Source organism: Arcicella rosea, from assembly GCF_014204325.1.
GTDB lineage: Bacteria > Bacteroidota > Bacteroidia > Cytophagales > Spirosomataceae > Arcicella > Arcicella rosea_A.
Genome location: NZ_JACHKT010000019.1, coordinates 1 through 57,671, shown reverse-complemented (window position 1 = coordinate 57,671; position 57,671 = coordinate 1). Strand labels below are relative to the sequence as shown.

Below are 57,671 nucleotides of genomic sequence, written 5' to 3'. Positions count from 1 at the left end.
GCGGGTCGTTGATTAAAGCTCTGGCAATGGCTACTCTTTGTTTTTCTCCGCCCGAAAGTTGTGTCGCACTTTTCAAGGCTTGGTTTTCTATGCCTAACTTTCTGAGATGTTCCATTGCTCGGTGTTCTAATTCTTGTTCAGAATATTTGTTGAGTTTCAAACCGGGCAACATGACATTTTGTAAAACCGTAAACTCATTCAGTAAATAGTGAAATTGAAAAACAAAACCAATTTTTTCATTTCTTACTCTTGCTAAATCTTGTTCTTTTTTACCTTTCATACTGATACCATCAATCAATAATTCGCCTTCATAATCGGTATCCATCGTAGAAAGAATATACAGCAAAGTCGATTTTCCACAACCAGATTTCCCAACGATTGAAGTAAATTCTCCTTTATTGACAGATAAATTAATATCCTTCAAGATAGGAATCGTTATGGGGTCGTGGAAACTTTTGTTGATGGCTTTTGCCTCAATAATGGTTGAATGTTGCATATTATTTTCCTCTAATAATGTCCACAGGGTCGATTTTACTTGCTTTGCGTGCAGGGAAAAGTCCAGCGAAATAGGTTGTGATTAATGAGAAAGAGATTCCGATAAAGTAAAATTTGAGGTTGTAATTTATTGGATAAGTACTTACGGTTGGTAATGCTGCCGTATTGAAAGGAATTTGGTCGATAACCGAAGAGAGTAAAAACCCACAAAGCAAACCCGTAATTCCACCAAAAAAGCCAATACTTAGGGCTATCGTGATAAAAATTCTATTCACATCTTTTCCCGAAAAACCTGTGGCTTTTAGAATCGCAATGGTGTCCATTTTTTCATAAATCATCATGTTCAGAATATTATAAATCCCAAAACCAGCCACAATTAATAAAGTAATTCCCACAGCATACGAAATCAAAGTACGAATTGAACTCCCTGTTTCAAACTGCGAATTGGCGGTTTGAATATCTTCGGCATCGCTATTAAAAATATGGGCGTACTCTTTGCTAAGAGTAGGAGCGAGCGTCATGTCTTTGAGTTTTACCTGAATGTCGGTTACGTAACTATTGGTGACACCGAGTAATTTCTGAGCCGTTTTGATAGATGCATAACTCTGTACTTTATCTATTTCAATAATGCCCGACTGGAAAAAACCCACTACTTTCAAGGGAAAACGTTCGCCTTTGGGTGTGGTAATTTGAATAACATCGCCAATTTTTGCCAACATTTTTTCGGCTGCTCCTTTTCCCAAAATAATACTGTTGGGTACATTTTTTAAATCAAGATATGAGCCTTCGGTAACATAATCTTGAAAGAAAAATAACTTACTTTCTGCTTCTACATCAATCCCATTTACAACGCCTGTAATGTCTATTTCTCCAACATTATAAAATACTTGTGCCGTCATTTTGGGCGAAATGCCCAGTACACGGTCGTCTTTTTGGAGGGCTTGCATGATTAATCCATTGTTGCGAATTTCGGTGCTGTTACCACTTGGTTTGATAGATTTAATAAAATTATGATAAGCCTTAAACCGACCAGATAGGTCGATTGGTTGGTGTTTGGTAGCTTTTATTTCATTGAAGAGTCGAACGTGTGGAGTGCGGTTGAGGATTAAACTATCTAATAAATCGTTCAATCCGTTCATAAAACCTAATAAAGTAATGAACATCGTGATACTGAAAGTAACCCCTACGGCTGCCACAAGTGTTTGTCGCCAACGTGCCAATAAAAGTGATTTGGCGATACGAAAAATCAGTTTTGTGTTCATTTTGTAGGTTTTAGAATAATGTCTTTGGCTTGTAAACCTGAGATGATTTCTACTTTCTGATAATCTTTTAAACCTGTTTTTACTTTTATTTTTTCATTCTTTTCGTTCAAAACATAAGTATCGTCTATCAAATAATTGCGGGGAATGGTCAGCACTTTTGCTTTGGTTTGTAGGATGATGTTGGCTTCAACCGTCAGGTTTGGAAAGAGTAATTGGGGTTGTTTCGTAAAGTTGGCTTTTACCGTGAATGATCTTGTTTTTTCATTCATCAATGGGTCGATTTCATCAACAATTGCCTCAAAAGCTTTGCCTTGATAACTGTCTAATGTCACCATTATTACTTGTCCTTTTTTTACACTGACAATATCATCTTCATCTACTTGTAATTCTAAACTGAACAAATTGGCATCACCAATCACAGCAATAGCCGTTTGTAGATTTACCATTTCGCCTCTTTCTTTTTGCAAACTGTACAAGCGACCAGTGTATTCACTTTTCAAAGTATAATCTGCTTCCATCGTTTGGCTAATGGCTAAATTTTTCTTGGATTGTGCTGCCGAAAAATTTACTTGTCGCTTCAATTCTTTGTACTTCAAAATAGCAGATTGATAAGCAATTTTTGAATTGCTGTAAGCCAATTCTCTTTGCTCGAATTCTACTTTAGTACCTACTTGTTGCGACCAAAGATTACGCTGACGAATAAAAAGTAAAGAATCATTTTGGAGTTTTTTATGAGCCAGCTCTATCGCAATACTCAAATCTTTCAGTTTGTCGGCATTGGCTTGAAGGGCAGAATTTTCAGCCAACAAAGCTGCATTTTCAGTATTTAATCGGCTCGTTTGGTTAAAGATTTTCATCAAAGGCTGACCTTTCTGCACGAAATCTCCTTCTTTCACATACAGTTCGTCGATGATACCGCTTACTTTAGAAAAAACTTGATATTGATTTTTGCTTTTAACAATTCCTGAAGCATAAACCGACTCCGAAATATTCATTACTTCTACTTGTGTCTGCTCTTGTGTTTTTTTACAAGAAATAAATAGGAGGGGAAAGAATAGAAAACAGATAATTTTCATGTGTTATTTCGATTAGAAATGTACTTATTATTGTGTGTGTGGCGAAGCCAAAATTACCTATTTAGTTGTAGAAATGAAATAGGAGCCAGCGCCAAGTAATGGTGGCAGAATGTTGAGTTCGCAATTTCGAGGTAGTTGATAGAGTATTACGCTTAAAATCGCATTTGCTTTTGTATAAATAAGGCTAAACAGGAGTATTAAAATGATGTATTTTAAAAGCCCAAGATAAGGCTACGTTTTTGGCTCTTGTTTTAATTTCCTCGGCTTTTTCCCCTTCAAAATGTTCATCAACTGTTGTATTGAAAAGTTCCAGCCAAGTAGCAAAATGCTGTGGATTGAGCGGATGTTGATTGTTAATGACTAAATGCGGACGAAGCGGATGTCCTTCATACCCTTCTTTATTGAAAAGAATCATCTCCCAAAAGCTATACATTTTTGGTAAATGTTTTCCCCAATTTACTTTGGCAATTTCATCAAAAATATAGCCTAGTTTATCGTTGTCACGTACTTTGTCGTAAAAACTATTTACTAGGAGTTCAATATCGGCACGAGTTTCTAAATGCTTTTTCATTTTTTTAGTGATTAGTAATTGGTGATTAGTGATTAGCAAAAAATAAAATGTAATTACTGAAAATCTAATTCTTGCAAAATAGCAATTTTTAGAAAAAAATCTAATCACTATTTACTAATCACCAATCACTATTCTACACTTACTTCACAACTAATTTTCCCAATTTATGATAAAAAGGAGTTTTGCTTTTTTCGTCTTTGGGTTGGTATTTTCCTTGAACAATCGGAAAATACATGACTCTTCTACGAGATTTTTCGCCAGTAAATGGACAAACTTCTACTCTATGCCACAGGTCGCCATCGTGTACGGTTAAATCACCCGCTTCTATGTTTAAACCTACTTCGTTTTTGTCTGGATTATGATCAATGAATTGTTTTTTTAGGAACAATACTTTCATTTTACTCAGTTTGTGCGTACCAGGCAATACTCTCAATCCACCATTTTCCATCGGACAATCATCTAAATGCGTACCAACATTCAGCATTTTTAAGATTTTTTGTCCTAAAAATAAATCTCTTGGGCTGTCGGTATGCCAACCCATTTGTGAGAATTTACTATTATCGGCATTCACATAATGATTGAAAACCAAACCATCTTTTTCGTCTTCACCAATGCGATTGGCATTGTCAGGAATCAAAGTAAGTAAGGCTTTCAAACGTGGGTCTTGTAAATATTCATGCAAGATAGCACTGTGTTGTGATAAAAAACACAAACGCTGAATCATGGGATTGCCTTTTTCATCCTTCCCGAATTTCAAAGGAATACCGTTCATCTTATCAATACCTGCCTCAAGCCATTCTTTTTCAACACGATGTGCTTCTTTTTTGAAAGTTTCTACGCTTTCTTTTGAAATAAAATTTTTGAAATGAATAAATCCATATTGGTCGAAATACGCTTTTTGTTCAGGTGTTAATTGCTCGCCAAGCGTAAAAGTTTTTGCATCAAAGTCCATACTTTATAAATTGTGAATGAGTGAATTGTGATTTAGTGAATGGGAATGTGCAATCAGTTTTTTTGACTTTAAGAACAATAATCACTAATTCACCAATCACTCATTCACTAAATAAATTACTTACATATAATTCAAATCGTTATTGCGTTTTAGTTTGATGATGTGTAATGAATTCAAGAACAGGATTACTGGATAAGTAGGGTCGAATTCATGCCATTTGATACCAAAATTGGCTCTTCCGCCTAATTTATGGTGATTGTTGTGGTACGATTCTCCCATCATCAAGAAATCGAATGGTAATAAATTTTTGGCTGTATCATTTACTTTGAAATTGATATAGCCATATTTATGAGCAAACCAGTTGATGATTACGCCATGAACTGGACCCATTAAATAATGAATCGGTAACAAAGCATATTCCCAAGTATGGGTAGCAAATTTCATATAAAACAAAGTATATAGAACACCCCAAGCAATTCTGACGAACCATTTATCGCCTAATTTTTCAACCAAAGCATAATAAGGAACACCTTTCAAAAATTTAGGTTCGATGCCTGCACGGTCGTTCAGAATGGCATTATAATAATCCTTAGTTTTCCACATCATGTGGAAAAGGTTATCTGAATAACTTGGTGAGTGTGGGTCTTTTTCTGTATCGGCATAAGCATGATGCAGACGGTGCATGATTCCATAAGCTTTTGGACTTAAAAATGAAGAGCCTTGCGTAATAAAAGTAAACCAGTAAAAGAATTTCTCCCAACCCCTCGACATCGTGAACATCTGATGTGCTGCATAACGATGTAAAAAGAATGTTTGAGAGAATAACGATAAATACCAGTGAGCTAAGAAGAAAATTAAGATTGCCATATAAGTTTTTTTTACAAAATTATCGCAAGTGATAGGCTTAAAATATGATAAAAGTCAGTGGAGATACTGAGGATGATTAACAATAGCATGATTTTGATTACCCGCCATCTTTAATTATTTCACTGATGGTCTAAGCTTTAATAGTGGATACACAGAAAATATTTGAAGATAAATTGACCAAGCCTTGTGTGCTTTAGAACTTAATAGCTTTATTTGTTGTAGTTGATTTGAGACCAAGAACCACGCTTTAATTTTGATAAAATTTGATATGTCAGTAGAAAAATTAGATTACACAAGTCGTGCTAGAAGAATAACGTTTAAATATCCATTATTCACCCATTTATCTATCCAAATAAATTTTTGGATTCTAGCACATATCTCTTTTGTAGTGATTCATTATTTAATACTTCGTTCGTTTATGACAACTGCAAATTTTGTCATGGTCGATACCTTAGCATCAGGTTTTTTACTAGCAGTGATTTTAGGTCTTTTATTTGGTATCTCATTTGGAATGATTGAATACTATTTGGAAAATAGATTTTTCAGAAGGAAATCGCTTGGAAGAGTATTGATATTAAAAGCCATACTATCTATTATTGTTTCCTTGGTGCTCTTCTATATTATCAGGTATGTGCTTTTTGTGCAATTTATTGCTCCAATTGTTAATTTAAGCAAGATAAAACTGAATGACGAATCGTGGAGATACATCTTCTATTTATTCCTGATTCAAACTTCTTTTATGAATATTATCATCAGTTTTATCAACCAAATGAATAAAAAGTTTGGACCTGGAATTTTGTTACCTCTTTTACTAGGCAAGTATCGTAATCCTAGAGAAGAAGAAAGAATATTTATGTTTATGGATTTACAGTCATCAACAACCATTGCCGAAAGCTTAGGGCATATTAAATACAGTGCTTTTATTCAGGAGAGCTTTATGGATATTAACGATGTTGTACCTAAGTTTAGGGCAGAGATATATCAATATGTTGGTGATGAAATTGTAATTTCATGGACGGTTTCTGAAGGGTTGAGAAAATCATCGTGTGTAGCTTTTTATTTTGCTTGCGAGGCACAATTCAACAAAAGAGCGATAGAATATACAAATGAGTATGGTATAGTACCAAAGTTCAAGGCGGGACTTCATTTAGGGAAGGTAACGGCAGTAGAAATCGGTGAAATAAAAAGAGATATTGCTTATCATGGCGACACCCTAAATACTGCAGCCAGAATACAAAGTGTTTGTAATGACCACGGTAAATATTTGTTAGCCTCAAAAGAAATAGTTGATTGTGCCAATATTACTGAGCAATATATGGTAGAGTCGATGGGTGAAGTTTTGTTAAAAGGAAAACGGAATCTTGTTGAGATTATGAGCATCGAACAATGTTAGATACCTGCTAGTTCGTGTATATCTTTTACTTCCAATACCTTTTTTTTATATCCATCCAACGTAGCATTAATCATGGCTAAGCCAACTTGAGTGAGTGTACAAACATAGTTGTGAAACAATGTTTGAAAGATTGGAAACAGCCAGCTGAGATAAGAATAGTAGCGCTGAGTATATTTTAAACCATCAGTTGGATGAATATAGCCAGGTCTGAAAGCAAAAACATTTTTGAAAGGCAGTTTCATCAAATCGTTCTCTGTCTTGCCTTTTACTCTTGCCCACATACTTCTTCCTTTTTCGGTACTATCTGTACCTGCCCCAGAAACATAACAGAAAGTCATATTTGGGTTTTGTTTGCTAAGTATTTCAGCAATGTGTAAAGTAAGCGTATGTGTCAATTGAGTGTACTCGGGTTCTTTTTTGCCTAAAGAAGTAACACCTAAACAAAAGTAGCACGCATTATAACCCTTTAGTTGATCTTTAATAGGAGTAAAATCAAAAAAATCTTGATGGATAATTTCGATTATTTTGGGATGATGGATTCCACAAGGTTTTCTATTGATTACCAATACCGTATCAACCTCTGGGTGCATCAAACATTCGTGTAATATACCTTCGCCAACCATGCCTGTAGTACCTGTAATGATTGCTTTTATTTTTCCTTTCATGTTATACGATAGATATATCTTCTAAATTACATATAAATATTGAATAATTATCATGAAAAAATCATATTGTTTTAATTAAAGACACAGAAACTATATTTGCCATAATATTGGCTGATTCGCTAGAGTATAAGTATTTGACTGTTTTTAAAAGGTTTGTGCTGTAATGCTCGCCAATATTTTTGTCGGCATAGGTTCTAAAAACACTGCTAGAAAGTAATAGATGATATTGACTGTCACGAATATCATAAACAATTATCGGACTTGGGTTACTTTGATCTACTTCAAAACAGAAAATAAAAATAGGAAAATCGAAAAGATTCAAGCCATTTAGGTTGGTCATCAAATCAGCATCGAAGTAATCGTATTTGAAAAATGTATGCTCAAACCCAATTTCATTCAGTTTTTCCGATAATGCTTTGAGTTTTTGAGTCATGATTACAAAAGGAATATTATCTTTTGAAAAATTCTCAAAACTTAGCCAATTGTTGGTATGTATATCAAGGTATTCAAGATTGTTTTTTGCTAAATCTAATTTATAGTCAAATAAGGGATAACCTGGTGCAAAATAACCCGGATAGAAATAACGTATTCCCAAATTCTTACAAAAATCTATTTTCTGGTACATCAAGAATTTCCCTAAGCTATGTTTTTTATAATCAGGGTCATAGAAACAAGTGATGCCAGCGGCAGAGTTATCGCCCAAGTCAAAGAAACCTGTTGCAATTAATTTTTCTTGGTCATACACACTCACTTCATAAGTATTGAAAATATCGTTTTCTCCATTATTAAAGAGTAGATTTTCTAAAGAAGGAGAAGCATCAAAAGTGATATGATTGCTATATTTTTGAAAAAGGGTTTCTTGTTTTTCATTCAATTGAATTGGCTGAATCACTACTTTGAAGCCTGCATTAAGTTTCTCAAGTTTTTGTTGCGTTTTAGTTTTTTCAAAAGTCGATAAATCAATTCTAAGCCAAATAGCACTGTAGATAATTCCTGAAAATTTCAGAAAATTAGTTGTAAAAATAGTCTGCCCCATTCTAAACCATCCATGGGCAAGATAGTCGTCTAGTTCGTGAGGATGTAGAGAATCGGGGAAATTTAGTTGCGCAAACATTTTTAAGAGTAATATTAAATATAATTAACTGTAAATGTAAGGAAAAATGTTTTTTGAAGGAAATGAGGTAAAAGTACTAGCCTACATAACGATGAGTATTGCGTTATTAACTATCCAATTTGCATCAGACACCAGACCAATACACTATATTAATTTTATTACTGAACAAAAATTTAGTATTTTTTTATTGTTTTTTATTGTTATTTTGTGTGCTTCTTTTGTCTCAATTAATATTCACCATTATCCTTAAAATATGTCGTATCCATCTTCTCAATGTGAAGAATTAGCCCTTTGGCATGATTTGCGTAATAGCGATGAAGATGCTTTGGCTACTCTTCTAAGGTTATATGCAAAGCCTTTAATAAGTTATGGTCGAAAAATGATTAATGATGATTCAGCAATAGAAGATTGTATCCAAGAAGTATTTATTCAACTTTGGCAATATAGACACACGCTAAAAGAAGATGTTGGTTCTGTAAAAGCATACATTTTTTCTTCGGTAAGACGGAGAATTCTTTCAGAAATCAAGAAAAACACTTTTTTAACTACTCAACACAACAACTTAGAATCAGAAGGATATTTCGATATAGGTTTTTCTATCGAAGAGAAAATCATTCAAGATGAAACAGAACTTCAGCGTGTAACAATCATTAATCAGCACCTCAATAGTCTTTCTAAACGCCAAAAAGAAGCCATTTATTTAAAGTACTTCAAAGAACTCAACAATCAGGAAATTGCTGATATTATGGGAGTTAAATACCAAACAGTAGGCAATCTAATTCACGATGCCCTTACTTTTTTACGTACAGTCTTTCCAAATGATGCTGTATGGCTTAGTGTACTCTTCCTTTATTTCAATTAAAACTACCTTTTCTTGATTTTAAAATATCTGATTTTCAGTTAGTTATAAATATTTTATTTTTTTTTATTCAAAAAGCAGTATGGAAGTATTCAATACCTTCTACTGTATATAGAAAGCATATTATTATTTTATGAAAAAATATAATGATTATACGGTTCTTGATTTCCTAGTTGACAAAACCTTTGTTCAATGGGTTAGAAGTTCTGGTCATAAAAACCCTGATGATTTTTGGACAAAGTGGGTAAATGAAAATCCTCATCATCATACAATGGTACAACAAGCCAGCGATTTTATCCTTGCTTCAGGCATAGAAGGAGAATCTGTGAGTGATTTTCAAGTAGAATTATTGATTAATAAAACCCTCAGTACAATCAATACCGTTAACAATAGAGTGCCTATTAAACTAAGAGTGTTCCAACATAGAGAATGGCTTTTAAAATTGGTTGCTTCCGTTGCTTTGTTTTTGACAATCGGTTTTGCCACTTATTTATGGCAGAAAAATATCTCAGAAAAGCTTTTTGCTACAAAAAACAATCAAAAATTGATTGAAAAGGAAAACCTTACATCATACAAAATGCCAGTACAATTACCAGACGGCAGTACGGTACTCTTGCAACCTAATAGTAGCGTAAGTTTTCCTGAAACTTTTCAGAATGCCAGTAACAGAGAAGTCTATTTGAAAGGACAAGCCTTTTTTGAAGTAGTTAAAAATGCCAAGCATCCCTTTTTGGTTTATGCCAAAGAAGTTACAGTTAAGGTACTAGGAACTAGTTTTACTGTTCAAGCTTTTACCAAATCTACAGATGTAAAGGTGGTAGTTAAAACAGGCAAAGTAATGGTTTTCCCTAAAGAGGTTTCAAGTTTAGACGACACTTCTAATACTATTATCTTATTACCCAATCAGCAGGTTATTGTCAATAACGAGAGCCATAAAATCAATCAGTCGCCTATTCAACCAGCACAAGTAAAAGCTATTACCTCTGGTTCTACACCAACCATAGAATTTAATGATGTACCCATTAAAGATATATTCCATAAACTCGAAAGTATGTATGGCATTACTATCTATTTTGACGAAAAACTACTTGGAGATTGTTCACTAACGACAAGTTTGGCTGATGAACCACTTTTTGAAAAATTGAAACTGATTTGCGAAGCAATAGGCCCTAACTCTCATTTTGAGGTCGTAAACGGAAAAATTGTTATTCATTCACAAGGTTGTAACCAATAAAAAAACAGTATATGCTCTTCCCTTTAACATTACCACCCTAGCCACTAAAAAAGGTGTTAGCAGTGTACTACCACTGCTAATACCTTTACTATTAATCCCCTTGATGCCTGATGAACATAAACCCTTTTTAGAGAGGGGAAGGGGATTTTTTGTGCTTTTATAATATAAAAACGAACAATTATATGAAAAAAAATCGACAATCAAATGCCTTTTGGTTTACTATTATGAAAATAACTGGACTACAGTTTTTCATGATTTTGTTTCTCACGAGTTTTGCGTGGGCTAAAAGTTCAGCGCAAGAAGAGCTGAATAGGAAAATCAGTGTATCTATTGATGGAATAAAGTTAAAGTCTGCTTTACAAAAAATTGAGAAAACTGCCCAAGTACGGTTTTCTTATAACTCGCATGTAGTACCGTTAGAACGAGTTGTTTTTTTTGCCGCTAAGAACGAAAAACTCTCTGAAGTTCTTGAACGTTTGTTGAAACCGTTAGCGGTAACGTATGTGATGGTTAACAAACAAATAGTATTAAGAAAACGAGTAAACCCTTCAGAGTCTTCTAATATTATAGAGGATATTGAAGAGGAATTACCTGTTGAACAAAATGTTTCTGGTACTATAAAAGATGAAAATGGGAAGCCATTGGCAGGGGTAAATATTATCATAAAAGGTACAATAAAAGGGACGAGTTCTGATGAAAATGGTCAATTTAAAATAGACGTTGAGGATGAAAATACAGTTTTAGTATTTAGCTACGTAGGCTATTCAAAACAAGAAGTGGTTGTAGGCAAACGGACTTTTTTTACTATTTCAATGGCAATTGACCAAAAATCGTTGGATGAAGTAGTGGTAGTAGCTTATGGAACGCAAAACAAAAAAACGATTTCAGGGGCAATTTCCACCGTAAATGCTGAGGAACTTTCGCATAGTAAAACGGCAACAGCGGCTGGTGCACTTGTCGGAAAGATACCAGGTCTGAATTTCCGTCAGACTACAGGTCGTCCGGGTAGTGAGCCTTCTATTCAGATAAGGAATATAGGTACGCCACTGGTGATTATTGATGGAGCCGTTCGGGATATGGGGAGTTTTTCTCAAATGGATTTTAATGATATAGAATCTGTTTCTGTACTGAAAGATGGTAGTGCTGCTATTTATGGAATGCAGGCCGCTAATGGAGCAATTGTGGTAACCACTAAGAAAGGTAAAAGAAACCAGAAGTTAAAAGTAGGTTTACAAAGCTATTTTGGAATACAAAAAGCATCAAGGTATAACATGCCGGCTGATGCAGTTACCTACCTTAGGGCTATTATCCAAGATGAAACTTATAACGGAGTATCCGAAAATGCTAGAACTATCAAAAAAGAGGAATATGAAAAATGGGTTAATAAAGTAGATGATGATCATACCTCTTTTGACTGGTATAAATATATCTGGCAAACAGCACCACAATTTTATAATAGTATTAATCTTTCTGGAGGGTCTGAAAATGTTGACTACTATGTAAGTGTGGGTAATCTACAACAACAAGGACTTCTGAGAAACTTTGTAGGCTTTTCTAGAACCAACTTTCAATCTAATATAAATGCAAACATCTCAAAGCGATTCAAAATAGGTTTTGGCATGCAGGGGCGTTTAGAACACAATGAACAGCCAGGTCTGCCCGGAGATGACTATTCGTTTGCGGAACAAACAGCATTTCGTAACCTTCCTACAAAGAAGCCATTTTACAACGGCAATGAAGATTATCCACTGATATCAACCATTGACCCTCAATACAGTTATGGATGGGTTGGTTACAAAACTTCTGGTAAATACCAAGCTGAATCTAGAGTGATACTTATTAATGGATCGGCAGAATTAGAGATTGCTAAAGGGTTTAAAGCAAGAGGATTATTTACCTATTGGTATAAAAACTATAAGACCGATTTGCTAGAGCTTTCTCCAATTCTTTATTCGTATGACAAGGCATCGTCTCAGTATAACGTGGCTTATTCTGGAAATGGCCGCTATGTTGAAAGGTTTATCCAAAACAATGAGGAAGTTACTACCAACTTACAATTGGAATATAAAAAATCCTTCGGTAACCACAATCTCTTTTTGTTTAGTGGTATGGAGGGCAAAAGAGGAACGTATCCGAGTGTATATATTTGGGGCTCTCCTGTAGCAAATGGGATTCAATATTTGACAAATGCAACGCCAGGTATTACAGTAACCGATAATATAAGTTATGTTCAGAAAAGGCTAGGGTTTATAGGGCGACTAAATTATGATTTTGAAGGTAAATACATTGCAGAATTTTCTACACGATATGATGGAAGTTACTTTTATCAACCAGGTAGTCGGTTTGGTTTCTTTCCATATGGATCAGTAGCCTATCGCATATCCCAAGAAAATTTCTGGAAAAATAATGGTTTCTTGAGTAATACTTTTAATGATTTAAAGTTAAGGGCTTCCTATGGTATAGCTGGTAAGGAGCTTGGTTCAGCTTTGTCTTTTATCACTGGGTATAACTATAATACAGGAAATGCCATATTGAATGGAGCCAATGTAACAACAAGTACGGTATCTGGTTTACCTACAGTATATACTTGGGGACGGGTTAAAACATTAAATGTCGGTTTAGATGTAGTATTATTAGACAACCGTTTAAAAGGTGGTTTTGATTGGTTTAGCCGTCACCAAACAGGAGAACTAGGTAGTCGTTACGATGTTCTTTTGCCTAATGAAGTCGGCTTCGGTCTTCCATCTGAAAATTTAAATGGCGATTATACGAAAGGTATTGAGCTTTCTTTGGATTGGAAAGATAAGATTAAAGATATTAATTACTGGGTGGGTGGAAATTTTAGTTTTTCAAGATGGATAACAGGCGAAAGATATAAGCCTCACTGGTCATCTGCTTACAATCAATATCGAGATCTTGGTAGTACAGAAGGGCGCTATAGAGATGGGTCATTTCAATTAATTGCCATCGGACAGTTTAAAACTTGGGAAGAAATTGCTAAATATCCTGTTGATCAAGACCATGCAGGGAATACAACCCTTAGACCTGGTGATTATATCTATCAAGATACTAATGGCGATGGGTATATTACTGAACTCGATATGAAGAATGTAACCTATAGAACCAACTCTGGTACACCTTGGATAAATTTCGCTTTCAACTTTGGTGCAAACTGGAGAGGAATTGATGTTCGTGCAGATTTTGTAGGAGCCTCTGCTTATACGTATGAACAACAAGGTTATATGCGTTATTTTGACCCTAATGCAAATGTTTCACAATACTTAGCTGATAATTCAACTTGGTACAAAGATATTTGGGATAAAAACAGTGGTTTTAACATCGGAAAATATCCTCTTTTAACAAAAGGAGTAAACAACTGGATGAATACCCATTGGCCAAACAGTTATTGGCAAACCAATATTACTTATGCCAAACTACGTAACCTTGAACTTGGATATACTTTGCCTACTGTACTAACCAAACGAGCAGGAATAGCCAATCTTAGATTTTATTTTGCAGGTTATAATATGCTTACTATCTCTAATATGCCAGCAGGATTAGACCCTGAAATTACTTCAAGTTCTGGTAATTCTTATCCTAACCCTAAAGTGTACAATTTTGGCTTCCAAGCATCTTTCTAATGAACTTCAAAATATCAATTAAATGAAAAATAGAATAATAACAATATTTTGCATATTAGCCTTGCTTTCAACAGCTTTAAGCAGTTGTGTAAAAGAACTTGACGGAGAAGTGGTTAACAATTTACCTGAAAGTGTTGTGTATAATGATAAAACCTTGATTCAGTCAACTCTTGCGGCTTTTTATACTTCTGTGAATTATGGACAACAGAATGGTGACTATGGAGCTTACCATTTACTCGACGAGGCCAACGCTCAATATGGTGCTGCCACCACCACAGATGATGAAAAACAAATACCACGTAATTTTTACAGAGTATATGACTATGGATTGGTAAGAAGGATTAATCAGTTTTTGAAAGGAATCAACTCTTCAACAGCTAAATCTTTACCTTCTTTGCCCGAATCCGAACGTTTAAATATGGAAGCTCAGGCTAAATTTTTACGTGCATGGTATTATTTTAGTATGGCTCGTTCAATTGGTGGGATGCCAATAATAGGCGATACCGTTTATACATATCAAGCGGGGGTAGATGTTACTGGTTGGAGAGTACCACGCTCTACAGAAGCACAAATATACCGATATGTTATTGACCAATGCGACCAAACTATACCACGACTAACCTCTTCAAAAACAACCAATTCGGCTGTAGTCAATAAATGGGCTGCATTAATGTTAAAATCCCGAGCGGCTATCTATGCTGCTTCCATTGCAAAATATGGAAACTTAAAAACTCCGACCGTGCATACAAAGGGTTGGGAGGCTGGCATACCCGCAGATAGTGCAACAGCATTTTATACATTGGCATTGGCTACAGCACAAAAGGTGATTGCAGAAAGTCCGTATGTAATCCAGAAAGATGCTGCTAATCCGGGCTTGGGCTTTTATAAAGCCACGAGTGTCAAGGCTGGCAATACAGAAGTGATTTGGGCGTTGGATAGGCTTGCCCCCAATGTAGTAACCACCTTTACAAATTATGCTATGCCTTATTCCTTGCGTGACTACACAGAAGGTAATGCCTTAGGAGCACTCCTTAACTTAGTAGAAGCTTTTGAAAACAAGGATGGTAGCAATTCAGCTATCAAAACAAATAATACAGATGGTAGCTATGTTTTTTATAATAGCGTAGAAGACCCTTTTACTGCAAAAGACGCTAGACTTTGGGGTACAGTTATTTGGCCAAATGCCACTTACCGTAATCTTGCAGTAAGTTTACAGGCTGGTCAAATCAACAAAAATGCCTCTGGTAATTATGTGATAAATGCAGGGTCAACGGGAAGTATCAATGCAGGAGATGTACTAACATCTATTAACGGTCCTGTTGCAAACTCCAATAACTATGTGAACAAAACTGGATTTTTAGTCCGTAAATTTCTTGACGAAACAGTTGGTGCGGGTTTAAATCCTACTTTCAGTGCGATGTGGATGCCTCGTTTTAGAATGGCTGAGGCATATCTCATAGCGGCTGAAGCAGCATTTGAATTAGGACAAACAGCTTTGGCTGTTCAATATATCAATGTTGTTAGAGACCGAGGAGGCATTCAACCTTTAACAACTTCAACGCTTACTTTTGATAAAATTGTGAATGAATACCGTGTTGAGTTCGCCTTTGAAGACCATCGCTTCTGGGATCTTAAAAGATGGAGATTGGCGCATACATTTTGGAATGGTGTTCCTGGAGATGCTACCGCACAAATGTTTTCATTATTTCCCTATAAAGTTGTTAGCCAAGGTGACCCCAACCATGGGAAATGGGCTTTTACAAAGCAAGTCTCATACAAAAGAGCAACAACCCCTTTGTATTTCCCCATCACAAATTATTATGGAACTATCGAGAGTTCTTGGATTACCAATAACCCAAAGCTTGTAATCAATCCTAATCAATAACCATTTCAACTAGGACGATATGAATAAAAATATCTATAGCATTTCAGCATTGATGATAATTGTGTTGATTTGCATTACAGCATGCAGCAAAGAAATTGATAACTGGGGTTATCCTACGTCAGTTGTATCAGGTCAATTCCTGTATAAAGGGCAACCTTTACAACTGATGGGTACTGCGTCAGATGTTGCGGGTACAAATATGCTTCAGCTAAATCAGATTGGACCCGAAAAGTGGGATGTAGGATATATCAAAATGTTTGGTAAAGAAGATGGTACATACACAATCAATACATTTGACGGTGATTACTACTTAGTAATTACACCCGGTAAAGGCCCGTGGGTTGCAAACAAAGATACTGTCCGGTTTTCATTACAAGGAACTAAAACAAATGCTAATTTTGAAGTGACCCCCTACTTTTGGTTATCTAATTATGCCAATGAGTTTAGTGATTCAACTTACAAAGCAACATTTAATCTTGAAAAAATTGTTGCTACGGCAGCACTGGAAAAAGTAGTAATATATTTAGGTGTTACATCAATTGTTGACAATACCTCGAAAGTATATGAAAAGGCATTTACTAATTTGCCAGTAGGTAATAACAGTATTTTTCTGGATTTAAAAACATTAACTGCATCTCAAAAGGTCACGTTATCTAAAACAGGATTTATTTATGCACGTATAGGAGTGAAGACGACTGGAGTAACTGACCTTCTTTATTCAAAAACAATAAGGCTTCAGCTTTGATATAATATCACACCTGTTTAATATAGTAATCTTTAATAATGGACACTTCAAAAAGAGGTGTCCATTATCATTTATAAAATGAATGTGAAGGCAAGTTAGTGCCTCAGACCCCTAAAACAGTAAAAGTACTCAGAAATGAATGCTTTTTGCGGTCTGGACGGATGGGTGTAACATTCTGTAAGATAAATATTTACCCCTATGTTTTGATGCTGGTAGCAAAGCTAGTATCATCAGATTTCTAGTTTGCTCCAATTTTTTCTATTGAAAGCTGTTAATACACTTGCTTCATCATTTTGATACTAATAAACCAGTTCATAATTGGTACTTCTTCCTCCTGTATTTTCTTTCTGCAAAACTCCTTTTGACATTAAATCTTGAATGTCTCTCAGGGCTGTATCTGCCGAACACTTTGCTATTTTTGCCCATTTTGAAGAAGTAAGTTTACCCTCAAAATTATCCATCAATTTATTTAATAAAAGTCGCTGTCTTTCATTGAATGACGTATTGCTATGTTTTTCCCAAAACCTTGCTTTTGCTAATACTTTTTCCAGAATTATATCGGTGTTGAGTAAAGCTTCTGTTAAACATTCTAAAAACCAATCAAGCCAAATAGTTATATCCGACGTGCCTTTTTGTACTTTTTCTAAGGTTTCATAATAAAGATTTCGCTGTTTCTGAATCTGTGCCGACATACTAAAAAAACGTTGGCGACTGCCATCTGCTTTTGATAATTGCATATCAGTTATGGCTCTTGCAATTCTACCATTACCATCATCAAAAGGGTGAATGGTTATAAACCAAAGGTGAGCAATCCCTGCTTTTAAAACAGGGTCAATCATTTGGTCTCCATTAAACCATGAGATAAATTCCTGCATTTCTTGATTGACTTTTGAAGCTTCTGGTGCTTGAAAATATACTCTTTCTCTACCCATAGCACCCGATACCACTTGCATAACATCAGTACGCCATGTTGCTACCGTTATTGGGTACATTCCACTTCTACCAGTTGGGAAAAGTGCAGCGTGCCAATTAAATAAACGTTCATCACTGAGTGGGGATTGATTATTCTGTGTTGCATCTAACATTACTTCAACAATTCCATCTACATTTCTATCAGATGGCACTAAACCAACAATATCCATTCCTAAACGCCTTGCTAAAGACGAGCGGACTTGCTCAGGATTAAGAAATTCTCCTTCAATTTCAGTTGATTTTAATACGTCTAAAGTAAGCGTAGCTAGAAAAGCTTCTTGCTGGAGAACAAAGCCTAATTGTTCCATTTTACCCATGAGTCTGCCTTGTAGATTTCTAACCCTGCCAAGTGGCACAGAAAGTATAGCGTCGTCCCAAGTAAAGTTTGTCCAATTAGCCTGTTGATGTATGTAGTTGCCCATGAGAAAATAAATTATGCGGTGAATATAGCGATTATTCTCCGCATAATGTGCGGAGAATAGCTTTGTTTTTCTCCGCAAGGCATTTTGAAGTATTTATAGAATCTTCTACCTGTAAACATCAATGTGAATCTCTAATTATAACTATTTCGGTATTCAATGGGTGTTAAATTAGTCTTACTTTTAAATAGCTTACTGAATGACTGCGAGTATTCAAATCCTAATTGATAAGCGATTTCACTTACGGTTAAATCGGTTGTAATGAGAATCTCTTTCGCTCTTTCAATCAATTTATTGTGAATATGTTGTTGGGTATTTTGTCCAGTCAAACTTCTCAGCATATCGCTTAAATAAGAAGATGATACATTCAATTCACTGGCAAGCTTCTCGACCGTTGGCAGTGTCATATCTGCATTATTGGCAAAATAGTTTTCTAAAATACGTTCAAAATTGGTTAAAAGGTCGTTAGTAGCCATTTTTCTGGTGATAAACTGGCGACTATAAAAACGGTTACAATAGCTTAAAAGCAGTTCAAGATTTGATACAATAACATCTTGACTAAAATTATCCAACCTTGAATTTATCTCTTTTTGAATGTTCCGAACGATCGCCTCAACGGTCTTTTCTTCTTCGTCTGAAAGATGAAGAGCTTCATTCACCGAATAGGAAAAAAAGCCATAGTTTTTGATGACTTTTCCTAACGGATATTCCCTAATCAAATCAGGATGAAATAGTAATGACCAGCCATCTTTATTTCTATCTTCCTCATTATCAATGCTAATTACTTGGTTTGGTGCAATGAATGACATCGTGCCTTCGTCAAAATCGTAGTAGTTTTTACCGTATTTTAACTGTCCTTTAAAGCTTCTTTTGATGGATATATTATAAAAATTGAGTAGCAAATTTGGCTTTTCTTCGTCTTGAATTGAAGTAGCTTCTGAATGGTCAATAAAAGTAATTAAAGGATGTAAAGGTTTGGGTAAAGTAAGCAAACGATGCAATTCCGAAACTGAATTGATAGTTTGAATATTTCTACGGCTCTTTTCCATTTTATGAAATTATGAGGTAAATAGAGAAGCGAGAAAACTTCTCTATTTACTTGGTATCATTACTTTTTGATTATGATTTACTTAAAACCACCTGACACTTCAACGGTTTGTCCAGTAATAATTCTTGATTCATCAGAAGCAAAAAATACCGCCATACTACCAATATCATTTGGGGTAGCCATACGTCCCAAAGAACTTCTAACAACAATGGATTGAATTGCCTCGGATTCTTCTGCAATTCCTAATTTTGCGACTCCATCCGTAAAAACACCACCTGGGCGAATAGAATTAACTCGAATATTTTTTGAACCTAATTCTTGAGAAAGAGCATACGTAATTGAATCAACTGCTCCTTTTGAAGCCGCATAAACAACAGAGTATGGTTCTGGTCTCGTTCCCGCAAATGAACTAATATTAATGATACTTCCTCCATTTTCTCCAAATATTTTGATGGCTTCTTGGGATGTGAGAAGTACTCCTAAAACATTTAGGTCGAAAATGCGTCGGTAAGAATCCTCCGTGAATGATTCTAATAATGAAAATCCGTAAACACCAGCGTTATTTACCAGAACATCTAAACCACCAAAAAAATTTACGGTTTCTTCAAAAAGACGTTTTACATCGCTTTGATTTGACATATCTCCTTGAACCGCAATGGCATTTCCGCCCGCATTGATTATGTCGGCAACCACCGCATCAGCACTCTCTTTACTTGAAGCATAATTTACTACTACTTTTGCCCCAGATGCAGCCATTTGTTTGGCAATTCCAGCACCAATTCCTTTAGATGCACCCGTTACCACTACCACTTTGTTTTCTAATTTATTATTCATCGCTTTGTTTATTTGTGAAGCACAAAGGTCTGAAGTTCAAAAAGCTTGTTTGTGTTTAAAATGGAGTTGTTTGTGTTCAAAATGGGTTTTAAGGTATTAATCTATTACAATACTATCAATCCCTTTTTGTAATGCAGTATCTTTCACCACAGGTACATGAAGCCCTTCCGCTCTAAATACACTAAGGTCGGTCATGCCCAAAAAGCCTAAAAAAGATTGTAGATAAGGTGCAACAAAATCATGTAATTTGCCTTGCTCATCAGTATAAATGCCACCCGAACTCATGGCAACATATACTTTTTTGTCTTTTATAAATCCTATTGGTAAACCTTCTGCACTATAACCAAATGTAATGCCACGGCGAGTAATATGGTCTATCCAAGCTTTTAGTGAACTGTGAATAGTACGGTTGATAAGTGGAGCTCCAATTACAATCATATCTGCTTCAAATAATTGTTTCACCAATTTGTCGGATAAATCAAGTCTTTGTTTGGATTCATCTGTTTGATACTCTGCTGGAGTAAACATCGCTTGTAGCGTTGCTGGACTAAGATGAGGAATATTGCTTTCGACCAAATCCAAATGTTCAACTGTACTTTCTGGATATTTCTCCTGAATTTTTTCTACAATAGCATTGCCCAGTTTTCTGCTGTACGATTGCTCACCCATTATGCTGGAATTAAGCTGTAATATTTTCTTTGAACTCATCTTTTGTTTTTTTAAAATTGAATGGCTCAAAGGTAAAAAATGTAAGTATTGAAAAGATAGTAGTTTCCCAAAGGAAAGTGGTTACCTTTAGGAAAGCTATTATTATTGCATCATGGAAACAGAAATAACAAAAACAGAATGTACAAGTAATTTAAAGAATGTAATAGATGCTTTGTATGTATTGAATGGGAAATGGAAATTACCCATTGTATTGAGTTTGGTAAATTCACCAAAGCGTTTTAATGAAATTATGAAAGACGTAGAAGGCATTTCTCCCAAAATATTGGCTCAAGAACTGAAACATTTAGAGCAAAACGAGTTAGTAGTTAGAAATGTATATGCCACCACTCCCGTGAGTATTGTTTATGAAGCATCGCCATATAGCGAAACCTTGAAGGATGTTTTAAGAACTTTGAGTGATTGGGGTGCTGGGCATAGGAAGAAGATTATTGGATGAGTATGGCGTTTAAAATAGCTCTATAAAATTTTAGTAAAAGCTTGATACTAATGTAAAAATGAAGGTACTCTAATATGTTTTTCTTGCGTTGAAGCAACCCCAACCCTACTATTTGAAAAAGTAAGTTTTATTCTTATCATAAAAATAGTGTTTCACGAGATTATACTATTATTCAAACCCTTTCTTCCAAATAAAACCATCCAAAACATAATGTGTTACTTGCGGAAGAGCTAACAAAGGGACGAAGAAAGATAAAGCACTTGTTGAAAACGTCGTAGGTAAAAAATATGCCCAAGAAAAAAGTGTATCGTAGCTCCGCCACTGGGTTGCGTCCCAAATTGCTTCTTCAAAATAGGCAATCAATACAATGGTAAGAATGAAAAATAATACTCCATTCTTACTGAAAACAAGCCTACTAAATCCTTTTACTTGCCCTTTTCGTTGATGAAGGTCAACCCAAATTAAGCACATATACGGAACGCCATGAGCTACTACATTCAGAATAGTAAAGATTAAATCGTTGTTAAAATATACAATTCCAAAATACCAAGAAGCCATTGTTCCTGCAATCAATAAAATACGAGGAATGTTTACTTGATGATTAATAATACAGTAAGATTCTTTGAATATGTAAAGCACGACTAATCCAGCATAAATCCAATTAATAATTGATAAATATTGAGTGTTAGTAAATGAGTAAAAGTCTTGTTCTACAAACCAAAGAAATTCTCTTGGTGAGTTCAAATGCCAGTGGATTATTGGCAAAATAGTTGCTCCGTAAATGGTGATTTCATCAAATAAATCTAAATATTTTGACTGATAATGTTGCCGATTATACAAGCGAACAAATCCATATTGTTGCCTTATGAAGTGAAATACAGCTAAATACGCTAAAATACGCCAAAACCATTCACTACCGGCAAGCCAATAAATTGAGACAAAAGCGAAATAACAGAGTAGGGGAGTCAGCGTATAAAGTATTCTATGTTTTTTAAAGCTTCCTGAATCAAAATAGGTTTTGAAAAGCATACTATGAACATGTGCTACATCTATTAATAATACAAAAACTACCCACGCCCACAGTGGCGTTGTTTCATGGAAAAAGTAAGATTGAGCAAAAATGAAAGCGAGTGCTAATGCCACAAAAGTTGGGGCAATGATGAACAATAAATCAATCTTTGCGTTGGTAATCCAAGGTTGTTTTGTCATGAAATTGATAAGTATGGTAGTATTTCATCGGCTACTCGATTGCCTTGATAAAATGATTCTTCAAAAATAGAAACACCGCTCAAATCGCTATGGGCTAAGAATATTCGATTATCAATATTTTTGGAAGCCGATTTTCGGTTTTCAGATGAAAGAAAGCCAAGTGTCGGAGCAATCATGCCATGTCCCCAAATTTTAAGATTAATTTCATCAACTGTTGCTCTTATGTTAGGATGAAAACTTTCTAAATCTATAAGAATTTCCTCCGTCCATTCTTCGTGTGTTTTCTTAATTGCCTCTTTACGAGCTTCTACGGGCGATTTATGCGATAAAGGTAAATAATAAGTGAGTACCCATTTATCAACCTCCCTACTTACTTGTTGATGCGTGGCACTGATATAACCCAACGAAGTAGAATTGTATGCTACGTTATCCCAACATAAAAAACGATCTCTTTCAATAGGTATTTTATTGACGGTAATATTGGCAACCAACCAAGGTGCGTATTGAAATGAATCAGTTGATATTTGAATAGATTCTTTTGGTAAAATTCGCTGATTGACGAATTGTGGCGTAGCCAGAATAACTCGCTGGGCTTTAATTTTTACTGAGACATTCTTGTTCCAGTTGTAAGCCGTGGCTTCTACTCCATCATTATTCCAATTTACTTGTGTTACCAGTGTTTTAGTCCTGATTTTATCTTTGAAATCGGTTGATAAGGCTTTTGCCAAAAAGTTGTTTCCTTCTGCCCAAGTCAATACTGCGTTACTTTCCGCATTGTCAGCTTTTCCTCTTCTGGCGGCAAAATAATGAATACCCGCATAAGCGGAGGTTTTTTCACTCGTGATGCCATAATCATCTCTGCAACAATAGTTGACGTACCAAAGTAAATATTCAGAATCAAAATGATGCTGGCTCAAAAAATCAGTCATTGAAATAGCATCTAACTCTTGATACACTTCATCTTTTGATGCCAAAGCCAAAGGAATATCAAAAGCCCAACGTCCATCACTTCCTTTTTCCTGACGATATTGATTCATCAAAGCTAAAAAATCACTTATCTGCTTTCTATCATTTTCTGAAATACCATAATTTGGGATTAATCCTTCTTGCCAACGACCTTTCAAAAAAAGTCGTTCTTGTGGCGATTGACATAAATGATATTCATTATAAATTGGTAAACCTGCTGAATTATAACCTGTTATGATATTGTGTTCTTCTAAAAATATCAATAATTCTTTGTCTTCATTATTAGGAATTGGCAAGTAGTGAGCTGCCCAAGGGTAAGATGTGGTTGCGTTTTTCCCTGCATCAGCATTTCCGCCAATGTGGTCTTCTAAATCCACTAATAGAAAGTTTTTATGACCAGCTTTGTGTAATTTCCGAGCGGCACTTAATCCAGCAATACCCGTTCCTACTATTAAAATAGGTACTTCAATGATTTCTTCGCTTTGCTTTTCTTCGCCTTTTTTAGGAATAGATAGATTTCTTAATAAATGTCCTATTTGATGGTTAGCTCCTAATATTCGTCCTTTAATTATGGTTTTTACGGGGTTTAAAATTGCTTTTGTTCCCCACGATAATCCAAAGAAAGCTCCCAATCCAGCCAAAGAACGGAGTAAAAACGCTTTACGTGTTAGCCTGTTGTTCATTGAACTTTCCCCCATTCTTCTTCAAAATAATGTACTAAAATCTGGTTATTTAATTTATTAGTTTCTGTCTGAACCGATTGCATATCTTTCGGAAAATACGCCATTTGTTTGAAAGAATCTTTGGTTAAAAATTTCAAATTTGGCACATAAGTTTCTGCCACGTGAAATGCTGATTTTGAAGCTAAGACATAGCCCCATTCTCCAAATGAAGGTACATAACAATGATAAGGTTGCGTTTGTAGCCCGACAGATTGAAGAGTTTTATTGACACACCAAAACGATTTTGGAGCAACATAAGGCGATGTTGATTGCACCACCAAAATGGCTTCGTCACTCATTAATTTAGAAACTTCACGGTAAAAAGTATTGGTGTAAAGTTTTCCAACGGAGAAATTAGAAGGGTCTGGAAAGTCAATCACCACAAAGTCAAATTGCTCATTCGTATTTCTTGCCCACTGAAAGGCATCTGTATTGATAACTTTTACTTTAGGATTAGTCAAAGAACCTTGATTTAGCGAAGTAAGTAGCGGATTTTTCTTGAATAAATCCGTCATGTAAGTATCCAAATCAACCAAAGTAATGTGTTGAATTTGAGGATATTTTAATAATTCACGCACCGCTAAACCATCTCCGCCACCTAAAATCAATACTTTTTTAATAGTTTGTCGGCTTGCCATGCCTGGGTGAACGAGTGCTTCATGGTAGCGGTATTCATCTGTTGAACTAAACTGTAAATTTCCATTGAGAAACAGTTTCAATTCTCGTTTATTCCGAGTTAAAATAATGCGTTGATAATGACTTGATTTCGCAAAAATAATCTTATCCTGATACGCCATAGATTCCGACCAAGACATGATTTTATCAGAAAGTATAAAGCCAATCACTAATAAAACCAGCACTGTCCAAGCGGATATTTTTAGGGCAATTTTATGCTTTAATTCATCCGAAAATTGATAGCAGACAATTAAGGCAACAATGGTATTGAAAACGCCAAAGAAAAACGAAGTACGAATTAAACCCATGTAAGGCACAAAAAGCAAGGGAAAAAGTACGGAAGCCAACAAAGCCCCGATGTAGTCGAAGGTGAAAACTTTAGAGACAATTTCTTTAAATTCAAACTTGCTTTTTTCTAATACTCGCATCAGTAAGGGAATTTCTAAACCTACTAAAACACCCGTAAGACCGATGAGAAAATAAAGAATGATTCTGAAAGAGGCTACTTTATCGAATACCAAAAACAAAATAGAGGAACTTGTTCCGCCTACTAAACCCACCAAGATTTCAATTTTCACGAACCAAGCCAATAATTCTTTTTCAACGTACTTGGAGAAATAAGAACCAACGCCCATCGAAAACAAGTAAACCCCAATAATGGTTGAAAATTGCGTTACAGAGTCACCCAACAAATAACTGGCGAGCGTTCCCGCAATAAGCTCGTAGATAAGTCCACAAGTAGCAATGACAAAAACGGCGAATAATAAAAGTATAGGCATAATTATCCGTGAATAGCCGAGCTAATGATGATGGCAATGGCAATAATAAAAGCGGCAAAAATGATGGCAATAGCCATATTATTTTTGTCCACTACTTGTTTGTAGATATTCTCTGGTGTTATTTTTTCAATAATCACGAAAGAAACTACTAAAATACAAATGCCAATAAATGAGAAAAGAATTGAGTCAACAACAGACTTTAGGTGAATGATATTTTCCATATTTTTTGAAGGGGTTTATGCGAAATCGAAAATGATTTAACTGTAAAATACTTATTTATGTTGAAATCCATTATTCGCACCTTGTGGCGACCATTTTTCAGGATGAGAATCCATGAAGTAAAATAAGCCTTGTCCATTATATCTACAATACCCAAAGTAGAATAGTACAAGAGTTACAATACCAATATAAGTAATTTTCTCGGGTGCTTGCTTATTGATTTTCATGTTCAATTTTAATTAAATGTATCCAACCAAGAATCTTCTTCAAAAGGAGAATAATCACTTGCTTGCCAACGACGATACTCAAAAGTTCTTTCCTGATAATAGCTAATGGCAGGGTAAATGCTCAGTAAAAGTAACATAAGTAAAAATCCACCATAAACCGCTACTCCTCGATGCACCTTCAAACTAAAATTGGATACTAAATTTGGAAATGTTGTAGAGGGAGAAACTTCTAAATGGTATAATCCCTCTGGTACTTTTTCAATCATAGCATCTGTATCATGGCTACCTTCTGTCCAAGATTCTCCCCCTTCAAAACCTGAGTAAAACTCAACTCCCATTGATACATTATATTCGTCTCCCGTTTTATCATTTATTAAAACAATATCTGTTTCGAGCCAATTATTATCGACATTAGCGTCGAGTGTAAATTCTACATTAGCATTTCCATTTTTTAATTGAAAACTTGGCGAGATATAGACCTTTGAGCTGTCATAACCACTACTAACAGTACGCATTTCATTAATTGTTTCAGCATAAAAATTCTTTTCAAATACCAATTCACTTGTTGAAAAATATGCTTGAATATACAAGAGTATTGCTGCAGCAAGAACGCTAATTTGCATTAACTCAGTAAACCGAACACTTGGCTTATAAGGCTCTAAAACGCCAACACCAAATGATTCTGGAAGACGTATTTTCCCTTGCAAAGCTTCATCCAGTTCTTCTACGGCAAGATATTCGCCCTTGAACCAATGTTTTTTACTATCACCTTTTTCTGATGTTATTAAAAATGGTGGCAAAATATATTCCTTCACCAAAGTCTTAGGTACTTTGAGTAAGTCTATCGGAAACTCGCCATTAGCACCCTTTATACTTGCATGATAATCGCTATACAAACGATAATAATCATTATCGTAAACCGCTTCATTATCGTGAGATTGCTCTTTTACGAGTTTTATATCATCTATTTCCTCTAAAAAAGTCCAATGTCCTTGATATTCAGTTAAAAAACGATAACCAACTTTGGCATTGTACAAATAATATTCTTGCCAAGTATAAGTATTTTCTTCTCCTTTTTTTAGTACACCAACAACTTCAAAATCAATGCCTTTAAGGGTTAATTTAGTGCCTGTGGGAATGTCAGAATTACTTTTTTGAAACTTATTTTTATGGACTTCATCCACACGAAACTCTCCATCGTAAACGAAACTTTTTTGTAATACATGAAGCGTACCACATGATTTACACACCAAGTTTATTGTTTCATCTTTCGTAATGCTGAGTAACGACGAGCAACCACCACATTGATGGTCTTGGTCATAACGATAAAGTTGATTAGCGGTTAATCTCATGAGAAGCAATGACATTGGCGTTGAACAATTCTATGAGTTTAGCGTAAATTCTGTGAGCTATTTGATTATTGACTTTCTGATAATTAGAGAGGAAAACATCAAAAGTTATACGCCCAAATTCTGGCCATGTATGAATGGAAATATGTGATTCTGTAAGACAAACCACTCCCGTAAAACCACCCGAAGGAAAATTATGATAAACCTCTCCAATTTTTGATAAGCCTTCACTTTCAATTAATTGGTTGAGCAGTATTTGGCAAGCGTTAAAATCAGACAACTGTGTGGTTTCTTCACTAAGACAGTCACAAATAAGGTGCAATCCTGGTTGATACATTGGTAGGTTTTTTTTCAACAAAAATAGATAAAATCTAATTTAACGCAAGAAAATTTAGAATAGTCGGTTAAATAAGATGATAATAGTTTTGCAAGCTCTTCATCTTTTCCCATTAATTAAATGCTAAAACCTCGTCAATCTGCCTAATAATCTCATCTTCTTCACCACAAATATCAATATCAGCCGCCTTAATCGCTACCAACTTACCATTGGCAAATTTATCGGCAATAGTAAAAATATCTACTTCCGAAGGTTTTGCTCCGTTTTTTGGATAAATCAATAATACTTGGTCAATTTCTCGCCTGATGGAGTAGGCAAGCATTTGATACATATCGGTTTGTGAAATCCCTTTTTTACTATCTTTTTTATCTCGGATTTTGTACTTGGTGTCAATCACCAAATTGGGGTTTTGAAGGATAATGTCATTCTTTATCTGAAATACTCTTTGCTCTGTTAAAAATCCTTTTCCTTGAGCGTTGGGTTTTCTATCTTTAAAATGAGTCTCAATGATTCCAAAAATAAACTCCTCAAAAACTACTTCCATCGGCAGTAAAAGACAGAAATTATTTTTATTGGCATCCGACTGACTAATACTTGACGACGACAAAAACATTCGAGACATTTCTAAAACAATCGCCAAATCTTGATAAAGTGGGTTGAGTTTTACCAAATCACAATGGCTTTCTTGGCAATATTCGTCCGCCACATCGTCTAATAAAAACAACAGACTATTCAGTTTTTGCTTACTTTTTTCATTGTTTGTGAATGATAAAAGTATTCTGGAAACAAATTTTACAATTCTATTAAACTGATTGTCATAAACAAAAGGCTCGTAAGTACAATGAAAAAACTGATGTCTGCCTGTCAGTAAATTATGTTGAACATACTGCTGAATGGCTAACGAACCTCGCAAATAACTCGTTTCTTCGGTAATTTCTTGGTAAGATTGATAGGGCTGATTGGTCAAGATTTCTTCTGTATGGTGTGCAAACAGAAAAATAAAGGCTTCCAACCAAGTATCAAATGATTGGCGGTCGAGCGGTAATTCAGCAAATGGTAAATTTATTTTCTTCCCATAACTTAACCAATAAAGTACCTTTGAGATGATTTGCTCTTGGGGCATTTCTTGGCAAATTTTAGGATAAATATTAAGCCTAAGCTCTTCAAACTGAATGAAACCGACGTGGTTATTCGCTCTGATTTTATCTCCATCAAAAGTCAGGAAACGCTGCTTTTTCTTGTCTGAACCATAGAAAGAATCACGCTCATCTTCCTCCAAACCATACTGTTTTCTACTTTGCCAAACTTCATCAAGATAGGTTTTAAAACGCTTGATTTTACTGTCAGAAAAGCCAGTACTTACTTCTTTACCAAATTCATAAATTGATTGTATCATTGAATGAGCAATTGATAAGAACTTGGAACAATAGTATGAGTAAAACCAGCTTTAGCAATCGCTTTTTCTACCAAATCGGCGACAAGTTTGTTATCCTTAGCATTGTAAAAGTATTCGTTTAACAATGGAATTACTTTCTTATTCATTGTTTTAACGAAGTCTAACTCTTCACCATTTTTAGTCATAAAATAAGAATGTCCAATGCTGAAATCTATTCCTTTTTTAGCGATAATTTGCTCATTTAGCGATTCAAAAAACGTTTGATAATTGGGGCTAACTTTTGATGAATCAGGATATAAAGCCGTAAATTCAAAGCGTCTTCGTAAAGCAATATCCAACAAAGCAATTGATTTATCAGCAGTGTTCATTGTACCAATAATGTAGAGGTTTTTAGGCACAGTGAATTTGGTGACACCATCGGGCAAACGTACTTCTGTTTCAAATTCATTTCCCCAACGCTTGTCTTCTTCAATTAAAGTGATTAATTCTCCAAATACTCGTGAAATATTCGCCCGATTGATTTCGTCGATGATGATTACGAAGTTTCTGAGTGGTTGGATTGGAATTTTCCTTGTCAATCCAGTTGCAATTTCTCTTAGTTTTTCAACTATCTGGTTATAATAAGTAGCAAGTCCTGAAGTAAACTCTCTTTGATTGGAATAAATTTCTTCAAGAGTTTGAATACTTAAAGTGTGCTCTGAGGTTCCACTTTGTTTTTTGAACTCTATATTTTTGGCGTTTACTTTAGTAATAGAAAAACTACCACCACGCTTTAATCCTACCTCAACAGGTCTGTCGTTCTGAATGAGGTCAGCAATAAATGTATCAAATACCTCTTGAAAGCTTGGCGTTTCTTGATAATCTGCTTGGGTAGCTTGTTGAAGATTCTTCAAAGCTCTTTGGCAAATCTCAAAGAAAATCCCTTTATGTTCACGAAAGCCCAAAGTATCTTCGCTCAATTGTGGCTTAATACCCATCACAAAATCCTCATAACTATAATTTTGATGAAAAGTAATAAACTCAACCTGACGGTCTTCTGTATTAGCTAAAGCCGTTTTGTACCAATTACGAGCTTCTTCATAGCTATTGGGTGCATCGTTATGGATAATTTTATAAGCCAATTCAACAGTACTGTAAGTTTTACCAGTGCCAGGAGGGCCGTAAAGAATTTGGTTGAGCGGGTAGGAATTGATTGGTATATTAGTATTGTTTAATATTGGAGTATGTAAAATTGAGTGTCTCTCAATTTCAACGACCTCAATTGCTTTTTTGAAAGAATCTTCACTAATAAAAAAAGTATCATCAAGCTTTTGACCTTTAATATAGGAGTCAATAATAGGCTTTATTTTTTCAATGAAGTAAATGATATTAGCTTTCCAATCTACACCAAATGGAAGATCAAATTTCAAAATCCTTTTATCTTCAATGTTAGTAGGTCGTTTTAACTCAGAAGTATTATCTAATATAGATTGAGCAAGTCCCATAAACAAATCAAGCTTATCATCATATTCTTCACCCCTGAACCCTATTTGCAATTTAAAGCTTTTAACGCTTTCATTTTGATGCTTTATGTTCAAACTTAAACAGTGTGAATACGTTTCCCGTGCGAGACTTAATCCAATTAATATTTCATCACTATTATCTGTTAACCAAAGCTTTTCTTTGAATTTTTCTTTATTATGTCTGCGGGGAAAAAACCTAAAATCATTATTTTTTTTATGACATTCCATTAAAAAAGAATAGATGTCTTCGTGTAGTTGCTGTAGTTTAGTCATTTTAAAATGGGCTTTGGATTGTTAGGTTGTTTTAAAAATATGGATGAAATAGGGAATTTTATATCAAAGAAGCCATAATTATTTTCCAAATATAAATCTAAAAAATGTAAGGTGGAGGGCTATAAAAGCAAAAAGCCCAGAAATTTCTTTCTGAGCTTTTTTGCGGTCTGGACGGGACTCGAACCCGCGACCCCATGCGTGACAGGCATGTATTCTAACCAACTGAACTACCAAACCTTTTTACAATTTTAACAACTACTTAACTTTGTGTTTATGTCGTTGTTTTATTGTGATGCAAAATTAGTCGTTTTATTTTAGAATACAATACCTTTGTCAAAAAAAAATCAAAAAAATATATGAGAAAGCCTTTTGAAAACGAGTTTCCTAATGATAAGTATTTTTCTTTTTATATAGAAAAGCTTGAAAGTCAAAATGTTATTAATGTACTTATGGAGCAAGAAAGCCTTGTAAAAAAAATCTATAAAAATTTGTCTGAAGAGCAAAAAAAGTATCAATATGCTGTTGGGAAGTGGACTCCGCAGCAAATTTTGGGTCATCTTACTGATACGGAACGCATTTTTGGCTATCGTGCTTTATGTATTGCAAGAGGTGAAAAACAATCTTTACCTGGTTTTGATGAAAATGAATACATGGATGCGTCACATTTTAATGAAATTCCTTTTGAATCTTTACTCGAACAGTATCGTTTAGTAAGAGAAAGTTCGATTGCACTGTTTTCGTCTTTTTCTGAAGACGTAGCTTCTCGGATGGGAAAAGCCAACGGTCATGCGGTTTCGGCAAGAGCTTTGGTTTGGATGATTGCTGGACATGAGCGTCATCATTTGAATATATTAAAAGAGCGATATAATATTGGGTAAATAAAAATAAGGCATTAAAAGTTTTGAATAATTATTAAAATGAAATTTTATAAATATCAAGGTACTGGAAACGATTTTGTAGTGGTTGATGACCGTTCAAAATCTTTCCCAATTTCACAGGAATATATTGCTCAGTTGTGTCATCGTCGTTTTGGGATTGGTGCTGATGGTTTAATGCTTTTACAAGAAGCTGAAGGCTATGATTTTAAAATGGTTTACTTTAATTCTGATGGTACCGAGGGTTCGATGTGTGGAAATGGTGGGAGATGTTTAGTTCGTTTTGCACATGATTTGGGTATAATTGGCGATTCAACTGTTTTTATCGCTGTAGATGGAGAACACGAAGCGAAAGTAACAAAAGAAGTAATTTCACTGAAAATGATTGATGTGAATGATATTGAGAAAACGCCTGATTACGATTTTATGAATACTGGCTCGCCTCATTATGTTACTTATGTAAATGATTTACAAAATTATGATGTTTACAGTACTGGAAAGGCTATACGTTATGGAGAACCCTTTGTAAGTAAAGGTGGAACGAATGTGAATTTTGTAGAAGTAACGGGCGGAAATGCTTTGGCCGTGAGAACTTATGAGCGTGGTGTAGAAGATGAAACATACGCTTGTGGAACAGGAGTGACAGCTTGTGCTATTTCAGCTAATATTCGTTTGGGCTTTGATAAATTTGTGGATATTAAAGTAATGGGTGGACAATTGAGAATAGAATTTGAACATACCGAAAATGGCTATCAAAATGTCTTTTTGATAGGCCCAGCTGTGAGAGTTTTTGAAGGTGAAATTTTAAATTGAGTTGAAAATGTAATGAAACTCTCTATGGATTAACAATTGGTTCGTTTGATTCAGCAAGTGGGTTTTTAGCCTTCTTTCTATTTAAAAATAAGTAATTGAAGCTTTTGGTGTACAATAAACTTGCTCCGCCAGAAGTAAAGGTTTGATAAGTATTTAAAGCTCCCAAGATGGACGTTTGTAAGTTTCTGTTATAAGTCTTAAATCTCAAACTTCCGTCTTTGGTAATAAACCATTCCAATGCCCAGTCACCGATAAGTGATTGGGCATTTGTTTGATTGGTAGCCGTTGTAAAACCGCCACTTCTCGTAATTCTAAATCGGTCGTTGAAATTGTATGAAAGTCTAAGCTGTAAATTATTAATCAAATCTTGATTTAAGCCGTTTCCGTTTAATGATAAATCGACGTTTAGGTTTTGATCAATTTTTGAGAAAACATTACTCAATTGATTCGATAATAATTCTGTTAAATTACTTACTAAATTGACTGTAGCAAAGGCAGTAGAATTCGTCTGCGAAACCATTTGTCCCAACAACAATACATTACTTACTTGTCGGTTTAGTTCTTGATCATCCGTTTTCATTCTGTTTTCGAATGCAGTTACCGCAGAATTGAAATCGGGGTTTTGCGGATAATCGTGCATTTTCAAATTAAAAGAAACTGTTGGTTGTAAAAGTCTATCTTTTAAATTAATCGTTATGTCAACTGGGTAACGGCGTGTATAATCAGCTTTATTTCTCAATTCTCTGCCTCTTCCAGTAGAGTCAATAACAGAACCCAAATAGCTTAAATTTTGTGTATAAGCTGCCCGAATATCAACGATAGCTTCATAAGGATTGCCCGACCATGAAATTTTACTTCCTCTTTGAATATTGAATTTCTTGTTGATAATATTCTGGAAAGTAAAAGTATAGTCTCCACGTTCAATATTATAATCTCCACTCATATCAAAACCGCCTCTTGTATCTACTTTTAGGTTGATAATTCCAGAACCATTGGCACGCATAATGTCGCCAGTTTGTTTGTCGAATTGTACTTCTCCATAGGCATCAGGCGTAATTTCAAAATTGAAATCCATTTTGATACCGCTACTTGAGCCATTTTTTGCTTGGCTTTTATTCAAAGAATCTTTGGCTACTCTTGCACTGAGGAATTCAATTTCTTCTTGATTTCCCGCATCTTGTGCTTTGTCAAGCGGAATGTATAATCTTGTTCCTCTGTCACTTTTTAAATCGGCAGAAATGTTAAGATTATCGAAAGTGCCACTTAAATTGAGTTTTCCTGTGGCATAAGCTGTTCCGTAATAAGTATCGTTATCTCTTCTGAGCGTATTCAAGATTTTGAAACGATTCATTGTCGTGTTTAAATCTACACTAAAAGTTTTGTCACCATCAAAAAAAACACTGCCTTTTAGCGTTCCTTTATTGCCTTCATCGTCGGTTAAACGAAGACTTTTCGCTCTTACTTCGTCAGGTTCAAAAGTGATTTTATCTTCAAAGTTTAAGACAGATTTCAAATAATCGAAGAACAGCGTACCTTTTTTAATATCTATTGCTCCTTCTAAAATCGGGTGCGAAGGCTTGCCTGTTATATTGATATTTCCAATGGCTACACCACCAATTTTAGAGAAAAGCCCTTTTGTGAAAGGTTCTAAAATTTGAAGATTTGTTTGGTTTAAAGTAGCCAATAAATCAAGTGAATTTTCACTTTGTTTAGGGTCGTAAATACCTCTTACGCTCAATACTTGATTTTGAAGACGCTCTAAAGAATAATTAATATCTACAATTTGTCTTTCGTTATCAAAAACGCCATCGCCTGTTACATTGCCAATCAAAAAGTTATCCAAATACAAATCTTTGATGTTCAGATGACTATCAAGATTAATACTTTTATAAATGTTTTTTATCTCTACTTCGCCGTTTACCAAGCCTTTCATATTCAAGGAAACGATAGGTGCTAAGGTTTCAAGCTTGAAGTTTTTAGCTTGAAAAGTTAAGTTTTTGAGTGAATCTTCCGAAACATTTCCATTCAAGGCAATGAATTGTTCTAAATTACTCAAGTATAAATCTTTGGCAGTAATTTCATTACCGATAATTGTTAGGGCGTTGTCGGGACTAACGTTCCAATCTTGGTCAAGTAAATGAAGCCTAGAACGTTTGAATTGTAAAGCAATACCGTCTGGAATAAACTTTAAATTTCCATTGAGTTTTACGAAATTGGTTGTTCCTACTTGTTTTAAACCACTGGTAAATCTAATCCCTTCATTTGCCCAAGATGCATCAATATCAAGTTGTTCTGTTGGTGCAAGTACACTGATTTTTTGCTTTTTAGAATTCAAGATTAGGGACGCTAATATTTCGGGCGTATTATAGAATTTTGAAGAGTTCAAATCAATATCCGACTGATAGAAACGATAGTTTTGACCCAAAACCAAAGTGTCAATCTTCGAACTCAAAGAGAAAGTAGAAGTATTACTAATCCCAAAAGTGCCATCTATCCAGGTTTTTTTAGAAATATGTCCATCTGGATAATAAAATGAAAGAATTGGGTCGAAGTTTTTGAGATAAAACTGATAAGCAATTTGGTAATTCTGTGGAGGCGTTAATGGCTTTTTAGCATAGTAGGCTTTACGAGTAGCCTCATCGCCAACAAAGTAAATTTTATATTCTTCAACAAGTACTTTTAAATCTTCAAAAGCTTGGCTAGGCTTGAAATTTCCATTAAAATCCAAATTAACTAAATCTGACTCAATGTTTAATTTTCGAGTACTATCATCAAGTTTAGAAGTAATATACAAGGAATCAAGAATTAAATTTCGTTGCTCAAGCGTAACATAAGTATTGATGAATTTCGCTTTCCCGACTAAATCATCAATGGTTTTTCCTTTCGATTGAATATCAAGCAAAGTAGAAATTCGCCAATCATCTTTCGTGAAATGAAGATTTTTTAGGTTAGCTTTTGATAATTTTCCAAGCATATCTACGTCACTTTTTCCATTTCGTAAATCTACTTTTCCGAAAACATTCAAAATAAGATTAGTATCTTTTACGGCAATTCTTCCATCAAAAAGTTCTTTGGCAAGTTTACCATTGATGTCAATATTTTTATAATTATAGTCGTTGTAACCAATTTGTTTAACCGTTCCATCGAAATTCAAACTGGCATTTTTCAATGAAAAACCAATGCCTTCTATTTTTCCAGAAAGTGAAATGTCACCTAAAGAACCCGCATTTTCAATGAGTTTTCCGAGTTTGAAATCTTCTAATTTCAAAGAACCTTTGTACGTAGAATTTGCTTCGTTTGGCTTTAAAACCATCGCAACATCCACGTCCGATTTCCCTAAATCAGAAGTCAGTAATCCCATCGTTTTAAAATTAGAGGTACTTCCTTTAAAAGTTCCGTCAAAAGTAATATGCCCAAATTTTTCAATGGCTTTTACGGGGTCTTTACCAATATATTTTTCTAGGTCAGTTACCAAAACATACGATTTTCGCATGTTGAAATTCATATCTGTTTTAGGAATATTGGGCAAACCTTTGAAGGCAAAATCGCCTCTTAATTTAGATTTTTTACCAAAATACAAATCGAAGTTTTGGAGTTTAAAATCATCTACTGTACCATCAAATTTGCCATTGAGGTAATAAATTTCTTTGTACTGATACATGTCGTTTACAAAACGAGCAATATCACTTGCGACAACCACCGTCGAATCAAAATTGGCACGCATTCTTACTTTTTCATTCCAATGTTTGAAATCTTTTTGACTTCTGAACGACATGACGATATTATTTCTTACCACTGAATTATTTACTTTTAGCAATAAATCATCAAAACGCATTTGCGTATCAGAAATCAAGAAATGCGTTTTAAGTGTTTTAATTCTTAAATCAGAAGAGCGGTCGTATGCTTTTAGCGTTGTTTGAAAAGTAACAGTATCACGAATCAAAGTAAAATTTTTGAGGTGAGCGTTCAATTCATGGAGTTTAAAATGATAATGGTCGAACGATTTTCTGTCGTTCATATAAGGTTCCGATTCATCATTCATGCTAAAAATACCTTCTACAATATCAGCTTCACCAATGATAAATGGCGTAGGTTTATGGTTTGGGTCGGGTGTAGATGATGCCGTGAGCTTATTGATACGGCGAATAAATTCATCGATATTCAAATCACCTTTTTTGTCGGTTACTAAACCAACTTTTGGATGATACAATCTTACATAATCTAATTTCGTTTTCAGAGAATCTTGTAAAAGACTTTTCAATTGAAAATCTAAATCTAGTTTTTCAATATCAATCATTTGATGATTCTGATAATCTTTTACTCTTACGCCTTCTAGCGTAGCTTCATCAAAAAAACGAATCGTTACTTTATCAATTTCAATTGGATAACCAAGAGCTTTAGAAATTTTGGGAGCGTAATATTGGGCAATCTTGGTTTGTAAATAGGAGCTTCTAAGTGCCAAAGAGCCTAAAACAGCCAACAGTAATAAACCTACCACTGTGTAGAGGATTATTTTTGTCAATATTTTAGAAACCTTTATGAACATTTATTTTTTAATAAAGAAATTATGTTGACTGTAAAAAATTAGACAAAAGCCAATTACAGAATTGCTAAGGTATTATTTTCACTGTGTTCTATCAACTAGCATTCATTATCTTTGCATTATTATGACAATCTTAGCAATCGAATCATCATGTGATGACAGCTCAGCAGCTGTAATTATTAACGGCATAATTTGTTCCAACATTGTAGCAAGCCAATCTATCCATACAAAATGGGGTGGGGTTGTTCCCGAATTAGCAAGCCGTGCACATCAACAGCATATTGTACCTGTTGTGGCAGAGGCACTTGAAAGAGCGAAGATAACAAAAAATGACCTAAATGCCATTGCTTTTACTCGTGGCCCAGGTCTTTTAGGTTCATTATTAGTGGGTACTTCGTTTGCCAAGGCTTTGGCGATGGGTTTGAACATTCCTTTGATTGATGTTCACCACATGCAAGCCCATGTTTTGGCACATTTTATTGATGAACCTAAGCCTAATTTTCCGTTTTTATGTTTGACTGTAAGCGGAGGACATACCCAAATTGTTTTTGTGCGTTCGCCTTTAGATATGGAAGTAATCGGTGAAACCCAAGACGATGCCGTGGGAGAGGCTTTTGATAAAACCGCTAAATTATTGAATTTGCCTTATCCGGGTGGTCCTTTAATTGATAAGTACGCTAAAGAAGGAAATCCAGAACGTTTTCCATTTCCGATGGTAGAAATGCAGGGCTTGAATTACTCTTTCTCAGGAATTAAAACTTCATTTTTATATTTCTTGCAAAAAGAAACAAAGAAAAATGCCAATTTCGTTGAAGAAAATTTGGCTGATATTTGTGCATCAATGCAGGCAACTTTGATAAAAATTCTTTTACAGAAACTCAAAAAAGCGGCTAAACAATATAAAATCAAAGAAATTGCGATTGCTGGTGGTGTTTCGGCAAATTCTGGATTAAGAGCTGAATTGCAAAAAATGGGAGAGGTAGAAAATTGGAATGTTTATATTCCAGCTTTTCAGTATTGTACCGATAATGCAGGGATGATAGCAATGGCGGCACATTTCAAAGCTGAAAAAGGAGAGTTTTGTGCACAAGATGTAAGTCCATTACCAAGAATGGCTTGGTAATTTTCAAGAAAAAATCAAAGGCTATAAGTAACCAAACTTATAGCCTTTTTTGTATCATCGCTCATCAAAGAGCTTCTTCATTAATAATTCCTTACCTTTGTCAATAAAAAAATACAATTTTGGCAACATTCAAACAATTAGGCGTATCAGAGCATTTCATCCAAGCATTGACTGAACTGAATATCATTAAGCCTTCTGAAATACAGGAAAAAGCAATTCCTTACTTATTAAAAAATCAAAACGATTTTATTGGACAAGCACAAACAGGAACAGGTAAAACTGCTGCCTTTGGTTTACCGCTTTTGATGAAAGTAAATCCTAAATCAAAAGAAGTACAAGCGTTAATTTTAGCACCAACTCGTGAACTTTGTCAGCAAATAGCTAAGCATTTGTTTAAACTGACAAAGTATGCTCCAGAAAAAATATTTGTTGAAGCAGTTTATGGAGGCGAAAAAATAGATATTCAATTAAGAGCATTATCGAAGCCAACTCAGATTATTGTAGCCACGCCAGGCAGATTAATTGATTTGTTGGCTAGAAAAGCTGTGGATTTAGGTGCGGTTAAAACCTTGATTTTGGACGAAGCCGACGAAATGCTGAGTATGGGTTTTAAAGATGAGTTAGACAATATTCTCAGACAAACGCCTCATGATGCTTCAAAATGGCTTTTTTCGGCTACTTTACCAAGTGCTTTGCAGAAATTGGTGGATACTTATATGGCTAAAAACACACATACCGTTCAAGTAAGTAAAAGCGAAGTGGTTAACAACTTGATTGAACATCAGTTTTTTGTATGTGAAGAAAAAGAGAAGTTTGATTTTGTGATGCAATTTTTAAAAACGATGGGAGCTTCAACTGGCATAATTTTTTGCAGAACAAAAGCGGCTGTTCAACTGCTAACGAAACAGTTAGTCAGTAAAAATATTGCAGTAGATGCTATTCATGGAGATTTGCAGCAGAGTGAAAGAGACAAAGTAATGCGTGCTTTCAAGAATCATAAATTGAAAATATTGGTCGCTACGGATATTTCTGCAAGAGGTATTGATGTGGACGATTTGGCTTACGTAATTCATTATCAATTGCCAGACCAGCCTGAATATTATACTCACCGAAGTGGTAGAACTGCCAGAGCGGGTAAAAGAGGTATTTCGATTTGTTTCGTCAGTCAGAATGAAGTAAAAAGAATATCAGAGTTTTCGAAGCTATTAAATATTTCATTCAGAAAATTATAGAGATTATTACACAATCGTGTACAATAAATGCTACTTTTTTCGCTTATTAATCATAAGCAATTATTTGATTTTTAGTGTTTTATATGTTCGTTTTCATATTAAAACCTTTTCGTTTTTAACAACATCCTCATGTCATTTCAATCATTAAATTTAATTGAACCTATCCAAAAAGCATTAGCTGAGGAAGGTTACAGTACGCCAACACCTATTCAAGCCCAAGCGATTCCAACCATACTTCAAGGAAAAGATTTGCTAGGAGTAGCTCAAACAGGTACAGGAAAAACAGCAGCTTTTGCCATTCCGACGATTCAATTGTTGTGTCAACATCCTGTTCAACATCGTGGAAAAAGGAGTATCAAAGCACTAATCGTTACGCCGACTCGTGAATTAGCGATTCAAATCGACGAAAGTTTCAAAGCTTATGGAAGATTTACGGGACTTAAACATACTGTAATTTTTGGTGGAGTAAAGCAAGGACGTCAGACAGATATTTTGCAAGATGGCGTAGATATTTTGGTAGCTACTCCGGGTAGATTATTAGATTTAATCAATCAGCGATTTATTTCGTTAAAAGAGATTCAGATTTTTATTTTGGACGAAGCCGACCGTATGTTAGATATGGGTTTTGTGCATGACATCAAGAAAATTCTTACTTTTTTGCCAAGTAAACGTCAGTCGTTATTTTTCTCGGCAACGATGCCTCCTGAAATTCAGAAATTAGCGGATAATATTCTCTTCAAACCTGTCAAAGTAGAAGTAACGCCTGTTTCATCTACCGCAGATACTATCAAACAAGCAGTTTACTTTGTAGAAAAAGACCAGAAAAATGCTTTGTTAATGGATATTTTGAAAGACAAATCTATCGAAACAGTTTTAGTATTTACTCGCACTAAACATGGAGCTGATAAAGTAGTGAAAGTGTTGGCTAAAAACGACATCAAAGCCGAAGCCATTCATGGAAACAAAGCACAGAATGCTCGTCAAAGAGCTTTAGATAATTTCAAAAGTAAAACGACTAGAGTATTGGTCGCTACTGACATTGCCGCTAGAGGAATTGATGTGGATAATTTAGCTTATGTAATCAATTTTGATATTCCGAATATTCCTGAAACTTATGTGCATAGAATTGGGCGTACAGGTAGGGCAGGAGCAAACGGAACGGCATTTTCTTTCTGTGATTCAGAAGAGAAAAACTTTTTAAGAGATATTCAAAAATTAATTGCCAAAAATATTCCAGTAATTGAAGACCATGATTTTAAAAAGAGTAATGTGGCTCCAATTCCAAGTCCAACGAAACCACATGTTTCTCAGAAAGTACAAGGTAAATCAGATGAAGTAAGTAATAAAAGTAAAAAAGTTTGGTTCAAGAAAAAGGCAGAAGCAAGATAGATTAGTGATTAATATCATTCATTGTAAAATGACGAATATCATTTTTTGTATCAAATCGTATTTTTTAGACTTCCAAGCACCAAAGTTTGTTAAATTTAGCATTTAGCTTTGCTTTTATGGGATTTATCCAAAAAACATGGAAATAGTACAAAAAAATACAGGACTTTATTAAGTAATAATTGTTTATTTCTAATAAATTGTTGTACTATGAAAAAACATTGAGTTCCTTTGTATTAGATTTAGACCAAAAATTTAATTTTTTGTGGTCGTCAATGAAATCGGAATACTCTTAAAGTTATACCAAGTTCATTGTCAGTAGATTACGTTGACATTTATAAGAAAAGACCAAAATAACCCAAATGTTTATAAACGCTATAGCAAGTTATTTGCCCGAACAAATTATTACCAATGCTTATTTTGAAGAATTAAATGGATTAACTGACGACTGGATTACCGAACGTACTGGCATTCGTCAACGTCGCAAAGCTTCAGCCGAAGAGAATACGCATACAATGGCCATTCAGGCAGTTGATAAAATTAAAGAAAGCTTACCTTATGATATTTCAGAAGTTGATTTAATTATTGGTGCTACTTATACTCCTTATGATAGTATTTTTACTTTAGCACACGCAATTCAACATCATATTAATGTTAGTGAAATTCCAGTTGTTACAATTTCCTCAGCTTGTTCTTCTTTATTAAATGCCATTGAAATCGTTCAAGGATATTTTGCTTTAGGCAAAGCTACTAAAGCATTAGTGGTAGCTTCCGAACATAATACAGCGTATAATAATGAAGATGATACCAAAGCTGGGCATCTTTGGGGAGATGGTGCTGTAGTACTTTCAATCTCAAAAGAAAGTTTCGGTGAAACCAATTGGGAAATTAAAGATTTATTGACAGGCGGAGCAGCAAATGTTGGTAAAGCATCTGAAAGTGTTAATTTAAAACTTGTCAAGAAAGGCTTAATTATGCCTTTTGGAAGAGATGTATTTATTAATGCTTGTACATACATGCCAAAGGCAAGTTTACAAATTTTAGAAAGAAATAACCTTACCATCAACGATATAGCCTATATCGCACCACACCAAGCTAACCTTAGAATTTCTAAAAACGTGGCTGGTACTTTAGGTGTTTCAGAAGATATTATGCTTTCTAATATTCAGTACTTAGGTAATACTGGTTGTGCGGGTTGTGCAATTGTGTTGGATGAACACAAAACAGAATTCAAAAAAGGAGAAAATATCATTGTGACTGTATTCGGTGGTGGTTATTCTTATGGAGCAATGTTGATTACGATTTAGATTTTAACAAGTATTCCTGTAATGTTTTAACTATTTTGCTTTAGGCTATAAGCCATAGGCAATAGGCAAAATGTTTGTTTTTCACGATATAATGCCTATTTGTTTTTGCATAAGTACTTCATAAAGACCTCAAATTTACTAATCCTAAATTTGAGGTCTTTTTATGCACTTTTAATTTTATTAATAAGTTTTTAATTAAATTTTAATAAGTTTTTAAGTATTTACAATACTTGAAACAAAGCTTTCGTTTCTTGATAAAATAAAACAAAAACTTTACAAGCAATGAAAACTTACCAAAACGCTCTTTGCATCATGGTAGCTACTACGATGGTGATTTTTACAGGTTGTACAGAAAAAAAGGCTGAAACAACTTTGGATGCTGAAGAATTCGCCGACAGTGTTTCTGCCAGTACGTTTCCTTCTGAAACGATTGCTTTTGAAAAAAGGAAGTTTATTAAAACAGGAGATTTGCGGTTTAAAGTAAAAAATGTACAGGAAGCAAGCAACAGCATCGAAGACATTGTGGAGAAGTACGATGGTTTCATTACGCATTCAGAATTGAGTTCAAACACGACTCACGTAAATGAAGTTGAGATTAGCGAAGATTCTATTTTGCTGAACAAAGCTTATGAAGTAAGTAACAAAATTACCTTGCGGATTCCGAACCAAAATTTCGACAAAGTATTAAGGGAAATTCAACCTGTAATGACTTTCCTCGAATATAAAAAAGTATCTGCCGACGATGTAAGTTTGAATTTATTAGCAAGTGATTTACGCAAAAAACGTTTTTCAGAATTTGAAAATCGCTATAAAAAAGAAATTGCTACCAAAGGGAAAAAATTAGCAGAAACGGCTAATTCAGAAGAAAAACTCTTTGATTATCAAACCCAAGCCGACATGAATAAAGTAGAAACGCTCAATATCAAAGACCAAGTAAATTATAGTACTTTGGAGATTGAAGTATTTCAACCAATAACTAATATGATTGAATTACAGCCCAATATGGATAATGACTTTGCTTATCAACCACATTTTTTAAAAAGAATTTGGCAGAGTTTCAGAACAGGCTGGTTTGTATTTGAAGAAGTATTGGTTTTTATTACCAAATTTTGGATGCTGATTTTACTCCTTTCAGGTGGATTTTGGCTGTATAAAGTGTATTTTAAAACTTCAAAAGTTTAAGTTTTCAGGATTTTTTAAATCATTACTGAAAATAAGAATAGCGACCCAATGTAAAATTAGGTCGCTATTCTTTTTAAGAATCATTGTTCAAACATTAGAAATGAACTGATTTCTTACCAACCCGGATTTTGTTGATTTTTCAACGTAGGGTTATTGTTGATTTCTTCAATTGGCAATGGCCATACAAATCTAAAGTTTTCATAAGGAATTGCCGCTAACATCGTGTAAGTTGTTGCAGGATTGTTAGTATATAAATTGGTAAAGGTCAATGTTTGGCTTGCTTTTGAAGGGATACCTTTCGTTCCAAACACTGTATCTTTTCCAAGGCGGTGAATATCCAACCATCTCATACCTTCAGCTAAGAATTCAATTCTACGTTCGTTCAAAATAGCTTGAACTAATTGCTGACTGCTTGTAAAACTTGCAGCCGTATAACGACCTGTTCCTTCTGGCACAGCACGGTTTCTAACGGCATTCAATAAAGCTAAGGCTCTGGTATCAACTGTCGAACTTGAACGTGCTAAAGCTTCAGCAGCATTCAATAATACTTCGGCATAACGGATAATTGGAGCGTTGTCGGTACGTGACGTAGCATCAGCATATTTTTTACTAAACATAGCACCACGCCCCGGAGAAGTAGCACCATCTTGCTGAACCATAGCAGAAGACTTACGGAAGTCGTCAGCAGGGAAAAACGGCTGATTCCAAATAAGAGGGCTGATACCCACAATACCACGTCCACCAGTGATAGAAGCACTATACATTGTTGGAGCAGCACCATTCACACTAGCGTTATCTACGTCATTATTTTCAATAGAGAAAATAGACTCCACATTGTTTTTGTTAGCAGTACCAAAAGGACCCATTGGCGTAGCCGTCAATTGGTAATTTCCTACTGGACTTACTAAATTTCCCGAAGTTGGAATCAATTTATTAGCCTCTTCGATAACCTTCGCCCAGTTGTTTTGATGCAAACGGATTCTTGTTTTCAAGGCAATAACTGCCCCTTTCGTAGCACGAGTAATAGCATTACGAGAACGAGTAGCAGGCAAATTAGCTTCTGCGAAGTCTAAATCTGCTAAAATTTTATCATAACATTCAGCTACTGTATTACGTCCTTGCTTGCTGGCTTCGTCCACAGAAACACCAGTACTTGTACCAATAGGCTGTTCACGGTAAGGAATACCACTGGCTACGGCAGTTGGATTGTCGCTGTAAGGACGAGCAAAATTCACTAACAAGTAAAAATGCCCCATTGCTCTTAGGAATCTTAATTCTGCTTCATAAGCATTTTTTACGGATTCTGTCAAAGAGGCACTTGTTTGAGCTTTACGAACCCCATCCATTACCACGTTTGCTCTGTTAATCATGGCATAAGCAGTTTGCCAAAAGAAACCATTATTAGGCGTTGTAGCATCATAAGTACCATTATAAGTAACAGCATAAAATGCCGCCACACTTACCATATCTTCTCCACGGCAGTCGCCTTGTTGTAAATGAGCAGCCCCAAACGGATACCCACGCACAGCACCACCCGCATAAAATCCAGACTGAGCTCCATCATATACCCCAGTCACAGCCAATTCAACTCTTTCAACTGTTTCATAAGCAGTTGTTTCCGAAAGGGCATCTATAGGCTGCAAATCTGTTACTTCGCAAGCCGCTCCAAACATCATTAATGTTCCAAGAGCGAATATTTTTTTATAAGATATAATTTTCATTGTATTTCTCCTTGAGTTAATGTTTGTTGAGACTAAAATCCTACGTTCAAGCCAAAAGTAAGTATTCTGAACTGAGGGTTAGTGTTGTAGTCGATACCAAATGTTTGGTTGACATCTCCGTTACTGTTCAATTCAGGGTCTAAACCTTTATAGCTCGTGAAAGTAAAGGCATTTTGTACTTGCCCATAAATACGAACACTATTAATACCAATGTTAGCACGTGTAATAATGCTCTTTGGTAGTGTATAACCTAAAATAATGTTTTGAATTCTGATAAAGTCACCTTTTTCAACAAATCTGGTAGTTGCATTTCCGTTTAAGTTGATGATGTTACCATTGTTTAAAACCATTTTAGGAACATCTGTAATTTGTCCTTCGGTAGTCCAACGATTCAAGATTTCAGTACCATTGTTGTTGAAATCTTGGTTCAATAAAGTTTCTTGACGAGTAATGTTCATAATTTTGTTACCACCAGAGAAACGAGTAAATATCTCTAAATCAAAGCCTTTGTATTTGAAGCTATTCGTAACACTACCAAACCAGGTAGGGTTTGTGTTGCCTAATACTCTTCTGTCGCCACCGTCAGCTACGTCTCCCGAAAGAAGAGACGCTCCTGTTGTGTTAGTAGTAACACTTGGGTTGGCAGCATCATAGAATGAATAAACCCCTGTGTTTGCATTTCTTTGTACAATTCTACCATCGCCTTTTACAAACAATGGGAAACCATTTGCTGGATTTACACCCGCAGTTTCATAACCATACAAAGCAGCTACTGGCTGACCAACTGTAATAATATGATATGATGAAGGGAAAATTGGTTGGTCTTTTCCGTCAATACCTTTATTCAATGCAGTTACTTTATTTTCCTGTGTTGAATAATTCATGTTTACATCCCAAGAGAAGTCACCTTTCTTGATAGCTTCAATAGAAAGATTAAATTCCAACCCTTTGTTGTACATCGCACCTACGTTTTTAGAAATAGAGTTGTTAGGTACACCCAAAGAAGGAGCTGTTGGAGCAGCCAAAATCAAATCAGTAATATCATTTTTATAATATTCTGCCGAGAAAATAATCTTGTTATCTAAAAATCCTAAGTCAACACCGTAGTTAGATTGTGTACTTGATTCCCATTTCAAGGCAGCGTTTCCAGCTTGTGTAAAACCAATACCATTTTGCGAACCGTACTGAGCTGTTCCGAATAAACCTAAGTAAGGGAAGTTACCAATGTTTACGTTACCTACTTGTGCATAGCTACCTCTCAATTTGATGTCATTGATTACTTTAGCGATGCTTGAGTTTTTATAGAAATCTTCGTTAGAAAGCTTGTAAGCCAAAGAACCACCAAAGAAATTACCTCTTCTACTTGCTTCTGGTAAAGCAGAAATACCATCGTTACGAGCCGAGAATGTCATAAAATACTTGTTGTCGTAATCGTATTGCAAACGACCAAAATATGAATCAAAACCAGCAGAAGCTCCTCCACCTGTTACAGTTGGCACAGAGAAACTACCTGAAATGATGTTTTCTTCTTGGAAGAATCTGTCAGAGAAATTAGCTGCTTGAGCTGTGAAAGAAGAGATAGTTTGTTTTTGGTATTCTGTACCTACGGTTAAATCAATAGAATTTTTTCCAAATTCTGTCGAATAATTAGCCGTATTTTGCCAGTTCCATCTGGTTACGTTTCTTGAAGTTTGCGAAACGACACCATTTGAACCACGACCATCGCCATGTCTTGGGTCAGTAGATTGAAAACTACGTACATCAGTATAGTCAATACCAATCATTGATTTCAAAGTTAGACCTTTGAATGGTGTCACTTGTAAATAAGAAGTAGATAACACACGTCCGATTTGTGCATTGAATTTGTTATTGGCAAGTACAAAAGCAATGTTGGTATAGTTGTTATCAATGTTTCTTGTATTTGCACCTTGTCCTAACACAGCACCATCTGGCGAAATATTATAACCGGTAGGATTGGTTTCACTGTAAATCGGTACGTTAGGGAATAATCTTGCCGCACCTGTTAAGTTTCCAGATAAAGCGTTAGTACCTGTGTTCAAACCTGTATTTTCAGTTCTGGTTACTTGAAGTTTAGTACCTACCGATACGTACTTATTAAAGCTATGGTCAATATTTGAAGTGAAGTTATAACGCTTCTGACCGTTGGCAGTAATTGCACCTTCTTGTTTGTTATAGCCCAATGAGAAGTAATAATTCGTTTTTTCAACGCCCCCACTAAAACTCATGTTATAGCCTTGCGTAATACCTTGACGTAAAATGATACTTTGCCAGTCGGTATTTGTACCATTAGCATCCAAGAATGCTTGGTTTGTACCACCTGCATTTTTCAATTTTTCGTTAGCAATTGTTACGAATTGGTTGGCATCTAACAAACTTAATCTATTGATTGCATTGGTTGTACCATACTGCATACTCAAGTTCACTTTTAAAGGAGTGCCTTTTTTTCCTTTTTTAGTAGTCACTAAAATAACGCCATTCGTAGCTCTTGAACCATAAATCGCAGTAGCAGCACCATCTTTTAGAATTTCCATCGACTCAATATCCGCAGGGTTGATGTCCGCAAGCGGGTTGGTCGGTGTAGCCGCACTTTGGTTTCCGTCAATGGCTGGAACTCCGTCAACTACGATAAGTGGCGAACCACCAGAAGTAATAGAGTTTGTACCACGAATACGAATACGAGGAGCTTGTCCAATAATACCGCTACCAACTGTTACTTGTACCCCCGAAGCTCTACCAGCTAACTGCTGGTCAAAGCTGGCTGTGTTTAAGTCAGTAATATCTTTCCCTGATATACTTGAAATAGAAGACGTAAGCTTTGATTTTTTTTGTACCCCGTAACCAATCACCACCACTTCATCTAAGTCAGAAATAGAAGACTTTAAAGAAACATTAATTTGAGATTGATTACTCACCAATACTTCTTTCTTTTCAAATCCTACAAAAGAGAATACAAGTACTGAATTTGGCGAAGCATTAATCTTGAAAGTACCGTTGGCAAATGAGGTTACACCTTTACTGGTACCTTTCACGATAATACTTACTCCAGGAAGTGCTGAGCCGTCTTCTGCTGAAGAAACCTTACCTGTAATGATTCTATCTTGAGCTTTAACGCTTAGTTGAAGCAAAAGAAGAAACACAAAACTAATAAGTAGTAGTTTTTTGTTCATTTTTGTTTAGTTTATGATGTTATTTATGAAAACAAAATAGTTGATATGCAATCATAATATTGCTATAACAACTTTTATTATAGCGTTTAAACGTTAAAAATTAATATATAGTTTACACAATCGTAAAAAAAAATTTTTATTTTGTAGATGAAACGATTGGGTAAGCTTAATTTGGTTTTAGCAAAGAAGGAATACAGCATGAAAACACAGGTTTTCTACTTATGTTTTGAAAAAACAAATAAGTATAACTTGTTACAGATTGTACTTTATGTATTTTTTTGGATACAAAAATACGATTGAAGCCACTGGAAATTTGGGAGTAAATGATTTTAATAGTAGATTCATTCAAATTTCATCTTTAAAATCAAACTATTCAATGAAAAAGATAATCATGCCTGCGGCATTGTTGATGCTTTCTCTTTCAACATCATTTGCTCAAACGAATACATTAAAATCCAAAATTTCTCAAAAAGCAGAATCACTTGAATCAAAAGTGGTTGCTTGGCGAAGAGATTTTCACGAAAACCCTGAACTCGGAAACCGTGAATTTAAAACGGCTGAAAAAATAGCAGCTCATTTAAGAGCTTTAGGTATTGAAGTTAAAACTGGCGTAGGTAAAACGGGTGTTGTTGGTCTTTTAAAAGGCGGAAAACCTGGTCCGGTAGTAGCGCTTCGTGCAGATATGGACGGACTTCCCGTGAAAGAACGTGTGAATATTCCTTTTGCTTCTAAAGCTACAGGCGAATACAACGGACAACCTGTAAGTATTATGCACGCCTGCGGACACGATACTCACGTAGCAATTCTGATGGGAACTGCCGAAATTTTGGCTTCTATGAAAAATGAGTTGAAAGGTACGGTGAAATTTATTTTTCAACCTGCCGAAGAAGGAGCGCCAGAGGGAGAGGAAGGAGGAGCTGCTTTGATGATAAAAGAAGGCGTGTTAGAAAACCCCAAAGTAGATGCTATTTTTGGTTTGCATATCAACGCTCAAACAGAAATTGGCAAAATAAAATACCGTCCGGGTGGTACGATGGCGAGTTCTGATTGGTTTAAAATTAAAATCAAAGGAAAGCAATCGCATGGAGCTTATCCGTGGTCAAGTATCGACCCAATCGTTACGGCTTCACAAGTAATTATGGGATTGCAAACTATCGTCAGTAGAAATGCTCCTGTAACAGAATCTGCTGCGGTTGTAACTGTTGGACAAATTAACGGTGGTGTAAGAAGTAATATCATTCCAGAAGAAGTAAATATGAATGGAACGATTCGTGCTTTGGATACTAGCGTACAAGATATGATTCATGCAAGAATATCTCAAATTGCTACAAACATTGCAGAAAGTGCTGGTGCAACTGCTGAAGTGAATATTACTAGAATGTGTCCTGTTACTTATAACGACATTCCTTTGATGGAGAAAATGGTGCCAACTTTGGAAGGAGTAGCTGGTAAAGAAAATGTTGCTATCACAGCAGCAGTAACTGGTGCAGAAGATTTTGCTTTCTATCAGCAAAAAGTACCGGGAGTTTTCTTCTTCTTGGGCGGAGCTCCAAAAGGAAAACCCGTTTCAGAAACAGCACCACACCACACACCAGATTTTTATATCGACGAAGGTGGTTTTGTATTAGGCATGAAATCAATGGCTAGTTTGGTGGTGGATTACATGGATATGAATACTGGAAAGAGTAGTGTAGGAAAATAAAATGGCTTTCGGATGTCGGGTTTCAGATGTCGGATTTATAAAATCCATTTGCTGAAATCTGACATCCGAAATCTGACATCCACAATCCCAAATTATTTTTCAGCATTTACTTTCAGCACCAATTTATAAACCACAGCAGGTAAATAACGTTTTAAATACACACCCATTACTTCGTACCAACCTCCGATATATACTTCTTTTTGATTCGCTTTTACGGCTTTTACAATCTTTTCGGCACAGCGTTCGGCACTCATGCCACGACTTTGGTTTTTATCCATTTTCCCATGCACATTTCCATTGCCATCCAATGCGTTTAAAGAAATGGGCGTGTTGATATACCCCGGACAAATGACCGTTACTTGTATGTTTTCCTGCCAAACTTCTGCTCTTAATGAATCAAAAAAGGCAATCATAGCGTGTTTGGCGGCACAATAGCCACTTCTCAGAGGCGTTCCGATTTTTCCTGCAACGCTACTAATCGCTACAAAATGTCCTGTTTTTCTTTCGCTAAAATGGGGAAGAATTGCCTGAGTAAATGCCACAGTACTGAAAAAATCCAGTTCCATAATGTCTCGATAGACTTTAAAATCAGTATCTTTTACTAATGAACGCTGAGTAATGCCTGCATTTTGAACTACTACATCAATTTGTCCAAAGTGTTCCAAGACCGTTTTTACTTTCTCTGGAAATACGTCAAAATTCAACATATCCATTGGCAAGACTAATACTTTATCAGCACCAAGTCCAGTAGCGTTGGCTACTCTTTGTAATTCCATTTCACGCCTTGCCGAAAGTACCAATTTTGCTCCTTCTTTGGCGAACTGATACGAAAGAGCTTCGCCAATGCCCGACGAAGCTCCTGTAATCCAGACTATTTTGTTTTGGAAATTATTCATGGTAAGGTAAATCTTCTGGACGTTTGCAGGCTGTTACTACAAAACCGGGAAAATTGATTAAATCGGAAACGAAATTATCATCAATACTTAACGCATATTTCCGATGCGATAATAAAACGGTAGGAATATGTTCTCTATCTTCTTGATTACAAGTAAGTTTCTTTTCTACTTTTTTGGTAAAATGAACTTGTTGAAAATCTTTAATGGCTTGATTCTTAATAAAAACTAAGCGTCCTTGTTTTTGAAGTCGCCCGATGATAGCAATGATATTTTGCCCTTCTTTTACATTTTGGTTAGAACGATTGTACTCGTTCAGCAGTTTTTGTGAAACAACCAAATGAGCATTTATATCTATTTCACCTTCTTTGATTTCGGTGTGCTTGATAAGCCAATCTCTTAATTTTATATAGGCTGGGTCGGCAGGATTTTTAAAACGACTGGCAATATTGTTATCAATAAAAATATCTTTTTTCATCTGATTATAATGTTCAGTTATTTTTAAAGGTATCAGATGGAACGCCTAAAAATACCTTTGTGTGTCAAACTTTTTGGCTTTGGCGTTTCATTGTGCAGAGGCAAATAAAGCTATATCCATTACATCCATTTCATAAGTATCAAAAAATCCTTGCGGAGCATTTTTGATTTGTCCGTCCGTTGTTAGTTCAATAGGATAAGTAGTTGTTTTATCGCCATCGTTTTCCATGTAATACAATTTCACATCTTCGGGTTGTAGTTCTCCTTTTACAATCAAAAGGCGAAGGCGATTGATTAAGTACTCCGAATGTGTTTCTACAATATATTGCTTCTCGGTTTCTTTAACCTGTTTTGCAAAATAATCTCCCAAAGTAGCCTGAATTTTAGGATGCAAATGTATCTCTGGCTGGGAAACGGCTAAACAAGATTGACTATTTAATTGTAAATCAGCCACAATAATGGGAAGAAACTGACTAATTCCAAAACCAACATCTGTTAAAGAAGCTAATGTGCTATTTTCGTTTACTTTCACGTTTAGTTCAAATCTTCCACCTTTCATCTTATTAGATTCAATGGAATGAATCAGTCCTAAATTGCTAATAGCTTTGAGCAATTGTTGAAATTCATTATTATTATTAGATTCTTCCCATTCGATAATTTGGTCAATATAACCTTCACCGTTTACACCTATTTTGCTTGCTGTGGGTTTGCGGTAATAAGTACGTTCAGGTGGAAGACGAAATGACCCCATATAATTGAAAAATCTATCTATTTCATAATCAACCTCGAAATTTGAGTTGTCAGAACCATTCATGCTTCTATTAAAAGAATCTTTGTATTTAATCACAACCTCGGAGGTAGTTTTACGTAGAATTTCATAATTTCCTTCTTTTAATATGTCATATTTACCATTGTAATCACGCCAAATTTTTTGATATTCCGTAGAAGATAAGCTTTCATATTTTTTTTTGGTAATATTCTTCCATTCCTGAAATTCCTTAAGTGTGAATGTTAGCTCAATATAAGCTAAATCATCTTTGTCTCTTATTACGAATTTTTCCCTATTTCTGAACTCATATAGTTCAGGTTGTTCTGTTCTTTCATTCTGTTTCCACTTTGTAGAATAATAATTATTTTCAAACTCTATGTCAACTGTAAATACATTTTCATCAGTCTTCTTTCTGATAACATCATCGTATCCTCCCATATTTACAAAATGACCATTAAGTGCAAAATAGAGTGGAAAGTAATTACTTTGCATGATTCCCAACAAAGCATTAATCAAAGAACTTTTGCCACTGCTGTTTGCACCTGTGAGTAAAGTGATTTTCCCAAAGTCTATATCTACTTGCTCAAAGCATTTGAATTCTTTTAATGAAAGCGATTTTATTAACATTCCTTTAGAGTTTTTCTTTATTCAAAAGTAAATAGAATTCCCTCTAAAACAAACAAATCTCCCTTTCAGAGGAAAAGGAGATTTGTAAAAATATTTTAAAAAAATGAAAGAAGAAATAATCAAATATGTCGTTCCTACGGAACTTGAGTTGCGGTATTCACATTTTTCTACCGATATTCAACTCCTACGGAGCTATTTTATGGCATAAAAGTCAAGCATAAAAAAGGACTTCTACTTCTAAACCTACCAATCAAACAACTCCTAATTCCGCATTCAAAACTCCTCACTCATAGATTTCCATCAAATTCAACATAAAGGCATACTCCAACGCCACATCATGGAAGCGTTTGAATCTGCCTGATGCTCCGCCATGACCAGCTTCCATGTCGATATGGAAAAGTAAAAGATTATTGTTGGTTTTCAAGGCACGAAGTTTAGCTACCCATTTGGCTGGCTCGAAATACTGTACTTGCGAATCGTGTAAACCTGTGGTGACTAACATATTTGGATAGTCTTTTGCTTCCACATTATCCACGGGCGAGTACGATTTCATGTATTCGTAATACTCTTTTTGTTTAGGATTTCCCCATTCTTCCCATTCGCCAGTGGTCAAAGGAATACTTTCGTCGAGCATGGTTGTTACCACATCTACGAATGGCACAGCCGCCAAAACACCTTTGTATAAATCAGGACGCATATTGGTTACTGCACCCATCAATAAGCCACCTGCCGAACCGCCATTGGCGAAAAGTTTATCTTTTGAAGTCCATTTTTCTTGAATTAAGTATTCTGAAACATCAATAAAATCATGGAAAGTATTTAACTTTTTCAGCAATTTACCATCTTCGTACCATTGTCTGCCCATTTCTTGTCCACCACGAATATGGGCAATGGCAAAAGCAAAACCACGATTCAATAAAGTTAATCTTGCTGCCGAAAAGTAAGGGTCAATCGAATACCCATAAGAACCATAAGCATATTGAAGTAAAGGTTGCGAGCCATCTCTTTTGAAACCTTTTTTGTAAACAATTGAAATCGGCACTTTTACGCCATCACGAGCGGTAGCAAAAAGGCGTTCGCTGATATAATCTTCTTTGTTGAATTCGCCCAAAACAGTTTGCTCTTTCATGAGCGTTTTGTCTTGCGTATCCATATTATAATCAAATACTGAACTCGGCGTAGAAAGTGAAGTATAAGAGTAGCGAAGAATGTTGGTATCAAAATCAGGATTTGAAGATACGCCAGTATCATAAGCCGTTTCGTCAAACTGAATATAATGCTCCGCTTTTGTACTTTGGTTAATAATTCGGATGTGCATTAAAGCCTTACTTCTTTCTTGCAACACCAAATGGTTTCTAAAAACCTCCATACTATCCAAATAAGTATCCTCACGATGTGGAATTACCTCTTTCCATTTTGTCATGTCAGTACTTTCGGCTTCATTTACTTCCATCAATTTAAAATTGGTGGCGTCTTGAGCGTTAGTTCTGATATAAAATTTATCATCAAAATGTTCGATGGCATATTCTAAACCTTCTTCTCGTGGATAAAAAGGAGTAAATTCACCAGTAGGATTTGAAGCATCTAACAAACGATATTCCGTAGAAACGCCATTTTGTTCAGAAACTGAAATGATGTATTTTTTAGATTTCATCCTGCCCAAACCCATATAAAATTGTGGATCTTCTTCAGTATAAACTAATACATCTTCAGCAGTATCCGTACCAATTACATGACGAAATACTTTTGATGCCAACAAAGTTTGTTGGTCACGCACCATGTAGAAAATCGTTTTATTATCTGTCGCCCAAGCGTAAGCACCGCCTTCTGTATTTTCAATTTCATCAGGTAAAATTTCGCCAGTACTTAGGTTGATGAATTTCAAAGTATAATTTCTTCGACTGATGGTATCTACACCATAGGCTAAAATCTGTTCATTATCAGAAACCTCATAGCCACCAATGCTAAAATAAGCATGATTTTTTGCCATTTCGTTTCCATCCAACATAATCTCTTCTTCGGCTTCCAAAGTACCTTTTTTACGACAGTACAAAGGATATTCTCCTCCTTCAATATATCTTGAATAGTAATAATAATTACCGTCTTTTACAGGAACAGACTCATCATTTTCTTTGATTCTGCCTTTCATTTCGTGGAACAGCGCTTCCTGCAAAGCTTTTGTTGGCGCCATTACTGCATCAGTATAAGCGTTTTCAGCTTCGAGGTATTGTATTACATCTGGATTTTCAGGGTCGTTTAACCAATAATAATTATCTTGACGAGTATCGCCGTGGAGAGTCATTGGATGTGGCTTTATCGCCGCCACGGGAGCTTGCATAACATCTGGATTCATACTATTCATTTTAGAAGGGTATTAAGTACTAATGCAGAATTGTGAGTTGCGAATTATGAATTTAAAATTTTCATTTTCAGATACTTACATTTTATATTAATTGAAATTAATATTGCACGAATACTTAGATTGTCTTTTGGAAGGCTATATCCATCTTCAAAGTTAAGTTTTTCAAAGAGAAAAGCATTTTAAAAACCTGCATTTTGCCTTTTTAATTCAATATTAGGGTTTTTAGGGAAAATATTGGATAAATACTCATGGCATGACTTTTAATTACTCTGGGAAAATGGACAAGTCTTTGGCAGTCATGCCATGAGTGATAAAAGAAGCTTAAAAATATCACATAATAAATTTTTGGAAGAAAGGTTTGCTTAGGAGTTTAGTGTTAGTCTTTAATTTGATACTTTAGGGTTTGAAAGATGATTGATTTTAACAATACAAAAATTACTTTGAATACTTTCAAATACTCGAAGTTATAACCAATTTTATGGACGATACATTTAACAACCTAAAAGTAACAGACAGACAATCTTTTATTAAATTTCTCGACTTATTACAGAAGGACTTTATTGACAATCCTGAAAGTTGGGAAAACAAAAATTTGCCAGACTTCTTGGAAGCGTTAAGTTCATACACAGAAGAGATTCAAGGTTATTACGACAATATGAAACTAAAAGTAAATGCTGACAAGCCTGACTGGTCAACATTTGCTGACATTTTTAAAGGTGCAAGAATTTATGAGTAGCGACTATCCTAATCCGTGGAACTTCTCAAATATTGATAAGAATCTACTATCACCAAATGGAAAATATAAAATTGAATTTGGTGAACTTTATGAAATGGCAATGGGGGCACCAATTGCAGGAGAATGTTATCTGATTTTTGATGACAAAAAAATAAAGATAAATGAATGGACAGGCGGTCCCGTTATCTGGAACGAAACAAGTGGCAAAATTGCCTTGCCTATTTGGACAAAAAACAGAAATCAAAAAATATCAATAGTTGATATTAATAATTTAACGATTACGACCTATAAAAAGGAATTTAGAGTATTACATTTTAATAAATTTGAAGAGAATAAACTATCTGGAATTGACAGCCCATTTTATATGACAACAAAATTGAACTTTGACATTAATAAGGAAGAAGTAGAAACAATTAAACAAATTAAATACAAGACCTCAGAGTGAATGTATGACCCCCTTCGGGGTCGAACAATGTTTATTGTCATTTGAATTAGCTATAAACCTTTAAATATAACAGACTATGCAATCAAACATTCTCAGACTAACAATAGTGGTAATAGCTTTGTTAATTTCAAGTAGCTCTAGTAAAAATGATTTAAAAAATCAAATTACTATAAAAATCAATTCAATAGACAGCGAAACTAAGCAGTTGAGAATTAATAGGTTTGATAGTGTCGAAGTTAGAAAGGAAGGTATTGGCTATTTGATGAAGACCTTTAATACAGTAGGCAAATATGTTACTGACTCTACGGGTTCCGTTAAAATTAAAATAGATTGTAGAGAGGTATATCAGATAAGGGTCTATGGATTACATGCTTATGGTGGAGATAATTTTGAAAAAGAAGAGTTGAAAGATGGACAAAAAGTAAATATAGAAGTTGTGCCTAACCAGATATATTAGGCAAAGCTTCACACTCGAAACTTGTTAAAATAGCGAAAAGTAAGAAAATAGAAGAATACACAAATTCACAGATTAAGCCTACAATAATCCTGAAAGGATTACAGGTTTATAGAAAAAAGGAAAATGATGTGACAGTAGCTGTTTTCCAGTCCGAGAGATTAAGCATCCCGATTTAGGGATTTTGCTTCCTGACGAAGGGATTTCGCTTCCCTACTGAGAGATTAAGCTTACCGACTGAGGGATTTTGCTTCCTGACTGAGGGATTTTGCTTCCTGACTGAGGGATTTTGCTTCCTGACTGAGGGATTTTGCTTCCTGACTAAGGGATTTTGCTTCCTTGTCACATCCTAAAAAAGCTTGACAGTTTTAGGGATTAAAACTGAATTAATTGTCAAGCTTTTTTTATTGTATTACCAAGATTACAACATTTATTTTTTATTCCTAAATGTATTTTAATCTTTTGTGTTAATACTGGTTCTTTTGCTAGGTTGGGCTTCTATTCCTATTCATTTTTTTGTGTTTTGTCTTATTCCTACTTGATGTTAAATGTTGATTCTTACTCCTATTTTTGCTTACTCTTACAGAGTTTATTACTACATATTACTCGGTTTGATTTGGCTAAAACTGTTATGAATGACATGGGGGTTTACCTGATTTTCTTGCGACTTTTCTTGCGTTTTTATCGCTTCATCAGGGACTTTCTCTGCTGAGGTTTTAGTTCCTTTCTTTTGAATATTTCGCTTCTTCCATCGCTTGATTAATACACCCTTTTGTTCATGAGCGACCACTGGTGTCAGCCTGTCACAACTATCGTGCGTCCTTAGTTCATTATAGCTTTTGATGGCTCTATCAACGGCTACTTGAGCTGTTTGATGACTCTCAAAGGTTGGGAGTGTTCACTGAACTGTGTCAGTTGATTTATTGAGTTAGGGGGCTAGCCCCCTAACTCAATAAATCAACTTGTGAAATTCTATCTTCAAATG

At 35.1% G+C, this 57,671-nt stretch carries 46 protein-coding genes and 1 tRNA gene (1 of these 47 running past the window's edge); 18 read left to right on the top strand and 29 right to left on the bottom strand.

The features are described from left to right. The 6 genes from HNP25_RS13335 to HNP25_RS13310 form a co-directional block, all read right to left on the bottom strand. Nucleotides 1-496, bottom strand: partial view of an ABC transporter ATP-binding protein gene (locus HNP25_RS13335; protein ID WP_184134853.1) — the 5' portion only. Its footprint begins 188 nt before the window's first position; only the first 496 of its 684 coding nucleotides appear in the window; the start codon lies at nucleotides 494-496; its stop codon lies beyond the left edge, outside the window. A 1-nt stretch (nucleotide 497) separates the two neighbouring features. After that, nucleotides 498-1,757: an ABC transporter permease gene (locus HNP25_RS13330; RefSeq protein WP_184134851.1), complete on the bottom strand. Its 1,260-nt coding sequence runs from the start codon at nucleotides 1,755-1,757 to the stop codon at nucleotides 498-500. Then, nucleotides 1,754-2,833: an efflux RND transporter periplasmic adaptor subunit gene (locus HNP25_RS13325; RefSeq protein ID WP_221432470.1), complete on the bottom strand. Its 1,080-nt coding sequence runs from the start codon at nucleotides 2,831-2,833 to the stop codon at nucleotides 1,754-1,756. Before HNP25_RS13325 ends, HNP25_RS13330 begins: the two co-directional genes overlap by 4 nt. Nucleotides 2,834-3,017: 184 nt before the next feature. Next, nucleotides 3,018-3,404, bottom strand: a complete 387-nt coding sequence (locus HNP25_RS13320; RefSeq protein WP_184134850.1) for a group III truncated hemoglobin — start codon at nucleotides 3,402-3,404, stop codon at nucleotides 3,018-3,020. A 139-nt stretch (nucleotides 3,405-3,543) separates the two neighbouring features. Next, nucleotides 3,544-4,356, bottom strand: a complete 813-nt coding sequence (locus tag HNP25_RS13315) for a phytanoyl-CoA dioxygenase family protein (protein WP_184134848.1) — start codon at nucleotides 4,354-4,356, stop codon at nucleotides 3,544-3,546. Nucleotides 4,357-4,476: 120 nt separating this feature from the next. Continuing rightward, entirely contained in the window at nucleotides 4,477-5,223 is a 747-nt protein-coding gene (locus HNP25_RS13310) for an acyl-CoA desaturase (protein ID WP_184134846.1), read from the bottom strand. Nucleotides 5,224-5,491: 268 nt separating this feature from the next. On the opposite strand from HNP25_RS13310, the gene HNP25_RS13305 reads away from it, so the two are divergent. Beyond that, entirely contained in the window at nucleotides 5,492-6,616 is a 1,125-nt protein-coding gene (locus tag HNP25_RS13305) for an adenylate/guanylate cyclase domain-containing protein (protein WP_184134844.1), read from the top strand. Here the strand turns inward: HNP25_RS13305 and HNP25_RS13300 are convergent. Together HNP25_RS13300 and HNP25_RS13295 are read right to left on the bottom strand one after the other, a co-directional pair. Beyond that, nucleotides 6,613-7,281 (bottom strand): Rossmann-fold NAD(P)-binding domain-containing protein, encoded by a 669-nt coding sequence (locus HNP25_RS13300; protein ID WP_184134843.1) that lies wholly within the window; start codon nucleotides 7,279-7,281, stop codon nucleotides 6,613-6,615. The genes HNP25_RS13305 and HNP25_RS13300 overlap by 4 nt on opposite strands. A gap of 61 nt (nucleotides 7,282-7,342) precedes the next feature. Next, nucleotides 7,343-8,395: an arginyl-tRNA--protein arginylyltransferase gene (locus HNP25_RS13295; RefSeq protein WP_184134841.1), complete on the bottom strand. Its 1,053-nt coding sequence runs from the start codon at nucleotides 8,393-8,395 to the stop codon at nucleotides 7,343-7,345. 253 nt (nucleotides 8,396-8,648) lie between these two features. On the opposite strand from HNP25_RS13295, the gene HNP25_RS13290 reads away from it, so the two are divergent. The 5 genes from HNP25_RS13290 to HNP25_RS13270 all read left to right on the top strand — a co-directional run bounded on the left by HNP25_RS13290 (nucleotide 8,649) and on the right by HNP25_RS13270 (nucleotide 16,759). Next, nucleotides 8,649-9,257, top strand: a complete 609-nt coding sequence (locus HNP25_RS13290) for an RNA polymerase sigma factor (RefSeq protein ID WP_184134839.1) — start codon at nucleotides 8,649-8,651, stop codon at nucleotides 9,255-9,257. Nucleotides 9,258-9,387: 130 nt separating this feature from the next. Then, on the top strand, nucleotides 9,388-10,488 hold the full coding sequence (locus HNP25_RS13285) for a FecR family protein (RefSeq protein ID WP_184134837.1): 1,101 nt from the start codon (nucleotides 9,388-9,390) through the stop codon (nucleotides 10,486-10,488). Between the two features lie 182 nt (nucleotides 10,489-10,670). Further along, nucleotides 10,671-14,129 (top strand): SusC/RagA family TonB-linked outer membrane protein, encoded by a 3,459-nt coding sequence (locus HNP25_RS13280; protein ID WP_184134835.1) that lies wholly within the window; start codon nucleotides 10,671-10,673, stop codon nucleotides 14,127-14,129. Between the two features lie 22 nt (nucleotides 14,130-14,151). After that, nucleotides 14,152-16,014, top strand: coding sequence for a RagB/SusD family nutrient uptake outer membrane protein (locus HNP25_RS13275; RefSeq protein ID WP_184134834.1), 1,863 nt, complete (start codon nucleotides 14,152-14,154; stop codon nucleotides 16,012-16,014). A gap of 19 nt (nucleotides 16,015-16,033) precedes the next feature. Next, the gene (locus tag HNP25_RS13270) at nucleotides 16,034-16,759 is read left to right on the top strand and encodes a DUF3823 domain-containing protein (RefSeq protein ID WP_184134832.1); all 726 of its coding nucleotides are present in this window, start codon (nucleotides 16,034-16,036) and stop codon (nucleotides 16,757-16,759) included. Nucleotides 16,760-17,058: 299 nt separating this feature from the next. On the opposite strand, the gene HNP25_RS13265 is transcribed toward HNP25_RS13270, so the two are convergent. From HNP25_RS13265 to HNP25_RS13250, 4 genes are all read right to left on the bottom strand, one after another. Continuing rightward, the gene (locus HNP25_RS13265) at nucleotides 17,059-18,153 is read right to left on the bottom strand and encodes a Fic family protein (RefSeq protein WP_184134831.1); all 1,095 of its coding nucleotides are present in this window, start codon (nucleotides 18,151-18,153) and stop codon (nucleotides 17,059-17,061) included. Nucleotides 18,154-18,284: 131 nt separating this feature from the next. After that, nucleotides 18,285-19,199, bottom strand: a complete 915-nt coding sequence (locus HNP25_RS13260) for a helix-turn-helix domain-containing protein (RefSeq protein WP_184134829.1) — start codon at nucleotides 19,197-19,199, stop codon at nucleotides 18,285-18,287. A gap of 77 nt (nucleotides 19,200-19,276) precedes the next feature. Next, on the bottom strand, nucleotides 19,277-20,032 hold the full coding sequence (locus HNP25_RS13255; protein WP_184134828.1) for an SDR family NAD(P)-dependent oxidoreductase: 756 nt from the start codon (nucleotides 20,030-20,032) through the stop codon (nucleotides 19,277-19,279). A gap of 96 nt (nucleotides 20,033-20,128) precedes the next feature. Then, on the bottom strand, nucleotides 20,129-20,740 hold the full coding sequence (locus HNP25_RS13250) for an FMN-dependent NADH-azoreductase (protein WP_184134826.1): 612 nt from the start codon (nucleotides 20,738-20,740) through the stop codon (nucleotides 20,129-20,131). Nucleotides 20,741-20,852: 112 nt separating this feature from the next. Between HNP25_RS13250 and HNP25_RS13245 the strand changes: the two genes are divergently transcribed. Then, nucleotides 20,853-21,197, top strand: coding sequence for a winged helix-turn-helix transcriptional regulator (locus HNP25_RS13245; protein ID WP_184134825.1), 345 nt, complete (start codon nucleotides 20,853-20,855; stop codon nucleotides 21,195-21,197). A 168-nt stretch (nucleotides 21,198-21,365) separates the two neighbouring features. Here HNP25_RS13245 and HNP25_RS13240 read toward each other — a convergent pair whose 3' ends face one another. The 10 genes from HNP25_RS13240 to HNP25_RS13195 all read right to left on the bottom strand — a co-directional run bounded on the left by HNP25_RS13240 (nucleotide 21,366) and on the right by HNP25_RS13195 (nucleotide 31,088). Continuing rightward, nucleotides 21,366-22,406 (bottom strand): hypothetical protein, encoded by a 1,041-nt coding sequence (locus HNP25_RS13240; RefSeq protein WP_184134823.1) that lies wholly within the window; start codon nucleotides 22,404-22,406, stop codon nucleotides 21,366-21,368. Further along, the gene (locus HNP25_RS13235; RefSeq protein ID WP_184134822.1) at nucleotides 22,403-24,070 is read right to left on the bottom strand and encodes an FAD-dependent oxidoreductase; all 1,668 of its coding nucleotides are present in this window, start codon (nucleotides 24,068-24,070) and stop codon (nucleotides 22,403-22,405) included. Before HNP25_RS13235 ends, HNP25_RS13240 begins: the two co-directional genes overlap by 4 nt. Beyond that, a complete protein-coding gene (locus tag HNP25_RS13230) occupies nucleotides 24,052-25,548 on the bottom strand; it encodes a polyamine aminopropyltransferase (protein ID WP_184134820.1) in 1,497 nt (498 codons plus the stop codon). The genes HNP25_RS13235 and HNP25_RS13230 overlap by 19 nt, the downstream gene beginning before the upstream one ends. 2 nt (nucleotides 25,549-25,550) lie before the next feature. After that, nucleotides 25,551-25,769, bottom strand: coding sequence for a DUF350 domain-containing protein (locus tag HNP25_RS13225; protein ID WP_184134819.1), 219 nt, complete (start codon nucleotides 25,767-25,769; stop codon nucleotides 25,551-25,553). Nucleotides 25,770-25,820: 51 nt separating this feature from the next. Then, nucleotides 25,821-25,994 carry a hypothetical protein gene (locus tag HNP25_RS13220; protein WP_184134817.1) on the bottom strand — a complete coding sequence of 58 codons (174 nt, stop codon included), beginning with the start codon at nucleotides 25,992-25,994 and terminating at the stop codon, nucleotides 25,821-25,823. 8 nt (nucleotides 25,995-26,002) lie between these two features. Next, complete coding sequence (locus HNP25_RS13215) at nucleotides 26,003-27,361, bottom strand: DUF4178 domain-containing protein (RefSeq protein ID WP_184134815.1); 1,359 nt, start codon at nucleotides 27,359-27,361, stop codon at nucleotides 26,003-26,005. Continuing rightward, nucleotides 27,330-27,680, bottom strand: coding sequence for an S-adenosylmethionine decarboxylase family protein (locus HNP25_RS13210; RefSeq protein ID WP_184134814.1), 351 nt, complete (start codon nucleotides 27,678-27,680; stop codon nucleotides 27,330-27,332). The genes HNP25_RS13215 and HNP25_RS13210 overlap by 32 nt, the downstream gene beginning before the upstream one ends. Before the next feature lie 112 nt (nucleotides 27,681-27,792). Further along, nucleotides 27,793-29,076 carry an McrC family protein gene (locus tag HNP25_RS13205; RefSeq protein WP_184134812.1) on the bottom strand — a complete coding sequence of 428 codons (1,284 nt, stop codon included), beginning with the start codon at nucleotides 29,074-29,076 and terminating at the stop codon, nucleotides 27,793-27,795. Beyond that, nucleotides 29,073-30,851 carry an McrB family protein gene (locus tag HNP25_RS21855; protein WP_184134810.1) on the bottom strand — a complete coding sequence of 593 codons (1,779 nt, stop codon included), beginning with the start codon at nucleotides 30,849-30,851 and terminating at the stop codon, nucleotides 29,073-29,075. Before HNP25_RS21855 ends, HNP25_RS13205 begins: the two co-directional genes overlap by 4 nt. A gap of 163 nt (nucleotides 30,852-31,014) precedes the next feature. After that, nucleotides 31,015-31,088 (bottom strand) — tRNA-Asp (locus HNP25_RS13195). Nucleotides 31,089-31,207: 119 nt separating this feature from the next. On the opposite strand from HNP25_RS13195, the gene HNP25_RS13190 reads away from it, so the two are divergent. Beyond that, nucleotides 31,208-31,729 (top strand): DinB family protein, encoded by a 522-nt coding sequence (locus HNP25_RS13190; protein ID WP_184134809.1) that lies wholly within the window; start codon nucleotides 31,208-31,210, stop codon nucleotides 31,727-31,729. 39 nt (nucleotides 31,730-31,768) lie between these two features. Continuing rightward, on the top strand, nucleotides 31,769-32,539 hold the full coding sequence (dapF, locus tag HNP25_RS13185) for a diaminopimelate epimerase (protein ID WP_184134807.1): 771 nt from the start codon (nucleotides 31,769-31,771) through the stop codon (nucleotides 32,537-32,539). 22 nt (nucleotides 32,540-32,561) lie between these two features. Here the strand turns inward: dapF and HNP25_RS13180 are convergent, their stop codons facing one another. After that, on the bottom strand, nucleotides 32,562-37,061 hold the full coding sequence (locus tag HNP25_RS13180; protein ID WP_184134805.1) for a translocation/assembly module TamB domain-containing protein: 4,500 nt from the start codon (nucleotides 37,059-37,061) through the stop codon (nucleotides 32,562-32,564). Between the two features lie 145 nt (nucleotides 37,062-37,206). Between HNP25_RS13180 and tsaD the strand changes: the two genes are divergently transcribed. The 5 genes from tsaD to HNP25_RS13155 all read left to right on the top strand — a co-directional run bounded on the left by tsaD (nucleotide 37,207) and on the right by HNP25_RS13155 (nucleotide 43,312). Next, nucleotides 37,207-38,205: a tRNA (adenosine(37)-N6)-threonylcarbamoyltransferase complex transferase subunit TsaD gene (tsaD, locus tag HNP25_RS13175; RefSeq protein WP_184134803.1), complete on the top strand. Its 999-nt coding sequence runs from the start codon at nucleotides 37,207-37,209 to the stop codon at nucleotides 38,203-38,205. A 119-nt stretch (nucleotides 38,206-38,324) separates the two neighbouring features. Next, entirely contained in the window at nucleotides 38,325-39,437 is a 1,113-nt protein-coding gene (locus tag HNP25_RS13170) for a DEAD/DEAH box helicase (protein ID WP_184134801.1), read from the top strand. 129 nt (nucleotides 39,438-39,566) lie between these two features. Continuing rightward, nucleotides 39,567-40,826 carry a DEAD/DEAH box helicase gene (locus tag HNP25_RS13165; protein WP_184134799.1) on the top strand — a complete coding sequence of 420 codons (1,260 nt, stop codon included), beginning with the start codon at nucleotides 39,567-39,569 and terminating at the stop codon, nucleotides 40,824-40,826. A 359-nt stretch (nucleotides 40,827-41,185) separates the two neighbouring features. Beyond that, nucleotides 41,186-42,130, top strand: a complete 945-nt coding sequence (locus HNP25_RS13160) for a 3-oxoacyl-ACP synthase III family protein (RefSeq protein ID WP_184134798.1) — start codon at nucleotides 41,186-41,188, stop codon at nucleotides 42,128-42,130. Between the two features lie 282 nt (nucleotides 42,131-42,412). Further along, the gene (locus HNP25_RS13155) at nucleotides 42,413-43,312 is read left to right on the top strand and encodes a DUF4349 domain-containing protein (RefSeq protein WP_184134796.1); all 900 of its coding nucleotides are present in this window, start codon (nucleotides 42,413-42,415) and stop codon (nucleotides 43,310-43,312) included. Between the two features lie 113 nt (nucleotides 43,313-43,425). Here the strand turns inward: HNP25_RS13155 and HNP25_RS13150 are convergent, their stop codons facing one another. Both HNP25_RS13150 and HNP25_RS13145 read right to left on the bottom strand, forming a co-directional pair. After that, on the bottom strand, nucleotides 43,426-45,033 hold the full coding sequence (locus tag HNP25_RS13150; RefSeq protein WP_229202861.1) for a RagB/SusD family nutrient uptake outer membrane protein: 1,608 nt from the start codon (nucleotides 45,031-45,033) through the stop codon (nucleotides 43,426-43,428). 32 nt (nucleotides 45,034-45,065) lie between these two features. Next, nucleotides 45,066-48,221, bottom strand: a complete 3,156-nt coding sequence (locus HNP25_RS13145) for a SusC/RagA family TonB-linked outer membrane protein (RefSeq protein ID WP_184134795.1) — start codon at nucleotides 48,219-48,221, stop codon at nucleotides 45,066-45,068. A gap of 376 nt (nucleotides 48,222-48,597) precedes the next feature. Here HNP25_RS13145 and HNP25_RS13140 point away from each other — a divergent pair, with 376 nt between their 5' ends. Then, nucleotides 48,598-49,923 (top strand): amidohydrolase, encoded by a 1,326-nt coding sequence (locus HNP25_RS13140; RefSeq protein ID WP_184134793.1) that lies wholly within the window; start codon nucleotides 48,598-48,600, stop codon nucleotides 49,921-49,923. A 92-nt stretch (nucleotides 49,924-50,015) separates the two neighbouring features. Here HNP25_RS13140 and HNP25_RS13135 read toward each other — a convergent pair whose 3' ends face one another. The 4 genes from HNP25_RS13135 to HNP25_RS13120 form a co-directional block, all read right to left on the bottom strand. Then, nucleotides 50,016-50,819 (bottom strand): SDR family oxidoreductase, encoded by an 804-nt coding sequence (locus tag HNP25_RS13135; RefSeq protein WP_184134791.1) that lies wholly within the window; start codon nucleotides 50,817-50,819, stop codon nucleotides 50,016-50,018. After that, nucleotides 50,812-51,294, bottom strand: coding sequence for a hypothetical protein (locus tag HNP25_RS13130; protein WP_184134790.1), 483 nt, complete (start codon nucleotides 51,292-51,294; stop codon nucleotides 50,812-50,814). The genes HNP25_RS13135 and HNP25_RS13130 overlap by 8 nt, the downstream gene beginning before the upstream one ends. Nucleotides 51,295-51,381: 87 nt before the next feature. Continuing rightward, entirely contained in the window at nucleotides 51,382-52,689 is a 1,308-nt protein-coding gene (locus HNP25_RS13125; protein WP_184134788.1) for an AAA family ATPase, read from the bottom strand. A 283-nt stretch (nucleotides 52,690-52,972) separates the two neighbouring features. Beyond that, a complete protein-coding gene (locus HNP25_RS13120; protein ID WP_184134787.1) occupies nucleotides 52,973-55,042 on the bottom strand; it encodes a S9 family peptidase in 2,070 nt (689 codons plus the stop codon). A gap of 487 nt (nucleotides 55,043-55,529) precedes the next feature. Here HNP25_RS13120 and HNP25_RS13115 point away from each other — a divergent pair, with 487 nt between their 5' ends. The 3 genes from HNP25_RS13115 to HNP25_RS13105 all read left to right on the top strand — a co-directional run bounded on the left by HNP25_RS13115 (nucleotide 55,530) and on the right by HNP25_RS13105 (nucleotide 56,689). Then, entirely contained in the window at nucleotides 55,530-55,787 is a 258-nt protein-coding gene (locus HNP25_RS13115; protein WP_184134785.1) for a DUF7660 family protein, read from the top strand. Continuing rightward, on the top strand, nucleotides 55,780-56,232 hold the full coding sequence (locus HNP25_RS13110; RefSeq protein WP_184134783.1) for a hypothetical protein: 453 nt from the start codon (nucleotides 55,780-55,782) through the stop codon (nucleotides 56,230-56,232). Before HNP25_RS13115 ends, HNP25_RS13110 begins: the two co-directional genes overlap by 8 nt. A 76-nt stretch (nucleotides 56,233-56,308) precedes the next feature. Beyond that, on the top strand, nucleotides 56,309-56,689 hold the full coding sequence (locus tag HNP25_RS13105) for a hypothetical protein (protein ID WP_184134782.1): 381 nt from the start codon (nucleotides 56,309-56,311) through the stop codon (nucleotides 56,687-56,689). Nucleotides 56,690-57,671: the final 982 nt, after the last annotated feature.

Bases quoted from the DNA above. Each gene is read 5' to 3' on its own strand.
- HNP25_RS13330 (WP_184134851.1), bottom strand. From the start codon at position 1,757: ATGAACACAAAACTGATTTTTCGTATCGCCAAATCACTTTTATTGGCA.
- HNP25_RS13325 (WP_221432470.1), bottom strand. From the start codon at position 2,833: ATGAAAATTATCTGTTTTCTATTCTTTCCCCTCCTATTTATTTCTTGT.
- HNP25_RS13320 (WP_184134850.1), bottom strand. From the start codon at position 3,404: ATGAAAAAGCATTTAGAAACTCGTGCCGATATTGAACTCCTAGTAAAT.
- HNP25_RS13315 (WP_184134848.1), bottom strand. From the start codon at position 4,356: ATGGACTTTGATGCAAAAACTTTTACGCTTGGCGAGCAATTAACACCT.
- HNP25_RS13310 (WP_184134846.1), bottom strand. From the start codon at position 5,223: ATGGCAATCTTAATTTTCTTCTTAGCTCACTGGTATTTATCGTTATTC.
- HNP25_RS13305 (WP_184134844.1), top strand. From the start codon at position 5,492: ATGTCAGTAGAAAAATTAGATTACACAAGTCGTGCTAGAAGAATAACG.
- HNP25_RS13300 (WP_184134843.1), bottom strand. From the start codon at position 7,281: ATGAAAGGAAAAATAAAAGCAATCATTACAGGTACTACAGGCATGGTT.
- HNP25_RS13295 (WP_184134841.1), bottom strand. From the start codon at position 8,395: ATGTTTGCGCAACTAAATTTCCCCGATTCTCTACATCCTCACGAACTA.
- HNP25_RS13290 (WP_184134839.1), top strand. From the start codon at position 8,649: ATGTCGTATCCATCTTCTCAATGTGAAGAATTAGCCCTTTGGCATGAT.
- HNP25_RS13285 (WP_184134837.1), top strand. From the start codon at position 9,388: ATGAAAAAATATAATGATTATACGGTTCTTGATTTCCTAGTTGACAAA.
- HNP25_RS13280 (WP_184134835.1), top strand. From the start codon at position 10,671: ATGAAAAAAAATCGACAATCAAATGCCTTTTGGTTTACTATTATGAAA.
- HNP25_RS13275 (WP_184134834.1), top strand. From the start codon at position 14,152: ATGAAAAATAGAATAATAACAATATTTTGCATATTAGCCTTGCTTTCA.
- HNP25_RS13270 (WP_184134832.1), top strand. From the start codon at position 16,034: ATGAATAAAAATATCTATAGCATTTCAGCATTGATGATAATTGTGTTG.
- HNP25_RS13265 (WP_184134831.1), bottom strand. From the start codon at position 18,153: ATGGGCAACTACATACATCAACAGGCTAATTGGACAAACTTTACTTGG.
- HNP25_RS13260 (WP_184134829.1), bottom strand. From the start codon at position 19,199: ATGGAAAAGAGCCGTAGAAATATTCAAACTATCAATTCAGTTTCGGAA.
- HNP25_RS13255 (WP_184134828.1), bottom strand. From the start codon at position 20,032: ATGAATAATAAATTAGAAAACAAAGTGGTAGTGGTAACGGGTGCATCT.
- HNP25_RS13250 (WP_184134826.1), bottom strand. From the start codon at position 20,740: ATGAGTTCAAAGAAAATATTACAGCTTAATTCCAGCATAATGGGTGAG.
- HNP25_RS13245 (WP_184134825.1), top strand. From the start codon at position 20,853: ATGGAAACAGAAATAACAAAAACAGAATGTACAAGTAATTTAAAGAAT.
- HNP25_RS13240 (WP_184134823.1), bottom strand. From the start codon at position 22,406: ATGACAAAACAACCTTGGATTACCAACGCAAAGATTGATTTATTGTTC.
- HNP25_RS13235 (WP_184134822.1), bottom strand. From the start codon at position 24,070: ATGGGGGAAAGTTCAATGAACAACAGGCTAACACGTAAAGCGTTTTTA.
- HNP25_RS13230 (WP_184134820.1), bottom strand. From the start codon at position 25,548: ATGCCTATACTTTTATTATTCGCCGTTTTTGTCATTGCTACTTGTGGA.
- HNP25_RS13225 (WP_184134819.1), bottom strand. From the start codon at position 25,769: ATGGAAAATATCATTCACCTAAAGTCTGTTGTTGACTCAATTCTTTTC.
- HNP25_RS13220 (WP_184134817.1), bottom strand. From the start codon at position 25,994: ATGAAAATCAATAAGCAAGCACCCGAGAAAATTACTTATATTGGTATT.
- HNP25_RS13215 (WP_184134815.1), bottom strand. From the start codon at position 27,361: ATGTCATTGCTTCTCATGAGATTAACCGCTAATCAACTTTATCGTTAT.
- HNP25_RS13210 (WP_184134814.1), bottom strand. From the start codon at position 27,680: ATGTATCAACCAGGATTGCACCTTATTTGTGACTGTCTTAGTGAAGAA.
- HNP25_RS13205 (WP_184134812.1), bottom strand. From the start codon at position 29,076: ATGATACAATCAATTTATGAATTTGGTAAAGAAGTAAGTACTGGCTTT.
- HNP25_RS21855 (WP_184134810.1), bottom strand. From the start codon at position 30,851: ATGACTAAACTACAGCAACTACACGAAGACATCTATTCTTTTTTAATG.
- HNP25_RS13190 (WP_184134809.1), top strand. From the start codon at position 31,208: ATGAGAAAGCCTTTTGAAAACGAGTTTCCTAATGATAAGTATTTTTCT.
- dapF (WP_184134807.1), top strand. From the start codon at position 31,769: ATGAAATTTTATAAATATCAAGGTACTGGAAACGATTTTGTAGTGGTT.
- tsaD (WP_184134803.1), top strand. From the start codon at position 37,207: ATGACAATCTTAGCAATCGAATCATCATGTGATGACAGCTCAGCAGCT.
- HNP25_RS13165 (WP_184134799.1), top strand. From the start codon at position 39,567: ATGTCATTTCAATCATTAAATTTAATTGAACCTATCCAAAAAGCATTA.
- HNP25_RS13160 (WP_184134798.1), top strand. From the start codon at position 41,186: ATGTTTATAAACGCTATAGCAAGTTATTTGCCCGAACAAATTATTACC.
- HNP25_RS13155 (WP_184134796.1), top strand. From the start codon at position 42,413: ATGAAAACTTACCAAAACGCTCTTTGCATCATGGTAGCTACTACGATG.
- HNP25_RS13150 (WP_229202861.1), bottom strand. From the start codon at position 45,033: ATGAAAATTATATCTTATAAAAAAATATTCGCTCTTGGAACATTAATG.
- HNP25_RS13145 (WP_184134795.1), bottom strand. From the start codon at position 48,221: ATGAACAAAAAACTACTACTTATTAGTTTTGTGTTTCTTCTTTTGCTT.
- HNP25_RS13140 (WP_184134793.1), top strand. From the start codon at position 48,598: ATGAAAAAGATAATCATGCCTGCGGCATTGTTGATGCTTTCTCTTTCA.
- HNP25_RS13135 (WP_184134791.1), bottom strand. From the start codon at position 50,819: ATGAATAATTTCCAAAACAAAATAGTCTGGATTACAGGAGCTTCGTCG.
- HNP25_RS13130 (WP_184134790.1), bottom strand. From the start codon at position 51,294: ATGAAAAAAGATATTTTTATTGATAACAATATTGCCAGTCGTTTTAAA.
- HNP25_RS13125 (WP_184134788.1), bottom strand. From the start codon at position 52,689: ATGTTAATAAAATCGCTTTCATTAAAAGAATTCAAATGCTTTGAGCAA.
- HNP25_RS13120 (WP_184134787.1), bottom strand. From the start codon at position 55,042: ATGAATCCAGATGTTATGCAAGCTCCCGTGGCGGCGATAAAGCCACAT.
- HNP25_RS13115 (WP_184134785.1), top strand. From the start codon at position 55,530: ATGGACGATACATTTAACAACCTAAAAGTAACAGACAGACAATCTTTT.
- HNP25_RS13110 (WP_184134783.1), top strand. From the start codon at position 55,780: ATGAGTAGCGACTATCCTAATCCGTGGAACTTCTCAAATATTGATAAG.
- HNP25_RS13105 (WP_184134782.1), top strand. From the start codon at position 56,309: ATGCAATCAAACATTCTCAGACTAACAATAGTGGTAATAGCTTTGTTA.